The sequence below is a fragment of the Polynucleobacter sp. KF022 genome (assembly GCF_027924105.1).
Taxonomy (GTDB): domain Bacteria; phylum Pseudomonadota; class Gammaproteobacteria; order Burkholderiales; family Burkholderiaceae; genus Polynucleobacter.
The window spans coordinates 740,348-798,018 of record NZ_AP026972.1 but is presented as its reverse complement, the minus strand read 5'-3'; the positions used below and the strand labels follow the sequence as shown (position 1 = coordinate 798,018).

Genomic DNA, 57,671 nt, shown 5'->3' with positions numbered 1-57,671 from the left:
GTTGCTGGATTGGTTATGGTTGTGCGCGTGTCACCTAGGTTTGCTGTAATCGAGCAAAGCTTGGTTTGGTTAATGAGCTTGAATGCGGCTTTCTTGCCGCCTTTTAGAGTGAAAGACAGAATCGCCCCGCCCTCTTTTTGCTGGCGCTTAGCCAATGCATACTGAGGATGTGACTTCAAGCCTGGATGGTATACGCGCTCGACACCAGGCTGCTTCTCTAACCATTGAGCCAAGGCGAGTGCATTCTGACTTTGTTGCTTCATGCGAAGCTCTAAAGTCTCTAAGCCTTTCAGGAACACCCAAGCATTAAATGCGGACAGCGTTGGGCCTGCAGTGCGGACATATGGGAATACTTTGCCCATGATGAAGTCTTTGCTACCCACGATCGCACCGCCAACTACCCTGCCTTGGCCATCTAAGTACTTAGTAGCCGAATGAATGACGACATCAGCACCCAACGCCAATGGTTTCTGTAAGGCTGGCGTGCAGAAGCAATTATCCACAGCAAATAATGCTTTTGCTTTTTTGGCGATCTTTGAAATTGCTTTGATATCCGCAATCTCAGTCAATGGATTGGAAGGCGTCTCTAGATAAAAGAGTTTAGTGTTTGGCTGGACAGCAGCTTGCCATGACTTGGTATCAGCCAAATCAACATAAGTCGTCGTAATGCCAAAGCGACCCAAGATATTGGTGAACAACTGGATCGTTGCACCAAATACGGAGCGAGAGCAAACAACATGGTCACCTGCCTGCAGATGCGCCATCGCCAATGTCATGATGGCAGCCATTCCAGAAGCAGTGGCAATACAAGCCTCACCACCCTCTAGAGCAGCCAAGCGATCCTGGAACATACTGACTGTTGGATTAGTAAAGCGGGAGTAGATAAATCCTTGATCAGCGTGAGCAAAACCATCTGCTGCTAATTCAGCGCTATCAAAACAGAAACTTGAAGTGAGGAACATTGCCTCGGAGTGTTCTTGATACTCAGCAGTACGACGTGTGCCAGCGCGGACCGCTAGAGTCTCTAGGGCCAGCTTAGAAAAATCCGGTTTTTTGCGTGTGGTTTTGCTCTTCATACTGCTATTTTGACACCGAATTGAGGAATTGCCTCGTGTGAGGCAATATCCTGTCGCTTTTTAGTCTTCGGTAGCTAAATGAAGGTGAAGCTGGGAGCGGGCAAAATCGCTCGAATCCTTCTGGCGATCAGCCTTAGCAGCTGAAGTATTTCTGGCAGCTTCTAAAGCATCCAAATAGGACTCAGTAATATCGCCCGTGATGTAATTTCCATCAAAACAAGAGGCTTCAAACTGCTGAATATTGGGATTAATATCCCGCACCGCCTGTTTCATATCCTCAACACTTTGGTAGATGAGTTGATCTGCACCAATCATCTTGTTGATTTCTTCATCAGTACGGCCATAAGCAACCAATTCACTACGCGTAGGCATATCAATGCCGTAGACGTTCGGGAAACGTACTGGAGGCGCAGCAGAAGCAAAGATCACCTTCTTGGCACCAGATTCACGAGCCATCTGCACGATCTCGAAAGATGTCGTTCCACGTACGATGGAGTCATCTACGATCAATACAGTCTTATCTTTAAACTCGATACGCATCGCATTGAGTTTTTGACGAACTGATTTCTTGCGCACAGCCTGCCCCGGCATGATGAAGGTGCGACCGATATAACGGTTTTTAAAGAAGCCTTCGCGGTAATCCACACCTAAGTTCTTGGCAACCTGCATTGCTGCTGGACGGCTTGAGTCCGGAATCGGCATCACTACATCGATCTCGTCGACATTGGTCTCTTTGCGAATCTTCTCAGCCAAGTAATCACCCATGCGCATGCGCACGTTATAGACGGTGACGCCATCGATGGTGGAGTCTGGACGAGCCATGTAGACATACTCAAAGATACAAGGAGTAAGCACTGCATTAGGTACGCACTGACGTGAATAGAAATTGCCATCTAAATCGATATAGATTGCTTCGCCTGGATTGACGTCACGTACAAATGTGAATCCCAAACCTTCGAGAGCAACAGATTCGGATGCAATCATCCACTCAGGACCTTGCGGTGTATCAATACGTCCGATACACAAAGGACGAATGCCGTACTGATCTCGGAAAGCCAACAAACCATAGCCGGCTATTAATGACACAACTGCATAAGAACCTTTAACGCGACTAGTGACACCAGTAACAGCATTAAACATCGCGCCCTCATCGAGCGCTGCACTATTGGTTTCTTTTTGTAGTTCGTCAGCCAATACGTTCAGCAATACTTCAGTATCAGAACTCGTATTAATGTGACGACGATCACGATAAGCCATCTCAACACGCAGACTTGGCGCATTGGTTAAATTGCCGTTATGAGCCAGGATGATGCCGTATGGTGCACTGACATAAAAAGGTTGCGCCTCTTCTTCACTGCTAGCTGAACCAGCAGTTGGATAACGCACCTGACCAATACCTGCATTACCTACTAAGCTACGCATATTGCGTGTTCTAAAAACATCTCGCACTAAGCCATTGGCTTTATGCATCGTGAACGAGTTGCCGTTCATCGTCGCAATACCTGCGGCATCTTGACCGCGATGTTGCAAAAGCAACAAGGCATCATAGAGAAGTTGATTTACTGGTGAGTGGGAAACAGTTCCGACGACGCCGCACATATCTCTAGATTCCTATTGTTAATTTAGGAGTAATGGTAGGGGTAACTTTAGGCATAGCATCACCCAATTGCTTTGCCCAGTCAGCAGGAAGCCAACCTTTAATTAAACCGGTTGCCATATCAATTGCTGGTCTGGTAATGGCATTTTTCCAGGCCATGCTTTGCGGAATGGGTGTGAGCGCAGCCAAGGTGGCAAGCACTACAACAATCAGGCCGCCACGAATTACACCAAAAATCAAACCCAAGAAGCGGTCAGTCAAACTCAGTCCTACAGACAGAATAATTTTTTGCACTACTCCACCAAACAAGCCACAGATGATGAGTGTCAATATAAATAAAATAAGGAAGCTCACACCCAAACTCAGTAGCTCATCTAGATGAAATGTAGAGAGCCACTCGGTAGATAGGTAATTGCTATAGTGATAGGCAACCCAGGCCGCAGCAAACCAAGATGCTAAAGCAAGCACCTCTTTAAACAGGCCGCGTGAGATACCAACCAAAGCGGAGATCAAGAGCACAACTAGGGTGAAGTAATCCACCGATGTTAGCTTGAGGGTGGATAAGTATTCCATTACTGCTTACCGGATTCGACGAGTCTTGGTGACAGACCCATCGCCTTAATTTTCTTCTCCGCTGCTTCGGCGGATTCTTTATCGGTGTATGGTCCTGCACGCAGTACATACAACTTAGCGCCATCAGTACCAGTCTTATTTAAGACATAGTTTGGAATCTTTTGATCTTTGAGTTTTGCAATCCAACCCTTGGCACGCTCTTCCGATGCAAAGGCGCCAATCTGAATAACGTACTTACCTGAACCGTTTGTAGTGGCAGGTTTAGTTGCGTCATCTGTTTTTGGTTTGTCTGCTTTGGGAGCGCTGGTAGCAACCACCTCTTCACCCGCCGCCAAACCCAATGTGCCAGATTTATTTACTGCAGGTGGCGCTGGTTTAGTGTCAGCTTTTGCTTCTTGCTTAGTTTCAGGCTTAGATTCGGTTTTTACTTCTGGTACTGGCACCGGTGTAGCAGCGACTTTTGGAGCTTCTTTAGCAGGCTCAACCGGTACTTCTGCTTTTGGCCTTTCTTCAGGCTTGGTTTCGGTACCCGGGATCGGCAAGCTAGTCACAATGTTGACGGCGATATCATTTGGCGCAGACTTTGGTTTGCTATCCAAAATACGAGGCAGGCCAACTACGGCAATTAAGACCAACACAGCTGCGCCTATCAAACGATGACGCGCTCTTTGTTGTTCCGGATCTTCGGTTAGGGCTAACTCTTCAGCCTCTGCTGCCCGTTGAAAACTCCGTGGCGCGGCTCTTTTGGCGGTGCGACCACCCCTTGAATCAAATTCAAGGTCATCAGACTGGGTTTTTCGCTTAAAAAAGCTTGGTAAACGAATCATGGATCAGTGGGCCTGGTTGTTTCGGTAAGTCATTACGCCTGCAACGGTATAGAAGGATCCGAAGGTGACAATTCTATCACCCTCACCAGCCTGAGATAGCGCTTTTTGATACGCTAAAGAGGGATTTTCAAAGATTTCAATGCCACCGTCTAACCCATTTTTAGGCTTTACACCCATGCTTTCAAGCTTCTGAGCAAGGAACTGACCTGAAGCCGCCCTAGGAGTCGGCAAATCTGTGCAAAACCAGAAATCTACGATATTCAGGAGGGGTTTGATGACACCTTCGATGTCTTTGTCGGCCATTGCCCCAAAAATGGCATAGGTATAGGGGTGATAGCCCATCTTATCCATACCCTGAGCCAAGGTAGCTGCGGCATGGGGGTTGTGAGCCACATCCAAAATGACCGTAGGCTGCCCAGGTAGCACCTGAAAGCGACCAGGCAACTCCACTAAGGCAAAGCCATTACGTATGTCCTGAGCACTCACAGGCAAGCGCTGATGCAAAGCCATTAAGGCGGCAATAACAGCAGATGCATTGAGAATCTGATTTGCGCCACGCAGTGCTGGATAACCAAGACCACTAAAGCGCTTATTACGCCCTGCCCAACCCCACTGCTGTTTATCGCCTTGGAAGTTGTAATCACGCCCCTGCAACCAAAGATCACAACCCAGCTTTTCAGCATGGTCGATAAGCGTTTGTGGAGGCACAGGGTCACCGCATACTGCAATATGACCCGGGCGGAATATGCCCGCCTTCTCCAATCCAATCGCTTCGCGTGTACCGCCTAAGAAATCTGCATGATCAATATCGATGCTGGTTACGATCGCACAATCAGCGTCAACAATATTGACTGCATCCAAACGACCGCCCATTCCAACCTCCAATACAACAGCATCTAGATTCGATTTAGAAAACAGATGCATGATGGCTAAAGTGGTGAACTCAAAATAAGTCAACGTTGGCGCATCGACCAAGCTGACGCGCGCTTTTTCTACAGCAGCAAAATGCTCAAGCAAGACATTGTCTTTAACATCCTCACCATTGATACGAGCACGCTCATTAAATTGCAGTAGGTGTGGTGAAGTGTGGCAACCAACGCGGTAACCGGATGCGAGGAGAATGCTTTCCAAGAAGGCGCAAGTGGATCCTTTGCCATTGGTGCCAGCAACCGTGATCACTGGACAATCGAAATGCAAATCTAATGCAGCCTTCACGCGATTGATACGCTCAAGCCCCATATCGATACCGACAGGGTGAGCAGTTTCGAGGTGGCTAAGCCAAGCCTCTAGGCTAGAAAATAAAATGGGGGCTTGGTGTGCTGAGCTCAAGCGCTTAAACGGCTGCGCTACCCGCTATTGCAGGCTCAGGAAGCTTTTGCAGCAAAGCCAGCAAACGGGCAATTTCACCGCGCATCTGACGACGATCAACAATCATGTCAATACCGCCCTTTTGCATCAAGAATTCTGAGCGCTGGAAACCTTCTGGCAATTTCTCACGAACAGTTTGCTCGATCACGCGTGGACCTGCAAATCCAATCAAAGCCTTAGGCTCAGCCATCACTACATCGCCCATAAAAGCAAAGCTGGCTGAGATGCCGCCCATCGTTGGGTCGGTAAGAACGCTGATGTATGGCAAATCTTTTTTAGCTAACAAGGTCAACATAGAGTTGGTCTTGGCCATCTGAAACAGAGATAACAAACTCTCTTGCATACGTGCACCACCAGTAGCGGTTACGCAAATAAATGCACACTTCTTATTAATCGCTTCTTGAACACCGCGGGCAAAGCGCTCACCCACTACAGAACCCATCGAGCCACCCATGTATTGGAATTCAAAACATGCAGCAACTACGGGAATCGTTTCAATCTTTCCGCCCATCACAATCAGAGCTTCAGATTCACCAGAAGCATCGTTTGCTTCTTTAATACGATCTGGATATTTTTTGGAATCTTTAAACTTCAGTGGATCGGTTGGATAAATATCAGCGCCAATTTCGTAGCGACCTTTTTCATCTAACAAGCTATCCAAGCGTAGACGCGCACCTATGCGCATGTGGTGACTACATTTAGGGCAAACCGATAAATTCGCTTCGATGTCAGTGCTGTAGAGAACGGTTTCGCAACCAGGGCACTTAACCCACAATCCCTCAGGAACTGATTTGCGATTCGCAGGATCAGTGTGTTGAATTTGGGGTGGGAGTAATTTATCTATCCAGCTCATTAGTTTTTAACTATCCAATGCGACGCGAATCTCACGAATGAAGGTTTCCAGTGATTGTACCGCCTGGCCAGGGGGCGCATCCTCTAAAAGGCGAATAATTCGGCTACCAATCACCACGGCATCGGCGCTAGCCGACACAGCCTTGGCGCTAGCGGCATCGCTAATTCCGAAGCCTACAGCGATTGGAATATCGGTTTCTTCGCGGATTTTCGGGATGATACTGGCTACGTCCTGGGTATTGAGGTGGGATGCACCTGTAACGCCCCGCATAGAAACGTAATAGATATAACCAGAAGCTATTTTGGCAGCTTCTTTTATACGCTCATGGGATGAAGTAGGTGCCAATAAGAAAATCGGATCAATGCCAGCAACGCGCATACGGGCCGCGAAATCAACACACTCCTCCGGTGGATAGTCCACTACCAAAACACCATCAACACCGGCAGCTTTTGCCTCTGTAGCAAAACGTTCTGCTCCCATTTGCTCAACCGGATTTGCATAGCCCATCAACACCACTGGAGTGTTGGCATCCTTCTTGCGAAACTCTTTCACCATCTCTAAGCAACTATGCAAAGTGACGCCATGCGTTAATGCGCGCTCTGATGATCTTTGAATGACGGGGCCATCAGCCATTGGATCTGAAAATGGCACACCTAATTCGATCACGCTTGAACCACCGCGTACCAATGCATGCATAAGTTCAACAGTTTGTTTTGGATCTGGATCGCCAGCAGTAATGAAAGGAATTAATCCTTTTTTTCCCGTTGATTTTAGCTCCTTAAAGAGCGCAGTAATTTTTGACATAGCTATTTTATTTTTTCTATTTTTGTTTTTTCTTTTTAGCCTTCGGAGCCAGTTGCTTGAGCAACGGTATGCATATCTTTATCACCACGACCAGATAGGTTCACCAAGATCGTTTTGTCTTTTGGCAAGGTCTTAGCCAACTTGCAGGCATAGGCAATAGCATGAGAAGACTCAAGCGCAGGAATGATGCCTTCAATACGGCAGCAATCATGGAATGCTTGCAATGCTTCTTCATCTGTAATTGCCACATAGTCTGCGCGACCAGAATCTTTTAACCAAGCATGCTCAGGGCCTACTCCTGGGTAATCCATGCCAGCAGAAACGGAATGGGTTTCAGAGATCTGACCATTCTCATCTTGCAATAAGTAAGTACGGTTGCCATGCAATACGCCAGGCTTACCAACGCACAAAGCAGCTGAATGTAGACCACTGCCCAAGCCATGACCCGCTGCCTCAACACCAACAAGTTTTACCTCGGGGTAATCAATGTACGGATAGAAAATACCCATGGCATTTGAACCGCCACCCACACAGGCGAGAACAAAGTCCGGTTGACGACCAGTCATCTCTGGCATTTGCACTTTGCACTCTTCACCAATCACGCTTTGAAAATCTCTCACCATCATTGGATAAGGATGCGGTCCTGCAACAGTGCCAATAATGTAGAAAGTATTGTCAACGTTTGTAACCCAATCGCGCATCGCTTCGTTCAGCGCATCTTTCAAAGTCTTAGTGCCGGATTCCACTGGAACCACTTTGGCGCCGAGCAACTTCATACGAAATACGTTTTGCGCCTGACGAGCAACGTCAACAGAGCCTTGATAGACCGTACAGTCCAAACCAAAACGCGCGCAGATAGTAGCTGTGGCAACCCCGTGCTGCCCTGCCCCAGTCTCAGCAATGATGCGGGGCTTGCCCATACGCTTAGCCAACATTGCTTGGCCAATCACGTTATTAATCTTGTGTGCACCAGTGTGATTTAAATCTTCACGCTTTAGGTAGATCTGCGCACCACCGAGCATTTCACTCCAACGCTTGGCGTGATAAACCGGTGATGGTCTGCCTACAAAGTGTTTGAGTTCGTAATGAAACTCTTCAATGAATTCTGGATCGTGTTGATATTTTGCATAGGCTTCCTTCAACTCATCTAATGCATACATCAACGTCTCAGAAACAAATACGCCACCATAGGGACCAAAGTGTCCTCGTGCATCTGGCTTATCGTACATAACTACCTCTTTTGATTTGGTTACAGCAAATTATTGGGATGATGTTTTCGCATCAGCTGCGCGCACTGCTTGGATAAATTGAGCCATGAGCGCAGGATCTTTAACACCCCTGCTGCTTTCTACGCCACTGCTGACGTCAACCGCGCAAGGATGCAGGCGTGCAATCGCCTCGCCCACGTTGTGCGCGTTCAATCCACCACTCAAAACGACCCGAGGCGCGTTTTCGCTTACCCATGTCTGCGGTATTCCTTGCCAATCAAAAGGAACGCCTCCGCCACCATAACCCTCGACGAGGGCATCCAGCAGAAAAGCGTTTGCTTGACTATATTGTAGGGAAAATTCATCAAAAGCGAAGCCGGCTCCTACGCGAGCAGCTTTCATCCAGGGCTCGCCAGCAGCAAGCTGGGCACAGCGCTCTGGGGTCTCATCCCCATGAAACTGCCATAAGGTGATTGAAGCAGCGGCTCGAATAGCGGCAAATTGCTCATCTGTAGCGTTTACAACCAACCCAACGGCATCAACCCCTGCTGGGAGCCTGGAAATAAGCTGGGCAGCGATATTAGGGCTTACTGCCCGTACACTTGGAGGGTAAAAGACGAAGCCGACAGCATCCACCCCAGCGGAAACGGCTGAATCCACATCAGCAGACGTCTTTAAACCGCAGATTTTGACCCTAGTTCGGCCGGGAGAATATGTCAGTAAGCCCATAAATGAATGATAAGGCCTGGGGCCTATTATTTCTCTTGCTTCCCAATAACCTTGGCGGGCAGCCAGGAGTTTTCCAGCCATGGCTGAGGAATAGCAAATTGTTCGGGATAAGTAATTTTGGCCAAATACAGACCATCAGCCATAAAGGTTGGAGCAGCAATTTGCCGGTTCTTGGCTGCCAATACTTCTGTCATCCACTCCGGTTTTTGCCTACCCTGCCCGATTTGCAAAAAACATCCAACAATATTACGGATCATATGATGCAAAAACGCGTTTCCACGGATCCGAAAATAAATCCAAGGCTGCTCAGAAATAATCTCTATGGAGTAAATCGTTTTGACTGGGGTTTTACTCTGACATTCAGATGAGCGAAATGAACTGAAATCGTTCTCACCAATTAAACATTCAGCCGATTTTTTCATTGCCTCTATATCAAGCCAATTGCCTGGTGGCAGCATTAAATATCCAGCACGCAAATGTGACATTGGAGATCGGCATGGTCCAGCATGTAATGCGTAAATATATTCGCGCTCATATGCTGAGAAACGCGCACTAAATTCATCGGAAACTGGTTTAGCCCAGTTCACCACAATCGATGGTGGCAAGAAGGAGTTGACACCTCGTACCCATGAAAAATCTTCGCGTTCGACATTGGTATCAAAGTGCACAACCTGCCCCAGAGCATGAACTCCAGTATCCGTTCTACCTGCGGTGATGGTATGAATGGGATGTTCTGCACTCGCCTGCTCACCAACAAAAGCAGAGATTGCTTTTTCTAATTCGTCTTGTACGGTGTTGTGATTGACCTGAGTTTGCCAACCAGAGTATGGGCTGCCGTCATACTGAAGGCCAAGGGCTATGCGCATATTAGGTATTGCGATGCGAGATTTCTGCCAACAAGCCCTGTGCTTCAATGGTAATTGCAGGGTCAACTGAATTGCTCATTCGGAGCACTTCATCCAAAGACTTTTTAGCAGCAGAAAAATCTTCAATCGTGATGTAAGCACGTGCCAAATTGAGCTTGACGCGCAAGGTATCGGCTAGAGGATTGGAAGCAGGGACTGCCGTAACAGATGGCGCCGCATTCGCTGGCTTCGAAAGATCAAGATCAATACCTTCAAACAAAGCTTTGGCGCGAGCAGGCATTTCAAAAGGAGTTACTGCTGCAGGTTTCTCTTCTTGATGTTTTTCTTCTTTGCTTGCTTGGTGGGCATGCGTATGAATACTTGGCACCTCTGAACGACGCGCATTACGAGCTAAACCCCACAGAAGTAGACCGGTTAGTGCAATTAAGCCAATAGCCAAAAGAGCTGGGCCAAAGCCACCTAAACCAAAATTACTATCTACCGCCTTCTTCTCTTTGGTCTTATCTAAAAGTCTTTGTAGATCGGCAATATTCTTTTCCAATTCAGCGACACGGGCTTTAGTTTGCTCGAGCATCTTCTCTTGAGCGACTAACTCTTCGGTGTAACGACGCTCTTGCTCATTACCCTCAGCACTTGAACCAATCTTTAAGCGATCTTTAGGTGCCACTTCCCCCGACTTGGCCGCATTTGATCCAGTACCTGCATTGGCACCCTTACCATCATGCTCAGCACGCCATTGTTCATTGGCATCAGCAACAAATTGATTTGCTTCTGCCGGACTGATAGAGCGTAACAAGGCCTGACTTGGTTTAGTTAACTCAGCACCAGCAGCCAAGCGATTAATACTGCCGCTAGCAAAGGCATCCGGATTGGCTTTATACAAAGCCATCATGGTTTGATCGAGAGTAGCACCCTCTAGCTGGGGAGTAATAGTAGCGGCGATCTCAGATAGGGTTTGACCTGGCTTTACAGTGATTTTTTGTACATCACCCAGCAATAAGGTGAATGTCTTAGTGAGGCTTCCGCTCGACCAGTTGAGATTGACCAATACATCTAAGAATGGATCATCTGTCATAGGAACAGAGTCAACGGTTTCAACGAGCACCATTAACCGCTCTTGACGATTGCGATACACCATCGCTTGTGGATTCAACTGCAGGATCTTTTGAGAGATTCCGAGGCGCTCATATGCAGCCTTATTCGGCATCGCTACATTCAGACTGGATAGAACTCCCTGCTCATCAGCCCCCACCCGAATAGGAATTTCTACTCGTAATGGTTCGCCTGGGCGAGACTGGAGTTGCGGCGCACCTAAGGAGATTGCAGCGGCGCTAAAAGACCAGCTTAGCCAAACAAAGCAAAGGAGCTTTAAAAAGCTTAATTGGCTAAGGCGTAGCATCAACTTAGATTACTTTTCGAGCAAAATGCGGAGCATGCGACGCAATGGCTCAGCAGCGCCCCACAGGAGTTGGTCGCCCACCGTGAATGCGCCCAAGTACTCTGGACCCATTGCCATCTTGTGCAAACGACCAATAGGTACAGTCAACGTACCACTGATAGCTGCAGGAGATAAATCACGCTCAGTTGTTTCACGATCATTTGGAACCACTTTGACCCACTGGTTGTCAGCAGCCAAAATCGCCTCAATCTCTTTAAGTGGAATATCTTTTTTGAGCTTTACAGTCAAACCTTGTGAGTGGCAGCGCATTGCACCAACACGCACACATAAGCCATCAATAGGAATGCTGCCTGGCGTACGGAATGCTGGACGACCCAAGATCTTATTGAACTCAGCGCCACCCTTCCACTCTTCTTTAGTTTGACCGTTCTCAACAGGCACATCGATCCAAGGAATCAAGCTGCCCGCTAATGCGGTATTGCGGAAGTTTTTCTTCGGAAAGTCAGAAGAGCGCAATGTCTCAGTAACTTTGCGATCAATATCCAAAATCCATGAAGATGGGTCAGCCAATTCAGTAGCTACGCTGTCACGCAATGCGCCCATTTGCAGGAGCAACTCGCGCATGTTCTGTGCACCAGCACCAGAAGCTGCTTGATAAGTCATGGCGCTAATCCACTCAACCATGTCAGCCTTCACCAGACCACCCATAGCCATCATCATTAAGCTCACAGTGCAATTGGCACCAATCCAATTCTTGCCACCAGCAGCCAAAGCTTTATCAATCACCGGACGATTGACTGGGTCCAAGACCAATACAGCGTCATCTTTCATGCGCAACGCACTGGCAGCATCAATCCAATGGCCATTCCACCCTGCAGCGCGTAGCTTAGGGAAGATGTCGTTGGTGTAGTCGCCACCCTGGCATGTCAAGATGATGTCGCAACGTGACAAAGCCTTGATGTCGTTGGCATCCTGCAAAGTACTTTCACTCTTAGTAACTTTTTTACCATTGAGGAGTGGCACTTCACCACCGGCTTGGCTGGTACTAAAAAATACCGGCTCAATCAGATCAAAATCTTTCTCAGCGAGCATACGTTCCATAAGAACGCTACCAACCATACCGCGCCAGCCAACTAAACCAACCAAAGGTGTTTGTGTATTTGCCATGATGTTAACTATCTAGTGAATTTGATTTCTGTTTATGTTTGCTTTATTTCTTATGCGAGTGCTGCAACAACAGCATCACCCATTTCAATGGTTGATACTTTTTTCGTGCCTTCGGTATAAATATCAGCGGTACGCAATCCTTGCGCCAACACTTTTTGAACCGCCTTTTCAATACGGTCCGCCTCAGCAGGCATTCCTAAGGAATAGCGCAACATCATGGCGGCAGACAAAATCGTTGCCAATGGATTGGCTATGCCTTTACCAGCAATATCTGGCGCAGAGCCATGACTTGGCTCATACAAACCTTTATTGTTCTTATCCAAAGAGGCGGAAGGCAACATACCAATCGAACCAGTCAACATAGCCGCTTCGTCAGACAAAATATCGCCAAATAGATTTCCAGTCACCACAACGTCAAATGCTTTAGGCGCTTTAACTAACTGCATTGCAGCGTTATCGACATACATATGCGATAACTCAACGTCTGGATACTCTTTAGAAATATGAATCATCACTTCACGCCAAAGCTGTGAAGTTTCTAATACGTTCGCTTTATCAACGCTGCATACTTTCTTGCCACGCTTGCGTGCAGCTTGAAAAGCAACGTGTCCAATACGTTCTACTTCTGGTTCGCTGTAATGCATAGTGTCAAAGCCTTCACGAGCGCCTTTGAATAATGGCAACTCCGATGTACGAATTCCACGTGGCTGACCAAAATAGATGTCCCCATTAAGCTCACGGACGATCAAAATATCTAAACCACCAATAATTTCTGGCTTGAGACTTGATGCAGCAGTCAGTTCTGGATAGCAAATCGCTGGTCTGAAGTTAGCAAACAACTCCAAATGTTTACGTAAACCTAAGATAGCTTGCTCGGGGCGCAGTTCGCGCGCAAGTGTGTCGTACTTCCAATCACCTACCGCACCAAACAAAATAGCATCGGCTTTTTTAGCCAACTCTAATGTTTCAGGCGGCAAAGGATGACCAGCAACGTCATAAGCAGCACCACCAACCGGAGCTTCTTCTAAATCAAACTTGGGGCCAAGTGCTTGGAGCACTCGAACGGCTTGAGCAACGATTTCCGGGCCGATACCATCGCCCGGTAGGACTGCAATTTTCATGAAAGGCCTTTAAATCAACGAAATTACGGCAATTGTGTCGCAAGCCAAGGCATCTTGAGGATGCGCTCAGCTTCATAAGCCTTGATTTTATCTGCATGTTGCAGGGTTAAGCCAATATCGTCTAAGCCATTAATAAGGCAGTACTTTCTAAATGGGGCCACATCGAAGCTGTATGCGGTGCCATCAGGGGCAATGACCTGCTGAGCTTCTAGGTCAATTGTTAACTGATAGCCATTAAAAGCCATGGTCTCGTTAAACAGATGGTCAACCTGCATTTCAGTCAAAACGATAGGTAAAAGACCGTTCTTAAAGCAGTTATTAAAGAAAATATCTGCAAAACTAGGTGCGATTACCGCTCTAAAGCCAAATTGATCCAAGGCCCATGGAGCATGTTCACGTGAGCTGCCGCAACCAAAGTTTTTACGAGCCAAGAGAATTCCTGCGCCCTTATAGCGAGGTTGATTGAGAACAAAGTCTGGGTTGATTGGACGTGTACTGCAATCTTGACCAGGCTCGCCATGGTCTAAATAACGCCATTCATCAAAGAGGTTTTGACCAAAGCCAATTTTCTTAATAGATTTCAGAAACTGCTTAGGAATGATGGCATCGGTATCCACGTTCTCGCGATTAAGCGGAGCAACTAAACCTTTGTATACCGTAAATTTTTCCATGATTCGACTTTTACTCTGTTTGCTCTAAGTATTTACTTCACAGGAGTAACGACAACGTCCTTACCCTTAGTTTGAGATTGATTGCCCTGCTGTGTTGTGTTGCTTGATCCACCCATGGAAGTTCCTAGGTTTTGCAAATCTTTTCCAACGCCTTCCATAGTACTGCTGCAAGCTGAAATTAATAAACCAGCTAAACCAACGATGGCCAATCTTGCAATTAAAGAAACTGAAGAAAATTTCATGACTTGATTACCCTTATGAAATCTTACGAACATCAACAAAGTGACCTTCAATGGCTGCAGCTGCAGCCATTGCTGGACTAACTAAATGGGTACGCCCACCATTACCTTGACGACCCTCAAAGTTGCGGTTGGAGGTGGATGCACAACGCTCTCCCGGCTCTAAGCGGTCAGCATTCATTGCTAAACACATAGAGCAACCTGGCTCACGCCATTCAAAACCTGCGGCTTTGAAAATACGATCCAAACCTTCTCGTTCTGCTTGGGCTTTTACCAAACCAGAACCTGGAACTACAAGAGCCAACTTCACATTGGCAGCTACTTTTTTACCCAAGCGATCCACCACTTTTGCGGCAGCGCGGATATCTTCAATACGACTGTTAGTACATGAGCCAATAAATACTTTATCAACAGCAATGCTGCTGATAGGAGTATTAGGATTCAGATTCATATACTGCAACGCACGCTCCATTGCAGAGCGCTTGTTTGGATCACGTTCTTTTTCTGGATCGGGTACGCGATCACTAATTGCTAACACCATCTCTGGAGAGGTTCCCCAAGTTACTTGAGGTGCAATTTCTTCGGCACGTAATTCAACTACAGCATCAAATTTTGCATCTGGATCAGAGTGCAAGGTTCTCCAATATTGCAGAGCTTGCAACATCGCAGGACCCTTAGGGGCATACGGGCGGCCTTGAATGTACTCAATGGTTGTTTCATCTACAGCAACTAAACCAGCGCGTGCACCAGCTTCAATCGCCATATTGCAAAGCGTCATACGACCTTCCATCGACAGCTCGCGAATCGCTTCGCCAGCAAATTCAATGGTGTAACCAGTGCCACCGGCTGTGCCAATCTTGCCAATCACGGCAAGCACGATGTCTTTGGCAGTGGAGCCTGGCTGTAAACGACCATCCACTTTTACTAACATGTTCTTGCTCTTTTTCATGAGCAGAGTTTGAGTAGCTAATACGTGCTCGACTTCAGAGGTGCCGATACCAAATGCCAAAGCACCAAAGGCGCCATGAGTGCTGGTATGAGAGTCTCCGCAAACCACTGTCATGCCAGGCAAAGTAGCGCCCTGCTCTGGACCAATAACATGAACAATTCCTTGGCGAGTATCGTTCATTTTGTATTGGGTAATACCGAACGCATCGCAGTTTTGATCCAAAGTATCCACTTGCAGCTTGGAAATTGGATCAGTAATACCTTCAGAGCGATCCGTTGTTGGAACGTTGTGATCGGATACCGCCAGATTGGCGGAGATGCGCCAAACAGGACGGCCAGCTAAATTTAAACCTTCAAATGCCTGAGGACTGGTTACCTCATGAAGCAACTGACGATCAATATAAATCGTGGCTGTGCCATCCTCTTCAGAGTAAACAACGTGGTCATCCCACAATTTGTCATAAAGCGTACGAGACATGAGTGACCTTAAAAACCTTATTTACGAACTGTAATGTTTGGAACCTTACGTGCTGTTTCGCCAACATATAACTGACGTGGACGACCAATCTTATATTCAGGATCGGTAATCATTTCTTCCCACTGAGCAATCCAACCTACTGTTCTTGCTAAAGCAAAAATACAGGTAAACATTTCTGTTGGGATACCAAGTGCACGTTGAACTATGCCAGAGTAGAAGTCTACGTTTGGATAGAGCTTGCGGCTAACGAAATAGTCGTCTTCCAATGCGATCTTCTCCAGAGTCATTGCCAACTTAAACAATGGGTCATCTTGCAAGCCCAATTCATTCAAGACTTCATAGCAAGTCTCACGCATTAATTTAGCGCGTGGGTCAAAGTTTTTGTAAACACGGTGACCAAAGCCCATCAAGCGAACGCTAGAGTTCTTGTCTTTTACTTGAGCAATGAACTCATGAATCTTGTCTACGCCACCTTGAGCTTGAATCTCATTCAACATCTGCAAACAAGCTTCGTTTGCACCGCCGTGTGCTGGACCCCAGAGGCAAGCAATACCAGCGGAGATAGCAGCAAACGGATTGGTGCCAGAAGAGCCACACAAACGCACTGTAGAAGTAGAAGCATTTTGCTCATGGTCAGCATGCAATGTAAAGATGCGATCCAAAGCACGTACCAATACTGGGTTTACTTTGTATTCCTCACATGGTGTTGCGAACATCATGCGCATAAAGTTTGCGGTGTATGACAAAGAGTTATCTGGGTAGATAAACGGCTGCCCTACGGAATATTTATACGCCATCGCTACCAATGTAGGCATCTTTGCGATCAAGCGAATTTGGGCAACTTCACGAGCATGCGGATCGCTGTAATCAATCTCATCATGGTAGAAGGCTGCCATTGCACCAACCAAGCCAGTCAACACAGACATCGGATGCGCATCACGACGGAAGCCGCGCAAGAAAAACTGCATTTGCTCATGAACCATAGTGTGGTGCATAACCATTTCGTCGAAGTCTTTTTTCTGTTTCTCATTTGGCAATTCGCCATTGATCAAGAGATAACAGACTTCCAAAAAGTCACAGTTCTTTGCCAAATCTTCAATCGGGTAGCCGCGATAAAGCAACTCACCCTTGTCGCCATCAATATAGGTAATTTTGCTATTGCATGACGCAGTAGATAGAAAGCCTGAATCGTAAGTGAACTTACCGGTCTGACCATAGAGCTTGCGAATGTCAATTACGTCAGGACCAACTGTCCCTTTGTAAATTGGCAGATCAATATCTGGTGTTCCATCCGAAAACGAGAGTTTTGCCTTGATGTCCGATTCAATCATTTCTAATCCTTAGTCATTCAAAATTATGATTAATACACTATTCATTCATGCATCTATACGCTTACTGCACCAAAAGGCTGAATTACTTCTCTCTCAGCCTTTGTAAAACTAGTTTGAAAGAGTCCGTCTGCATCTCTTTCTCCAAACTTGCTACAGAATCTTTACGGCCAATTAATAAATCCATTAAGTCGTTGTCATCTAGAGCCAATAGCTGGGTTAATACTTTTCCATCATCAACGCTTAACTGAGTGCCATAGCGCTCAAAGAAACGCTGCAGAATTAAATCGTTCTCTAGCAAGCCCCTACGAGCATCACTTTTCAAACGATATAACTCTGCATTTCCGAGGGTCATACTGCCCTACGAACCATCAACTCCTTGATCTTGCCAATTGCCTTCGTTGGATTCAAGTGCTTAGGACATACGTCCACGCAATTCATGATGGTGTGGCAGCGGAACAAGCGGTACGGATCTTCTAAGTTATCCAAACGCTGAGCAGTTTCTTCATCACGGCTATCAGCAATAAAGCGATATGCCTGCAACAAGCCGGCTGGGCCAACGAACTTATCTGGATTCCACCAGAATGATGGGCATGAAGTTGAGCATGATGCGCACAAGATGCACTCATACAAACCGTTCAACTCTTCACGCTCTTCAGGACTCTGGAGACGCTCTTTTTCAGGGGGTGGATTGTCGTTTACCAAGTAAGGCTTGATAGACAAATATTGCTTGAAGAATAAAGTCATGTCGACGATCAAATCACGCACAACCGGCAAGCCAGGTAATGGGCGCAATGTGATGACCTTAGGCAAAGTCAACATATTGGTCAAACAAGCCAAACCATTTTTACCGTTGATGTTCATGGCATCTGAACCGCACACGCCTTCACGGCATGAACGACGATAAGAAATGGTTTCGTCTTGCTTCTTCAAAGAAATCAACGCGTCCAACAACATACGTTCGCCAGTGAGCTCTAACTCATAGCGTTCCATGCGTGGAGCTGCATCGACATCTGGATCGTAGCGGTAAATTTCGAATATACGGATATCACTCATTTTCAATTTCTCTTCGCTTAGAAAGTACGTTCTTTTGGAGGGAAAGACTCAACCGTTAAAGGCTTCAAAATAACTGGTTTGTAAGTCAGCTTATTGCCCTCGCTGTACCAAAGGGTATGCTTCATCCAGTTCTCATCATCACGATGCGGATGGTCATCATGTGAGTGAGCGCCACGACTCTCTTTACGAGCTGCCGCAGAAATCATGGTTGCGTTTGCAGTCTCAACCAAGTTAGCCACTTCCAAAGCCTCAATACGTGCAGTATTGAAAATCTCGGATTTGTCTTTAACCCATAAGTGCTTAGCGCGCTCAGTCAATTTAGCCATTTGACGAACACCTTCGTCCATCAACTCTTGATTGCGGAATACGCCAGCGTATTTCTGCATGCACTTGCGAATATCGTTTGCAACATCTTGCGCGTACTCGCCTGAAGTTGAGTTATCCAACTTCGCAATACGCTCCAATGTTTGCTCACCAGCATTAGCAGGCAATGGCTTGAATTCGCGATTCTTGAGATCAAGACCAACAATGTGGTTACCAGCTGCACGACCGAATACTAAAAGGTCGAGCAATGAGTTTGTACCTAAACGGTTAGCGCCGTGCACAGAAACGCATGAACACTCGCCGATTGCATACAAGCCATTCACGATTTCATTGTGAATACCATTAGCAGGCACAACCACTTGACCATTGATGTTGGTAGGAATACCGCCCATCTGATAGTGAATCGTTGGCACCACTGGAATTGGCTCTTTAGTAACGTCAACGTTAGCAAAGTTGATACCAATTTCATAAACAGAAGGTAAACGCTTCATGATCGTGTCAGCACCAATGTGCGTCAAATCGAGCACAACATAGTCACCATTAGGACCGCAACCGCGCCCTTCTTTAATTTCTTGGTCCATTGAGCGTGATACGAAATCGCGTGGAGCCAAATCTTTCAAAGTTGGTGCATAACGCTCCATGAAACGCTCACCATCTTTGTTACGTAAGATACCGCCTTCGCCGCGGCAGCCTTCCGTCAACAATACGCCGGCACCAGCTACGCCAGTTGGGTGGAATTGCCAGAACTCCATGTCTTCCAAAGGAATGCCTGCGCGAGCAGCCAAGCCCATACCGTCACCGGTATTAATGAATGCGTTAGTAGATGCATCCCAAATACGACCTGCACCACCAGTAGCTAGCATGACAACCTTAGCTTCGAGGATATAAACCTGGCCTGTTTCCATTTCGAGAGCAGTTACACCAACCACATCACCGTCGTCATCACGTATCAAATCGAGCGCCAACCATTCAACGAAGAAATTCGTTTTTGCGCGGACGTTACGTTGGTACAAAGTGTGCAACATCGCATGACCAGTTCGGTCAGCTGCAGCGCAAGCACGCTGTACTGGCTTCTCGCCATAGTTTGCTGTGTGGCCGCCGAATGGACGCTGATAAATCGTGCCATCTGGGTTACGGTCAAACGGCATACCAAAGTGCTCTAGCTCATAAACAACTTTTGGAGCTTCACGACACATGAACTCGATAACGTCTTGGTCACCCAACCAATCAGAACCTTTGATGGTGTCATAGAAGTGATAGTGCCAATTGTCTTCACTCATATTGCCCAATGAAGCACCGATACCACCTTGTGCAGCAACAGTGTGTGAACGTGTTGGGAAAACTTTTGTCAGAACAGCAACATTCAAGCCGGCTTCAGCCAACTGCAATGAAGCGCGCATACCTGAACCACCTGCTCCAATAATCACCGCATCAAAACGGCGGCGTGGCAATGATTTTTTAATTGCAGTCATCGAATTACACTTTCCACAAAATTTGAACGGCATAGGCCGCACAGGCTACGAGATACAGAACAGTTAACACTTGGAGTGTCAAACGAATGCTGACGGGCTTGATGTAATCCATCCAGATGTCACGCACGCCAATCCAAGCGTGGTAGAACAAGCTGATGAAAGCCAAGAGTGTTAGCAGCTTCATTACTTGACCGCTAAACAAGCCAGACCAACCCTCGTAGGAGGCGCTACCAGTGATGCAGTAGTCAACTAACAAAACAATCGTAAATACCACCATCACAATCGCTGTAACGCGCTGGATGATCCACTCTTTAAGGCCGTAATGCGCACCGACAACTAAGCGCTTTGGTCCGATTTGATAAATAGGCATGAGATTTCCTTAAATGATTAGCGCTTAGTACAAGCCGAACATTTTGAGACCAACTACTGCAGTCAAAGCTAGACCAATCACGAGAACAACAATGGCCGAACGATTAGCTTCAGACTTTTCTACGCCGATTTCTAAATCGAGCAAGAGGTAGCGGATACCAGCACAGAAGTGGTGTAAGAAACACCAAATCAAACCGAGGCAAATAATTTTTACCAATATATTGCCGGTAAAAGCCTGGAATTTTTGATAGCTCAACTCAGAGGCAACGCTCTGGTCGAAGAGATACAAGATAAATGGCAGCAAGAGGAACAATGCTGCTCCACTAATGCGGTGAAGAATGGATACCTTACCAGCCCAAGGGAGGCGGTATTTAATCAACTGGGCAAGACCAATATTGCGGTAAACCGGTCTATCTTTTTTTACGTTTTGCTGTGAATCAACCATGGGTAATCTCTATCTTTAGGTGGAGGTTCAGTGTGGTTTTGTTGTATCGCAACATATTCTATTGGAAACCTTAGGGATGGTGGGGATTTTTTGGCGTTTAAAGGGGTTAATTACTGGTTTTTACTGATTTGCTCAGTTCAATTTGTTCTCGTAATGCTGCTCTGAAGTGTCGTACCTTGCGTGACGAATTTCTACTGGTTTATTCCCGTAGGTAAAGGCAACACGCTCCACAGAAAGCAGGGGCGCACCGATGGGCAAATGAAGGTGCTTGGACAGCACTTCGTCTGCCGCAATCGCTTTAATCCTTTCTTCCGCCCGAACCATATGGGTGGCATATTGGCCTTCATAGAAAGCGTATACCGGACCATGCCAAGCATTGAGAGCCTCTAAGTCCAAGCCCTTAAATCGAGCACCGGGAAGAAAAATCTCTTCAAAAACAATGGGTTTACCTGCAAAACTCTGTACCCGATCAATATGAATGATGGGGTCACCTGCCTTTAATTTAAGCAAACTAGCCACATAAGCACTTGCCTTGGTCTTTTCGCAGGACAAAAACAGGTTGGTAAGGTGGAATTTCTCGCCAGAATCGGGAGCTAAACGTAAAAAACGGTACTGCCAGTCATCTTCTTGATGGGTGGCTACGAAAGTACCCTTCCCTTGGCGACGAACTAGGAGGTTTTGAGCAGCGAGCTCATCAATTGCCTTGCGTACCGTGCCTTGACTGACGGCGTAACGGGCAGCCAGCTCGATTTCACTGGGAATAGCCTCCCCTGGAAGCCATTCAGAGGCTTGCAAACTAGCCAAAATCATCGCCTTAATCTGCTCGTACAGAGGGCTAAATGAGGCAACAGGCAAAGTCACATCAGACAAATTAACTCCAGACCGCGTCAATTGGATAAAATTCTAGGTAATTCTAGTCTTATATAAGACATCATTGACAGTGTAAAGCTAAAGTCCCTACACTTGAATGGATAATAGAAAAGTTTTCGTTTAATTAACCTTCCTCTGGAGTTCTAAGCAATGGCAAAAGCCCCAATGCGTGTCGCCGTAACCGGTGCAGCCGGTCAAATCGGATATTCCCTTTTATTCCGTATCGCCAATGGCGACCTTTTGGGCAAAGATCAGCCCGTAATCCTGCAATTGCTTGAAATCCCTGATGAAAAAGCACAAAAAGCCTTAACTGGCGTGATGATGGAATTGGAAGACTGTGCATTCCCGCTATTGGCCGGTATGACAGCGCACTCCGATCCAATGACTGCCTTTAAGGATATCGACGTTGCTCTTTTAGTTGGCGCACGTCCACGTGGTCCTGGCATGGAGCGTAAAGATTTGCTCTCCGCTAACGCACAAATTTTCACAGCACAAGGCAAAGCACTGAATGCCGTTGCTAAAAAGACTGTCAAGGTATTGGTTGTTGGTAACCCAGCAAACACGAACGCTTACATCGCAATGAAATCTGCTCCAGATATTCCTGCGAAGAACTTCACAGCAATGCTACGTCTTGACCACAACCGCGCACTCTCACAATTAGCTAACAAGTTGAATAAGCCTGTTGCTGATATTGAGAAATTAGTTGTTTGGGGCAACCATAGCCCAACAATGTACCCAGACTATCGCTTTGCAACCATCGATGGCAAGTCAGTTAAAGACGCTATCAACGATGCAGCATGGAACAAAGATGTATTTATTCCTACTGTTGGCAAACGTGGTGCAGCCATCATTGAAGCTCGCGGTCTATCTTCTGCAGCCTCTGCAGCGAACGCAGCGATTGATCATATTCATGACTGGGTACTCGGTACAAATGGTAAGTGGGTAACTATGGGTATTCCTTCTAAAGGCGAATACGGCATTCCTGCTGAAGTAATTTATGGCTTCCCAGTTGTTTGCGAAAACGGCGAATACAAAATGATCGAAGGTTTAGAGATCGATGAGTTCTCCCGTGAGCGCATGACACACACCTTGAATGAATTACTCGAAGAGCAAGCTGGCGTTAAGCACCTGCTCTCATAAGGAAAATTCGCACATGAAAAAAAATCTTCTCGCCATTGGCGTAGTACTTGCAAGCCTTTTAGGCGCTGTAAATGCTAGAGCTAGTGAAGAAGTAATCACATGGACTTGTCAGGAAAGCAAGCAGTTCAAAACTACTGGCACTACTGAAAAAGTTCGCTTAACTTGGGAATCTAAGTCTTATGATTTAGAGCGCCAAACTTCATTGCCAGGCAGCTTGCGTTACAAGAACATGAACTCTGGTTACGATCTTGTAGTGCTAGGTAACAAAGCAATGTTGTTTAACATCAAAGCAGGTGTACGTCTTGCCGATTTCTGCCAAACAGCAGATATGAAGTCTGGTAAGTTGCCACACTTGTTTGCTGGTGCGGAACCATTTGTGCAGAATTAATTTCTCACGTTGCATTAATTAAAAAAGCCGAGGATTCCTCGGCTTTTTTATTGCTTAGTTTCTTTGCGCAGTTTCTTTGCTTAATTTCTTATTTCTTTAGTGGAACAAAGGTTGCTGTGACGGTGCGTCATCAGGCATTTCAGCATGCACCGCTTCACCAGAGCGATCCGGAAATAAAGGTGCGCCGCAGTCGTCGCACAGCTCTGGATCAAATAGCATGGCATGGCGGAAGACATCCTCCACTCCAGCATCATGCAAAGCATCACAAATCTTCTTAATCGGACTCTCATCATCCGATAAATCATTTAAGGCGTCGCTTGCCACACTCTCGCGGTCATATAGAGGCCAGATCACGCCATACATTACCTCTGAGGATCCTTTTGCACTAAAAGAAATCCGGTACTCATCAGCCTGCTCTTCACCAAATGCACCAACAACACAGGATAAGCCTGCAGGCAGAATTCCGAGAGTGCTCTCGAGAAAGTTCACCGCTGCACGAATACTCAAAGGTCGAACATGCTTATCAGCTAAGCGACAGTTTGTGAAATACGCTTCCGGCAAGAGAAGTTCAAACTCACAGCCCGGCAATAAAGAAGCAATCGGCTCTTGCATAGCGTTTTGCCAGCCAATCAAACTCACTCCGCGCTCTTGGCGTGCTGGCGGCTCAGCCTGCCAACGGAAGATTGGTGAACCAGCAGGCGCACTTAAGGCAGCAATAATGAAACGGGGATCAGCCAAAACAGCAATGGTTTCTGACATGTCGCGCAACTCGAGCTTGACGTCTTTTCCAGAGATCGCTGCACTTGCTAATGATTCAGTCAGGATGCGAGTTTGACAATGCGAATGAGGCATTTGATCGATGCTGTACAACCAAGGAACAATCGCCAAACGTGTATCTGTTGAGGCAATCGCGCTATGTAATGCTTGGGCTGTGGATTCAATGATGTTGGTTGGCAGTGGGCCAGAAGGAATTTGGTAGCGCGTGTGAGCAACGATAGGCATCGCTAATAACAACACATCCCATTCCTGCCCTTCATGCTCGATTCTCAAGGATTCAGCCAGGGTTTCTGCGATATCGGCAAGCACCTCAAAAGCAACTGTATTAATCCGAAAGGTTTGATCTAAGGCAGCATCAATCACATTTTGATTTTGGCTTTTGAGTAAGCGCATTAAGCGCATGTTCAAGCGCTCCTCCCAAAAGCGGTCTTCGACCTGACTTCCAGAAGCAGCTAAAGAAATAGCGTCAGCCACCAACTTCTCCACCTCTGGAGAATTGCGTTGCGATGCTTTGGTGCGATGAACAGCCATTATTTTCTTTCTGCCCTTCTAAACACAGGCTTATCTACTTTAGATTCTGCGGCATAGTACTTATACCCATCTAAATTAAAGCCTTTTAAATCTGCTGGATCAGTAATGCGATTCTCAACTACGTAGCGCGCCATTAAACCGCGAGCCCGCTTCGCATAAAAAGAGATGATCTTGTACTTACCGTCCTTGGCATCCTGAAATACAGGAGCAATCACTGGGCAATCCAATTCTTTGGGCTGAAGTACCTTGAAATACTCTTCCGAGGCCAAATTAAGTAGCACGGGCTTCTTTTGTTTTTCTAAAACCTTCTTAATGGAATCAGTCACTCTACCGCCCCAGAATGCATAAAGATCCTTACCTCTTGCATTTTTGAAGGAGGTGCCCATCTCTAGACGATATGGCTGCATCAAATCCAAGGGTTTCAGGGCGCCATACAAGCCAGACAAAATCCGAATGTGGTCTTGAGCAAACTGAACGGACTTGGCATCCAGGGTTTTGACATCAAAACCGTCATATACATCACCATCAAAGGCGTAGATCGCCGGCTTGCTATTTTCTTCAGTAAATTTCTTAGACCAATCGCGATAACGCCCGACATTCAAAGTTGCCAATTGGTCAGATAAGCCCATGAGCTTGGCAACATCTTGTGGTGCGAGCTTCTTGAGATCGGCGATCAGCTTGGCTGATTCGGAGACAAATTCTGGCAAAGTGGGTGCCTTGACCTTGGCCGGGGTCTTGTAATCCAGGGATTTAGCAGGTGAAAGGACGATCAGCATGGCACAATTTGTTTATGTATTTTTACCATTCTAGCGACTACCGGATATATCCGCTCTAAAAGACTGACCGCCTGCCTTCGCCTCCATGAACCCACTAGAGACCCCCTCTTTTCCAAGTCGCCTGCCAAGGGTGGGGACCACGATCTTCACGGTAATGTCAGCTTTAGCTGCAGAGCACAAAGCAATTAATTTAGGCCAAGGTTTTCCAGATTTTCCTTGTGATCGAAAACTGATTGCCGAGGTCAATGAAGCGATGTTAGCCAATCGCAATCAATATCCACCCATGATTGGTATTGCAGAGCTACGCAATGGCATTAGCCAGAAGATTCAAAACTTGTATGGGCATCACTACGATGCTGATACCGATATCACCATCACTGCGGGCGGTACACAAGGTATTTTGACGACCATACTCGCTTGCGTTAGTCCGGGCGATGAAGTCATCATTATTGAACCAGCGTATGACAGCTATCGACCTGCTATTGAATTGGCAGGCGGCAAAACCATTGCCATTGCTTTACAAGTCACTCGTGATGAGCATGGGCAAGTGGCTTCTTATGAAATTCCTTGGGAAATCCTAGCCAAAGCAATCAACACCAAAACCCGACTGCTCATCATCAATACGCCGCACAACCCTACTGGAATGGTTTGGGGCAAGACTGACTTAGATCGCCTCGCAGGCTTAGTGCGCAATACTTCCACATTGATTTTGAGTGATGAGGTTTATGAGCACATGGTCTATGACGGAGCTCAGCATCACAGCGTTGCCTCTCATCCTGAGCTTGCCGCTAGGAGCTTTCTGATTTCTAGTTTTGGCAAGACCTATCATGTAACAGGCTGGAAAGTAGGTTATGTTGCCGCACCATCGGCACTTACAAAAGAGTTTCGCAAGGTCCATCAGTTCAATGTATTTACCGTGAACACACCGATGCAATATGGTCTAGCAACATATCTTGCAGATGCTGAACATTATTTAAATCTCCCCGCCTTTTATCAGGCTAAGCGTGATTTTTTTAGGGCGGGACTGAGCAAGACTAAATTTACGTTGCTCCCTACTCCAGGCACCTATTTTCAGTGTGCTGACTACTCGGCATTAGATATCCCTCAGGCAAAATTCAATGAGGCTGACTTTTGTAAATGGCTTACAACGGAGATTGGGGTGGCAGCGATACCAGTCTCTGCTTTTTATGAGCAAGCTACTGAATCTGGCGTCATTCGTTTTTGTTTCGCTAAACAAGATCAAACACTATCAAGCGCCTTACAACGTTTAGAAAAAATCTAAAGGACATCATGGCAAATAAAAAATCTACCGTAATTGATGTTTATAGCTGGCCGACACCCAATGGCCACAAAGTGCACATCATGCTGGAAGAATGCGGCTTTCGATTGGGAAAGGATTGGGTCGCTCACCCCATCGATATTGGTGCAGGAGATCAATTTGCCCCTGATTTTTTAAAGATTAGCCCCAATAACAAAATCCCGGCAATAGTTGATCCTGATGGTCCAGATGGCAAGCCCATTAGTCTTTTTGAGTCTGGAGCGATTCTTCTCTATTTAGCCGGCAAGACTGGCAAGCTCTTGCCCCAAGACACCCGCGGCAAGTATGAAGTGCTGCAATGGCTGATGTTCCAAATGGGTGGCCTAGGCCCTATGCTTGGGCAAAACCACCATTTCCGCCTCTACGCACCCGAGAAAATTGAATACGCCATCAATCGCTATACCAACGAAGCCAAACGAATCTATGGGGTATTGGATGGTCAACTGAAAGATAATCCCTATATTGCAGGGAAAACGTATTCAATTGCTGATATTGCGATTTATCCATGGACGCGTAATTGGAAAAATCAAGGTATCAATATCAATGAGTACCCGAACTTCAAACGTTGGTTTGAAAAGATTGGTGCACGACCAGCTGTAAAGCGTGGTTGTGAAGTATTAACCGCATTACGCAAACCCTTGCACGATGACAAGGCTAGAGAGCAGTTATTTGGTTCAACCCAGTATCAAAAGAGGAAATAAGATGAGTATTCAATCCGTCGGTGTAATCGGTGCAGGCACTATGGGAAATGGTATTGCGCAAGTGTGTGCAGTTGCTGGCCTTGATGTCGTCATGGTTGATATTAGCGAAGCTGCAGTTCAACGTGGTCTCGAACAAATTAGCAAGAGCCTAGATCGCCTCGTCAAAAAAGAAACCTTAACACTTGAAGCTAAAGATGCTGCGCTAAAACGAATTAAAGGCAGCACTTCTTATCACGACTTCAAAGGTTTGGGTTTGGTGATTGAAGCCGCTACTGAGAACCAAGCAATTAAAGAGAAAATCTTGAAGCAAGTCGATGAGATTGTGAGCAAAGACACCATCATTGCTACCAATACCTCTTCTTTATCCATCACCAAATTAGCAGCTCTTGATTCCAATCCTGCGCGCTTTATTGGTATGCACTTCTTTAACCCGCCACCCTTGATGGCTCTGGTAGAGGTGATTCGTGGCCTACAAACTAGCGATGCAACTCATGCCGCCATTATTGAGATGGCTAAGCGAGTTGGTAAAGAGCCGATCACCGTTAAAAACTCTCCTGGCTTTGTAGTCAATCGTATTTTGTTACCAATGATCAATGAAGCATTCTTTGTTCTGTCTGAAGGACTTGCTAGTCCGGAAGATATTGATGCCGGAATGAAGTTGGGCTGCAATCAGCCGATTGGTCCACTGGCATTGGCTGATCTCATTGGTTTAGATACCTGCTTAGCAGTGATGGAAGTTTATTTTGAAAACTTCAGCGACTCTAAGTATCGCCCTTGCCCACTGTTGCGTGAAATGGTTGCAGCTGGATATCTCGGCCGTAAAACTGGTCGCGGCGTTTATACCTACGATAAATAATTTTTCCCACTACCTCATAACGAAATCACTCCATCGTGAATCCCATTCCACCTTTAGTGCGCAAACTTGGTTATGCCGGCCTCATTCCTTTTGTTGGCTTGGCTTTAATGGTGCAACTTGCACCAACGCCAATGAACTACTTGAGTGCTGAATCATTAGCTGGTTATGGGGCTGTCATCACTTCATTTATGGGGGCCTTACATTGGGGTGCTAATTTGCACCTCTTAGGCAAAGCACCCGCTGGTGATCGCTGGGAAGACCGTAATGCTTGGATCTGGGGCGTTATTCCAGCTCTGGTTGCATGGGTTGCACTTCATATTTATATCCCTGTGGGTCTACTCATCCTTGCCTCCACTCTGATTATTCAGCGCAATATTGATCAGAATACTTATCAATATTATTTTTCTGATGACGCTACTCGCGCAGCATTTATGACGATGCGTAATCGCTTAACCTATATTGCCGCTGCATGCCTAACCTGGGCATCTTTAGTGATTCTTTTTATTCAAGCATGATGCAATGAGCAGTCTTTTTGATAGTACTCCGCCCCCACCCTTGGCGGAAGCGCTGCGCCCAAAAACGATTGAAGAAGTCATTGGGCAAACGCATTTATTAACCAGCGGCAAACCCCTTAACCTAGCATTTGCCTCGGGCAAGCCACACTCCATGATTTTGTGGGGGCCCCCGGGTGTTGGCAAGACAACATTGGCACGTCTCTCAGCAAAAGCATTCGATCGAGAGTTCATAGCGATTTCTGCAGTTCTTGCTGGAGTCAAAGAAATCCGCGAGGCTATTGAGCAAGCACAACAGAACATGGCTCAGTATGGCAAGCAAACGATTTTGTTTGTAGATGAGATTCATCGCTTCAATAAGAGCCAGCAAGATGCCCTGCTACCCCACGTGGAATCAGGTTTATTTACCTTTATTGGCGCCACTACCGAGAACCCTTCCTTCGAAGTGAACTCCGCACTCTTGTCGCGAGCTCAGGTGTATGTATTGAAGTCACTCACTCCAGAGGAGTTGAAATTACTCTTTGATCGTGCGCGCCAACATGCAATGCCTGATGTGCAATTTGAATCTGCCGCCATTGACACGCTCATCTCCAACGCTGATGGCGATGCAAGGCGTCTATTAAATCTGGTTGAACAAGTACGTAATGCGGCACTCACGCCAAATGCTGAACTCAAGAACGTCGATCAGCAATTTATTGAAAATGCCCTCAGCGCTCAAGCGCGACGTTTTGATAAGGGTGGCGATCACTTCTACAATCAAATCTCTGCACTACACAAATCTGTTCGTGGCTCCAATCCTGATGCAGCCTTGTATTGGTTTTGCCGCATGCTCGATGGTGGAGCAGATCCCCGCTATCTAGCGCGTCGCATTATTCGCATGGCATGGGAAGATATTGGCTTAGCAGATCCAAGAGCAATGCAATTAGCCAATGATGCTGCGCAAACCTTTGAAAGACTCGGTTCACCTGAGGGTGAGCTTGCGCTTGGCCAAGCGGTGGTTTATCTTGCCGTTGCCTCCAAGAGCAATGCCAGCTACAACGCCTTTAATGCGGCAAGAGCTTTTGTCGCACAAGACCAATCCAGAGGCGTGCCAAATCATTTGCGTAATGCCCCAACTAAGTTAATGAAAGAGCTTGGTCATGGCAAAGAATATCGCTACGCCCACGATGAACCTCATGGCTATGCTGCCGGCGAATCATACTTACCTGAGGGCATGAAAGAGCCGCATTGGTATGAGCCAGTTGAGCGTGGTCTGGAGTCTCAGATTAAAGAAAAGTTAGCTTTCTTAAAAAAACTCGATGACGAGCACAAGAAAAAGTAATTTGATATGAGTACCAAAACTCCAGCGACTTTCTATTACGATATTGTTTCTCCATTTGCTTATCTGTACATCAAGCAAAGACAGCGTCTCGAAGGTAAGCTAGATATCAAACCCGTTCCGATTCTATTAGGCGGCCTACTTCGCGCTGCTGAAAATAAGGGTCCTGGTGAGGTTGCAGCTAAACGTCCCCATACTTATCAGTTCTGCGTATGGCAAACAGAGAAGCTAGGCATCCCTTTTCGCTTTCCGGAACATCATCCGTTTATGACGGTTGCAGCACAACGTCTTCTAGTTGAGAAGAATGCTGACTGGACAATGGTTGAGCGCGCATTTGATTATGTGTGGGTAGAAGGCAGAGATCCCAATCTATCTTGGCCGGAGTTTTGTACCTACTTAGGTCTACCTATAGATACCCCTAAACCTGAAAGCCCAGAGGTAAAGGCAAAACTCATTGCCAATACCAATCAAGCAAAATCGGATGGCGCTTTTGGAGTTCCCGCTCTGGTTGTTAATCAACACTGCTTTTGGGGTGTCGACACTATTGATTGGGTTTTGGATTACCTTGCCAGGCCAGGCATGTTTGGCGAAGCCTCGTACGCATATGCTGGCAATGTCCCCAATGGTCTGAGTTAAGGGCATCACTCCATTTACCCGCCCCGCGGTATTGAGCAATACAATCAACTCAAGTCATTTTTATCTTGTTTAAGGAGTTCATATGCGTAAGTTATTCGCCGCCCTCGTTGTTGCAGTTGCCTGCCTCTCCAGTCAAGTGGCATTTGCTGGACCAAAGGTGGAATTTAAAACAACTATGGGTAATTTTGTGGTGGAGTTAGATGACGTTAAAGCGCCTAAGACCACTGCCAATTTTTTAAACTATGTGAAGAGTGGTTTTTATAACGGCACCATCTTCCATCGCGTAATTGATGGTTTCATGATCCAAGGTGGTGGCTTTACTGCAGATCTAAATCAAAAACCAACCAATGCTCCAGTCGTTTCCGAGGCACAAAACGGTTTAAAAAACAATGTCTACACGATTGCGATGGCCCGTACATCCGATCCTGATTCAGCCACTTCCCAGTTTTTTATTAACGTTAAGGACAATACAGGTTTAGATTATCCAAATGCAATGGGCAATGGCTATACCGTGTTTGGTAAAGTCATCTCCGGCACACAAACAATTGATGCCATTCGCAAGATCCCAACCATGGTTGCACCAGCGCCACGTATGGGCAGAATGGCTGATGTCCCAAGTCAGACTGTCACTATCGAATCTGCCACGATTCTGAAGTAATCAGGCGTTATTAGGCAAGCCGCAATGATTTTGCTCGATGATGCGCAAAGTACTGCGGCCTCACCTACCAGTCGCCTCTATGAAAATGCGCTCCACTACTGGCGCGTACTTCCTAGTGGCGATAACGCTGTAGATTTATCCGCCACCCAGAATTGTCTTTCTGAAATCTCTGAATCTCTCGCTAGAGGTGAATATGTTGTCGCTGCTTTTGCTTATGAATTAGGCAGACAAATTCATCGCCTCCCTCAGAGATCCAAGCCACCCAAGAATCCCCATCCTTTAATTGAAGCCTGGTCTTTCTCGAGCTTCACAAAACTCTCAAAACAGGATGTAGATAACTATATTGAGAAAAAACTGGCATTACTTGGTGATTCTAAGCGCTGCTCTGGCGTCATCAATGTACAAGAGTCTATATCCGAAGATCGCTTTAATACCGATATAGCTGCGATTCAGGAATATATCCGCAGTGGTGATAGCTACCAAATTAATCACACCTATCGCATTAAGGGTGAAACCTATGGGGCGCCTTTAGCCTTATATAGTCGCCTGCGAGATAGGCAGCCAGGGAGATTTGGCGCTTATATAGAGTATGAAGGTAACTTTCTGCTGTCTCAGTCCCCAGAACTTTTTATTGCACGCGATGGCGATACTTTAAAAGCCATGCCCATGAAAGGCACTGCCAGCGCTTTATCTGCGGTTGCCAGCGCTTTATCTGATGACCCCAAGAATCAAGCGGAGAACGTCATGATTGTTGACTTACTGCGCAACGATCTCAGTCGCGTCTCTTTACCGGGATCGGTAATCGTACCCAATTTATTTGAAGTTGCAAGACATGGTGATGTCTTGCAGATGACCTCCACCGTGCAAGGTCAGATCAGACCTGACGTTGGTCTATTTGATATTTTTAAAGCTGTTTTTCCATGCGGCTCTGTTACTGGCGCCCCCAAAAAGCGCAGCATGGAGATTATTCAAGAGCTTGAACCCGAAGATCGCGGTTACTACTGTGGCGCCCTGGGTTGGCTCGACCCGAATGGTAACTTTGCTTTTAGCGTACCCATTCGTACTGTTGAAATTGCTGTGGATCGTCAGTCGCATGCCTCCTCCTTTACCTTGGGAATAGGTGCCGGCATTACCAATGACTCGAATACCAAGGAAGAATGGCAGGAATGTCATATTAAATCTGCTTTTCTGATGGATCTTCCCAGTGCTACAGGCTTATTTGAAACGATTGCTGTGGTGCATGGTGAGCCGCAGAGACTTCAATCACACTTACAGCGCATACAAGCATCTGCGTTTGCTTTAAGAATTTCCTTTGAAATTGCGACTGCAGAAAAGTTGATTCTGGAGGCTTGTACGTCTTTTGATAAAAACTTGTCGCATCGCTTAAGACTCGATCTCGCAGCCAATGGAGAGCTATCCGTTTCAAGCGCCGTCATTCATCAGACAAATGAACCAGTCAAAATCTTCTGGGCTAAAGACATCTTGCCTGGTGATGTAACGATGCATTCTGGGGATGTATTACTACGTCACAAAATTAGCAATCGATCACTATATGATCAAGCATGGCAGGAGGCAGTCAAGTTGGGTGGCTTTGATGCCCTCTTTTACAATGAGCAAGGCTTTGTGACAGAGGGTGGTAGGACTAGCATTTTTGTTAAATCTCAAGATAGCTCAGAATGGCTTACGCCACCTGTCTCCGCCGGTCTTTTGCCTGGTGTCATGCGTGCCGCTTTGCTTGCTGATCCCAAAATGAATGCCCGTGAAGCCAACCTGACTATTAATGATGTTTCAATGGCGGATGAGATTATTCTTAGTAATGCCCTCCGCGGTGCCATCAAAGCCCATTTTTAGAGAGTCAGTATGAAGTATTGCCCTAACTGTGCCGCTGTATTGACAATCAAAATTCCGGCCGATGATTCTCGTGAACGCCATGTATGTGAAGCATGTGGCAGCATTCACTATCAAAATCCTCGTAATGTAGTAGGTAGCATTCCGGTATATGGCCAGCAAGTACTTTTATGTCGCAGAGCAATTGAACCTCGTCATGGATATTGGACTCTTCCCGCGGGGTTTATGGAACTTGGCGAAAGCACAAGTCATGGAGCTGCTCGCGAAACACTGGAAGAGGCTGGTGCTGTTGTCGAAATTGGACCGCTCTACTCCCTACTGAATGTGCCGCATGCTGAGCAAGTCCATCTTTTCTATTTAGCGACGATGAGCACTCCAGAGTTTTCAGCTGGCGAAGAGAGTCTTGAGGTGGCCCTTTTTCATGAACACGAGATTCCCTGGGAAGATTTAGCTTTCCCTACGGTGAAGCAGACCCTTGAGTGGTTTTTTGCAGACCGCGCCGCAGGTAACTTAGTTGCTGGCAAAGAACTTCATGTGCGCAGTCGTGATGTCTTGCCATCCGAGAGAATTTAAAGAGTCGACATGGGTCAGATTGCCTGGCTAGGGCCACACGACCCTTTTCCAAACCCCCTACTGGAGGCTGATCCGGATCCTAGTGTTCCTGGATTGATTGCGGTCAGTGAGCAAATATATCCAGGTCAACTCGCACGCGCCTATCAACAAGGCATTTTTCCCTGGTACTCCGACAATCAACCAGTTTTATGGTGGTCACCAGATCCGAGAATGGTTCTCAAGCCTAAAGACTTTAAATGCAGCGAGTCTTTACGAAAAATTATTCGCCTCTTTTGTCAAGACGCCCACTCCCAAATAGCAGTTGATGCAGATTTTGGCGCAGTCATCCGTTCTTGTGCAACGAGTGCCCGTAAAGATCAAGATGGCACCTGGATCACCCATGAAATTATGGATGCCTACACCGCATTACATGAGCAAGGTAATGCCCACAGTATTGCTGTAATGGAGAATGGACAGCTGATGGGTGGGCTTTATTGCGTCTCTTTTGGGGCCATGGTTTTTGGTGAGTCCATGTTTAGTCGCAAGACCAATGCCTCCAAAATCGCCTTGGCAGCCCTAAGCGCTTGGTGCTTGAAAAATGGGGTACACATGATTGACTGTCAACAAGAGACGGCCCACCTCCATTCCCTGGGCGCCGCACCCATTCCTCGGCAAGTCTTTTTAGAGCAACTGCAAATATCTTTAAATCAAACTAAGATTGATAAATCTTGGACTTTTGATAAAACTATCCTGCATCACTGGCTATGACCCAGCTTAAAGAACTTCCTTTAACTACACTGCAGTTTTATGCGACTGCTCCCTACGCTTGTAGCTACCTACCAAACAGGACAGCTCGCTCACAAGTAGCCACGCCATCACATTTGATACATGCAGATGTGTACAGTGATTTATTGAATGCTGGCTTTAGGCGAAGCGGTCTATATACCTATCGACCTTATTGTGATGAATGCAGAGCCTGTGTTGCGACACGTATTTTGGTGAATGAATTTATACCCTCACGTAGTCAGCGTCGTGCCCAGAAGAAACACGCTGGCCTCGAAGCCTCCGTATTAAATCTAGGCTACCAAGAAGAGCATTACCAACTCTATCAGCGCTATCAACATGAACGTCATGAAGGTGGCGATATGGATAGCGATGATCAAGATCAGTATATGCAATTTTTATTACAAAGTCGGGTGAACTCGCGCATTGTTGAGTTTCGAGATGGCCCTCATGATCCACATCCGGGTCGATTACGCATGGTCAGCATGATTGATATTTTGGAACAAGGCATTTCTTCGGTTTACACCTTCTATGACACCTCAAGCCATTCAGCAAGCTATGGCAGCTACAGCATCCTATGGCAGATCGAGCAAGCACGCGCCTTAGGCTTACCCTACCTCTACCTGGGGTACTACATCAAAGAAAGCAACAAGATGTCGTACAAAGTGAAGTATCAGCCAATGGAAGGTTTAATCGACGATCATTGGCAACTGCTCTCTGAGTCATAATATCTACCCATGATCGATCGTTATTCTCTTTTGCGCCCTTGGCTTTTTTGTCTAGATCCTGAGAAGGCACATAACCTCACCTTAAGCAATATGGATCGCGCGCAGCGCTGGGGATTATTAGAGCGTTTGGTTACCAAGCCAATCAATGATCCACAAATGCTATGTGGCATCGAGTTTCCAAACCCTGTTGGTCTGGCTGCCGGCTTAGATAAAGACGGCAAACACATTGATGCGCTTGCTGCATTAGGATTTGGGTTCTTAGAGATTGGTACCGTCACTCCACGCCCACAGCCAGGCAATCCTAAGCCAAGAATGTTTCGCTTACCAGAAGCGCAGGCCATCATCAATCGTATGGGCTTTAATAACGATGGCGTTGATGCCTGTGTAAGCAGAGTACGGCGCTCTAAATTTTGGCAAAGCGGTGGTGTTCTTGGCATGAATATCGGCAAGAATGCCAGCACTCCAATTGAAGAGGCCTCTCGTGATTATGTCTTGGCGATGGAAGCTGTTTACGAAATTGCCACTTACATTACTGTCAATATCTCTTCTCCAAATACTCAAAATCTACGTGCCTTACAGGGCGAAGAAATGCTACGTGAATTATTAGGAAGTTTGGATGAAGCCAGAAAACGTTTATGCGATCGCTACGGCGTACGTAAACCACTCTTCCTCAAGATTGCGCCGGACTTGGATCATGGCGATATCAATCTGATTGCCGACCTTCTTCTGGAGTTTGGTATCGATGCAGTCATTGCTACCAACACGACCATCTCCCGTGATGCAGTCAAAGGCATGGAGTTTGGCGAAGAAGCTGGCGGCCTATCTGGAGCACCTGTTCGTAATGCCTCCAATATCGTGATCAAAGTATTAAAAGCACGATTGGGCAATCAAATACCGATTATTGGCGTGGGTGGAATCCTGTCCGGCGCCGATGCCCGAGAAAAGATCATGGCAGGCGCTAGCCTAGTCCAGTTGTACAGTGGCTTGATCTATCGAGGTCCAGATTTAGTCAATGAGTGCGCTGCCGCCCTAAGACAGCCCTAATACCGTCTTAGACAGTCCTAAGTGGGTGTTTTTCCATTGCTAGGCCTATAAAATGGGATTTCATAATATGCAATTTGATATGAAATCGCTACAATAAGCCCTATGAGCACTAGCAAAACTATCAAAACCTCTAAATCTACCGGTGAGGTTGGCAAAACTGCCATCCAGGTGGTGGAGCGCATGATGAATTTGCTGGATGCGTTGGCCGATCAAGAGGACACTAGTAGCCTCAAAAATCTTGCTGAATTAACTGGCTTGCACCCCTCTACTGCCCACCGCATTTTGAATGACATGGTCGCCTGCCGATTGGTGGAACGCGGTGATGGCGGCACTTACCGTCTTGGTTTAAAACTCTTAGAGCTTGGCAATTTAGTCAAAGCCAGATTGTCAGTACGTGAAGCAGCGCAACTCCCAATGCGCACCCTGCATAAGCTCACCGGAGAAACAGTCAACTTATCGGTACGCCAAGGTGATGAGATTGTTTATGTAGATCGAGCTTATAGCGAACGCTCAGGCATGCAAGTCGTTCGCGCGATTGGTGGACGCGCACCCTTGCACCTGACCTCGGTTGGAAAACTCTTTTTAGCTAGCGATGATCCCAGCCAGGTTCGTGCATATGTCACGCGCACTGGTTTATCTGGACACACTCGTAACAGTATTACGGAATTAGGCAAACTCGAAGCTGAACTCAATCAAGTTCGTAAAGTAGGTAACGCTCGTGATGATGAAGAATTAGAGTTGGGCGTGAGCTGTTTAGCAGCCGCTATTTTGGATGACACAGGAAAATTAGTTGCCGGCCTCTCCTTAAGCGCACCAACCGATCGTATTCAGGCGGACTGGCTGCGCGCTCTACAAGAAACTGCCCTACAGATCTCCAAGGGCATGGGCTTTAAACCCAAATCTGCCGAACCAGGCAGCACAAACTAGTCTTACATTAAGCGACGAATTGGCTGTGCCCCAGAAGGCATGCGCTCATACCAATCGCGGACACGCACAGCATCAGCAAAGCGCGATTGTGTTCCAACAGAATCCAAGAAAACCAATAACAACGGTGTGTTATTCACTCTTGCCTGCATCACCAAACATTTACCAGCGGCATTAATAAAGCCGGTTTTTTGCAGGCCGATATTCATATCACCAGAGCGCACTAGGCGATTGGTATTCAAGAATTTCTGCGGACGTTTTGCAATCACCATGGTCAAATCTGGCCAGGTTGAAAACTCACGAATCGTTTTGTATTGGTATGCTGCATTGAGCATGCGTGTCAGATCTTCTGCTGAAGCAACGTTCTCACTCATCAAGCCAGTTGGATCAGCAAAATGAGAGTGATCCATACCAAGCTCTTTGGCTTTGCGATTCATGGCGCCTACAAATGATGAAACGCCACCAGGATAATTTCTACCTAAGGTATATGCAGCACGGTTCTCAGAGGACATCAAAGCCAATAACAGGGCTTCCTCGCGAGTTAAAACAGTACCGCCAGCCAAACGTGAAGAGCGATAACTTTGTACATCCTCAGAATTAATGACCAAGGTTTCATCTAAGGGCATATGAGAATCTAATACCACCATCGCTGTCATTAACTTGGTAATAGAAGCGATTGGCAAACTAACTGAAGGGTTCTTTTCAAAATACACTTCTTTGGTATCTTGATTGACTACCATTGCCACGCTGGATTTAAGATTGAGCTCATCGTGTTGTCCGCGTAAGCCTAATGCCGTTGCAAGAGACGGTCTTGCAGGAATAACGGGCTCCGATGAACGTGTCACTGTTACACGAACTGTTTTGGGTTTCTTGGCAGCCTTATTGCTTGTCTTGGTAGCGGCTTTAGCACTTGTTTTGGTTTGCTGTTTATCTTTATTGGCAGCAATTGCAGGCGCATTCGCTAAAGCGCCAACTGCAAAAAATACCGCTACGGCAAAGAGCCAAAATCGATTCAAACGCATCCCAAAATACCTTCCAAAACTTTCAACATACGGAATGATAATTAATTTCCTAAGACAAGGCAGTTTTATTCGCCCCAATCTAGGCATTTCATTCACCAAAATTAATACTAGCCAGTATCCTTACTCTGCAATTGTTGCTACGGTATTAGCCTGACGTGCATTTACCAGCACCACGCCCGTCATCGTTAGGCATAAACCAACGGCCATCAACAAGGTAAATGGCTCATCAAACAACAGCCAAGCCATTGCTGCAGTAGTCGGCGGCACTAAATAGAGAAAGCTGGTGACTTTAGTAGCGGCCCCCTTGCGAATCATCATGAACAACAAACTGATTGATCCTATTGATAAGGGGAAGATAGCCCAGAGCAACGCTCCAACAACAGAGGGATTCCAGACCATCTCGCCTGATTCAAACAAATACATACAAATAAAGCACAGCACCGCTGAAACACCGAATTGAATAGAGGAGCCGGCACGTAGATCGAATACTGGGCAATATTTCTTCTGATACAAAGTGCCAAAAGTAATCGAGAGCAGTCCAGAAAATGCGAGCGCATAACTCGCCAAAGGAATATGCATAAAACCAATCTTTTCAGCCACCACTAAGGCAACACCAGCAAAACCAAAACCCAAGCCAATCCACTGACGCGGCGATACCTTCTCCGAAATCCAAGCGGCAAACCAGGCTGTCACAATTGGCTGAAGCCCAACAATAATGGCCACCAAACCTGCAGTCATTCCCAGTCTGACGGCAAACCATACGCCCAGCAAATAACCAAACTGAAGCAGGATGCCGGCAACGGCGATATGCTTGATTTGAGGCCAACTAGGCCAAGTGATTCTCCATACCAAGCTAAGCGCTGTCATTGCCCCTAAAACGCCTGCAAATCGCCAAAACAAAAAGGTTGCTGGTTCAACGTAAGGCATCGCTAAACGTGCAATCACGAAACCCGTACTCCAAATGAGTACAAATATCGGCGCAATTGCGTTGTCTAGCGTAAGCTTCATGGGTAACTTGCTGAAAATATTAGGATTTTTTACTCAATCCATGATTTTAGGCGCTTTTACCCAACTACCCCATTTATATCCAAGAATGGGAAAATATGTTGCAACGCAACATATATGCCATATAATTTGCCAAAGAGAGTACATTAGGTGAACGCCTAAAGACAAAATCAAGCCACAAATCAAACGCAAACGGAAAGAGACTGAAATGAACCTAACTCCAGAACAACTTGCAGCAGCACAAAAAGCGAACTTAGAGACTTTGAGCGGATTGACCAATCAAGCCCTGCAAAGCATTGAAAAATTAGTAGAACTTAATATGCATATTGCTAAGCAAAGCTTGAGCGATAGCATGAATAGCGCTAAAAAAGCATTGGAAGTAAAAGACATTCAGCAATTGCTTGCTCATCAAGCTGAAGCTGTACAGCCAATGGCAGAAAAAATTATGGCTTATAGCCGTCACTTATACGAGTTAGCGCACGAGACTCAAAACAGCTTTACTAAATCTGCTGAAAAAGAATTTCAAGCAGGCCAAAAGAAAATCAATTCTTTGGTAGAAGAGTGGACTAAGAATGCGCCTGCAGGATCTGATGCAGCTGTTCAAGCCATGAAGCAAGCTATTGCTTCTGCGAACAATGTATTTGAGACTAGTCAGAAGGCTGTAAAGCATGCAGTTGAAGTTGCTCAAACCAATCTCAATAGCGCTACAGAAACTGTATTAAAGGCTGCTGATACTGTTAGCAAAACCGCGAAGAAGAAGTAAATTACCGCAGAGCACTCTGTAATGCAAAAGCCCCGATCACTCGGGGCTTTTTTCTTGCGTAATTTCTTCTACGCGTTCTTTTAGGATTTCTTTTTTACTGGTGGCAGATCAGTGCAATGGCCATGGGCTGCCTCAGCTGCAAGACCCACTGATTCACCAAGGGTTGGATGTGGATGAATTGTTTTACCAATATCTACCGCATCAGCACCCATCTCAATTGCCAGACACACTTCACCGATCAAATCACCGGCATGTGTACCAACAATACCGCCACCAATAATGCGATGGGTAGTTGCATCAAAAATGAGTTTTGTGAAACCCTCATCGCGTCCGTTAGCAATCGCGCGTCCACTAGCCGCCCATGGGAATAAACCCTTCTCATAAGCAATACCTTGAGCTTTGCACTGCTCTTCCGTTAAGCCAGCCCAAGCCACTTCGGGATCTGTGTAGGCAACCGATGGAATTTGCTTCGCATCGAAGTAAGACTTCTCACCAGCAGCAGCTTCAGCAGCAACGTGACCTTCGTGCACCGCTTTGTGAGCCAACATCGGTTGACCTACTAAGTCGCCAATCGCAAAGATATTGGCGACATTGGTACGCATTTGCTTATCCACCGGAATAAATCCGCGCTCATCGACCTGCACACCCGCTTTACCGGCATCTATCTTCTTGCCATTTGGAGTACGGCCCACTGCAACTAATACCAAGTCATAAGTTTGTGGTTGAGCAGGAGCGTTCTCGCCTTCGAAACTCACTTGAATGCCGTCAGGCTTCACTTCTGCTTTAGCAGCACGGGTCTTGAGCATGATTTTTTCAAAACGACCGGCATTAAATTTCTCCCAGACTTTTTCCAAATCACGATCAGCACCAGCCATAAGGCCATCCATCATCTCTGTAATATCAATGCGTGAACCTAGTGTGCTGTAGACCGTAGCCATCTCTAAGCCAATAATGCCGCCGCCGATGACCAGCATGCGCTTTGGAATACTTTTGAGCAATAAGGCGCCAGTACTATCAACGATCCGTGGATCTTCAGGCAAGAAAGGTAACTTCACTGGCTGACTACCAGCAGCAATGATGGCTTTCTGAAAGCGGACTACTTCTTTTTTACCAGTGAGATCTTGTCCAGTACCGTCGGTTAGCTCAACCTCGACATGGTTTGCGTCTAAGAACTTACCTAGGCCGCGCACTACTTTTACTTTGCGAGCCTTGGCCATTCCAGCAAGACCGCCAGTTAACTTAGCAATCACAGATTCTTTGTAACCACGCAACTGATCTATCTCAATCTTCGGAGCACCAAAAGTAATACCGTGCTTCGCCATAGTCTTGACTTCGTCCATGACTGAAGTCGTATGGAGCAATGCCTTCGAGGGAATGCAGCCTACGTTCAAACAAACGCCGCCCAACGTTGGGTAACGCTCTACTAGAACAGTATTCATGCCTAGGTCAGCACTACGAAACGCTGCGCTATAACCGCCAGGGCCGGCACCCAAAACCAATACTTCGCATTCGTGATCAACTTTGCCACTGTATTGACCAGCAATCGGAGCTGCTGTCATGACTGGTGCAGCTGGGGCCGCTGGTGCGGCAGATTTTGCTGCTGGAGCTGGTTGAGGTGCAGGTGCTGCACCGCTAGCTTCAATCTCCATGATCACAGAACCCTTGCTGACCTTATCGCCGAGCTTGACTGCAATACTGGTGACAGTGCCCGCAGCATCTGCTGGCACTTCCATAGTTGCCTTATCTGATTCAAGGACTAATAAAGGCTGCTCTTTTTCGATTACATCACCAACCTTAACCAGCACTTCAATAACAGGCACATCGGAATAGTCGCCAATATCCGGAACGAGGATTGTTTGCTTAGCCATGAATTCCCCTTACAGACTAGCGCGACGGAAGTCGGCTAAGAGCTGAGCAATGTAGACATTAAAGCGAGTAGCTAAGGCGCCATCTATCACGCGATGATCTGCTGATAAAGACAATGGGCAAATGAGACGTGGCACAAACTGCTTACCATCCCATACCGGCTTCATCGCAGCCTTGCTAACACCCAAAATAGCTACTTCAGGTGCGTTGACGATTGGTGAGAAATACGTACCACCAATGCCGCCTAGTGATGAAATCGTAAAGCTAGCACCCTGCATTTGATCCGGCTTTAATTTGCCATCGCGCGCAAGTGCTGCGAGGTCTGAAGTTTCTTTAGCTAGCTCAAAGATACCTTTCTTATCCGCATCTTTAATTACTGGCACAACTAAACCAGTAGGTGTATCTGCAGCAAAACCAATATTGAAGTATTTCTTCAGAATCAGGTCATCACCATCCAGTGAGCTATTAAATTCTGGATATTTTTTCAATGCAGCTACTGCAGCCTTCATCAAGAAAGCAAGCATCGTGATCTTGACGCCTTTTTTCTCATTCTCTTTGTTAGTAAGAACGCGGAATGCTTCTAGGTCAGTGATATCAGCATCCTCGTGATACGTCACTGCTGGAATCATTACCCAGTTACGACCTAAGTTCGCTGCAGTGAGCTTCTTGATACGATTTAATGGTTGACGCTCGATCTCACCAAACTTCGTGAAATCCACTTTCGGCCAAGGAATGAGATTTAGGCCGCCTAAGCTACCGCCACTCGAAGCTGCAGCAGAATTACCTGCCCCGCCACTCATTGCCGCCTTAACAAATGCCTGTACATCTTCTTGAGTAATGCGACCCTTTGGGCCCGATCCTTTAACTTGATCAATCGTGACGCCAAGCTCGCGTGCAAACTTGCGGACAGATGGGCTAGCATGACTGACCGCTGTCTCTACTGGCGGAGGAGTATTGCTCAGCGGAGGTGGTGCTGGTGCTCTTGGAATCGGAGGTTCAACAGCTTTAGCTGCAGGTGCCGTTGGTGCTGGACTGACAGCAACTGGAGCCGCTACAGAACCTGAAGACCCACCCTCCAAGATCACAACTACTGATCCTTCGGAAAGATTGTCGCCAACCTTTACTTTGACTTCTTTTACGACACCGGAATGTGATGAAGGAACGTCCATAGTAGCTTTATCAGATTCAAGTACAACGATGGATTGCTCTTTCTCAACCTTATCGCCTACCTTCACCAAAACCTCAATCACTGGCACATCTTTGTAGTCACCGATATCCGGGACTTTGATTTCAATAGGGGATCCGCCAGCATTTACAGATGTCACCGCTGGGGCTGCCGGCGCAGATGCGGAGGCGCTAGCTACTGGTGCCGCTGCTGCAGCACCCTCTTCTAAAGTAATCACAACAGAGCCTTCAGAAAGATTGTCGCCAATCTTTACTTTGACCTCTTTCACAACACCAGAGTGTGATGACGGAACGTCCATCGTAGCTTTATCAGATTCAAGTACAACGATGGATTGCTCTTTCTCCACCTTATCGCCAGCTTTGACCAAAACTTCAATCACCGGTACATCTTTGTAGTCGCCGATATCCGGAACTTTGATTTCAATTATTTGACTCATAGTATTTATCTCTTATCAAACCGTCATTGGGTTTGGTTTAGTAGTGTCGATGTCGTATTTCTTAATCGCTTCTGCCAACTTAGAGCGATCGAGCTGACCAGAGTCGACCAAAGATCTCAATGCAGTCAGAACTACCCAACGACGATCTACCTCAAAGAAATCACGGAGTTTTTCACGAGTATCGGAACGACCAAAGCCATCAGTGCCAAGAACTTCATAGCGACGACCCATGTGCTGAATTGCTGGACGAATCTGTTCTGCAAACAAACGAACATAGTCAGTAGCAGCAATGACTGGACCAGTCGTGTCTTTGAGGCACTTCTCAACATGAGATAGGGTTGGCGCAGCAGCTGGGTTTAAGAGATTGCTACGATGTGCTGCAGTCCAATCACGGCCCAACTCAGTAAAGCTTGGACAACCCCACAAGTCTGACGCAATACCCCAGTCTTTATGCAAAATCTCGGCTGCCTCAATAACTTCACGGAAGATCGTGCCAGAACCCAAGAGTTGTACACGCAGCTTTGCCTTATCGTCACCAACTGACTTCAGCTTGTACATACCTTTAATGATGTCTTTTTCCGCACCCTTAGGCATTGCTGGATGAGCGTAGTTTTCATTCATTAAAGTGATGTAGTAATAAACATCTTCCTGAACTTCTAACATGCGACGCATACCATCCTGAATCACTACCGCCAATTCAAATGCAAATGTAGGGTCGTAGCTAATGCAGTTTGGAACTGCACCGCTCCATAAATGGCTATGGCCGTCTTCGTGTTGCAAGCCTTCACCGTTCAAAGTGGTTCTACCAGCAGTGCCGCCCAATAAGAAACCACGGCTACGCATATCACCTGCAGCCCAAGCTAAGTCACCAATGCGTTGGAAACCAAACATGGAATAGAAGATATAGAAAGGCAACATCGGTACACCGTGCGTAGAGTATGAAGTAGCAGCTGCGATCCAATCGCACATACCGCCCGCTTCATTAATACCCTCTTGCAGAATCTGACCAGTCTTGTCCTCTTTATAGAACATCAATTGATCATGGTCTTCTGGCGTATAAAGCTGACCCAATTGATTCCAAATACCCAATTGACGGAACATGCCTTCCATACCAAAAGTACGGGACTCGTCTGGAACAATGGGAACGACACGCTTACCGAGAACCTTATCGCGCACCACAGTGTTCAGCATGCGCACAAATGCCATTGTTGTGGAGATCTCACGACCTTCAGCAGTAGCTTCCAGTAAAGGTGCAAACACATCTAATGCTGGAACAGGCAAGCTCTCTGCTTTCGTACGGCGCTGCGGCAAGTAACCACCCAGTTCTTGGCGACGCGCTTTCATGTATTCCAACTCTGGACTGCCTTCAGCAAACTTCACTAAAGGCATTTCGTCTAACTGCTCATCTTTGACAGGGATCTCAAAGCGATCACGGAAACGACGTACGTCATCCGCATTCATCTTCTTAGCCTGGTGAGCAATATTCATCGCCTCGCCTGAGCCACCCATACCGTAACCCTTAATGGTATGAGCCAAGATCACTGTTGGCTGCTCTTTATGATTTACCGCCGCATGAAAGGCTGCAAATACTTTATGAGGATCATGACCACCACGATTCAGCTGCCAAATCTCATCATCACTCCAGTCGCTAACTAAAGCTTTTAATTCTGGGGTGTTGAAAACGATCTCGCGAACGTAGGCGCCATTCTTGGACTTCATTGTCTGGTACTGACCATCAACGATCTCGCCCAAACGCTGCATCAAGATGCCTTTTTTATCACGGGCAAATAAGGCGTCCCATTGGCCGCCCCACACTACCTTGATGACATTCCAGCCTGAACCACGGAACTCACTCTCAAGCTCTTGAATAATTTTTCCGTTACCACGCACTGGGCCATCCAAGCGTTGCAAGTTACAGTTGATAACAAATATAAGGTTGTCGAGTTTTTCACGACCGGCCATACCAATCGCACCCAAAGATTCTGGCTCGTCAGTTTCGCCATCACCCAAGAAAGCCCAAACTTTACGACTCTGCTCCTGGATAAAGCCGCGATCAGTTAAATACTTCATAAAGCGCGCTTGGTAAATCGCCATGATCGGGCCCAAGCCCATTGATACTGTGGGGAACTGCCAGAAGTCTGGCATCAACCAAGGATGCGGATAGCTAGAAATTCCTTTGCCACCCACTTCTTGACGGAAGTTATTAAGTTGTCCTTCTTCGAGGCGACCCAACATATAAGCACGTGCATAAACACCTGGAGCTGAGTGACCTTGCACAAAGATCAAGTCGCCACCATGCTCTGGAGAAGGTGCATGCCAGAAATGATTAAAGCCAACGTCGTACAGGGTTGCGGCTGACTGGAAAGAGGAAATGTGACCACCAACGTTGGTGTCTTTATTAGCGCGCAAGACCATCGCCATGGCATTCCAGCGAGTATATGAACGAATACGGTGCTCTACGTTCTGATCACCAGGCAAGCGCGCTTGGTTTTCAACAGGAATCGTATTGATGTAAGGAGTCTCAGCATGAAATGGCTGAACTACCCCGTTTACACGTGCATGAGAAATTTGTTGATCAATAAGATAGGCAGCTCTTTCTGGCCCTTCATTGCGAATCACGCCGTCAAGCGCCTGCAACCATTCTTGAGTCTCGCCCGGATCAGCGTCCTGAGGATTCTGCGTGCCTAATACTTGGTCTGGAACAGCTGCCATCTTTTGTCTCCGTTAAATAGTGCTTTATTTGTCATTAACTCTATAGGCAATATTCTAGGAAGGTATATGGGTGTAAACAAGCAATTTTCCACATAATGATAGTATTTCTCATAATGTGGTATTTTATTGCACCGCAAATAAGAAGGCGTTCCTGACTGAGAAATCCCGATTTTGGTATCGCAATAGGGCAAAATGCTCTGTATTCATGAAAGTATCAGCCTCCACCAATCTATTTCTAAGGCCATTGAAATGGCTCCGCAAAATACGCGGATTTAGGCTTGTTTACACCCCCCTGCTCGCGATTGTTCTTTTCACAGCAGTCATGGGCATTATTCTGGGCACGCTCCACCTACAAGAAAAGACACAGCAGGAAGCTGCTCTATTTAGAGAGTTATCTTTTGCAAAGCAACGAATTCAATCTCGCTTTGCCAATAATCTTGATGCTTTTACCACCATTAACCGTGAAGTGGCAGCTAGCGAAGATCAAGCCAAGTTAAAACTAATCGCCAGGGAGCAAGCGGATGATCTGGTTGTCAACAATCATGAAATCATCAAGATCGTCTGGCTGAACAATCAACAACAAAGGCAATGGGTTGCTCCATCTGAAACCAGTAAACCAGATTGGATTACTAAAACAAAAAATGATCAGGTGGTGAATGCCAATCTTACGTCCACCATTGAACTCAGTAGGGTAACTAGTCGAGCAGCGTTCAGTCAGTTTATATCTCTCAATCTACCAGGTGATGAACCTATTAACGCCGAGAGAAAAATTGTGTTTTGGCAAGTAGTTCCAAATATCGTCGGCGGAGAAGCTGTGGGGTATTTGGCGGCACTCTATACGACCCAGGGAATCCTGGACGTCATACCTGGAGAGCTCAAATCCTATTACCGCTTCACCCTGATGACTGACAATGAAAAGGTGCTCGCTATTTCTTCGGACAAAGGCACTCCTAAACGTGCTTTTAGCAATCAAACTAGCTTAGACATCGGCGTCTTGAGTCCCAACATTACCTTGCGGATTGACACCTACCCTCCACCCACTAATCTCACCTTCAGGATGCTCATTGGTGTTGTATTGGGATTAAGTATCTTCGTGATTTGGAGCCTGTGGTCCGTCCTCAAGCAAATGCAAGTTCGCCAGGAAGCCGAAGCTAGTCTGCGCACAGAAACCAGCTTTCGTAACGCGATGGAGAATTCCACACCTGTAGGTATTCGCGCTCACGACATGGAGAGAAGAATCACTTACGTCAATCGAGCCTTTTGCGAAATGACAGGCTGGACCTCTGAAGAATTAATGGGCCTAACCCCACCCTTTCCATTTTGGCCAGATAGCCGAAAAGATGAGCTGGTAGAAAAAATGAATCGCGCCCTGAAATCTGAGATCAGCGGCAGCATGAAGATTGGTATCGAGGGCGCCATTCTGAAGCGTGACGGAACTATGATCCAAACCCGTACATTTATTGCGCCCTTGATTAATGAAAAAGGTAAGCAGACTGGCTGGGTAACCTCATTAATCGATATTTCGGAGCCAAAAAAGATTCGCGAAGAATTGGCTGCGTCTCAAGAACGATTTACCACCGTTCTAGAAAGTCTAGATGCGGCAGTGTCTGTTGTCTCCCTGGAAACTGATGAACTACTATTTGCAAACCGCTTCTACCGGGAGAATTTTGGCAATGATTCGAAGGGACACTTTCAGTTAGCGCACCAGGAAAACAAGATTGCGACTTTGCATAATATTGCGCAAGATTTACAGGACTACATCCGCGACGGCATACCAACCTCATTCCTCTATCAGGAATCAGAATCAGAAGAAGTGCAGTTAACTGACGGTAGCAATAAGTGGTTTGAAGTAAGGCGACGCTTTATCCCCTGGGTAGACGGTCATCTTGCACAGCTATTGGTTGCTACTGATATTACCGCTCGTAAAGAGGCAGATGATTTAGCGCTCCAGCAACAAGAGCGTATGCAGTTCACCAGCCGCCTCACCACAATGGGTGAAATGGCTTCCTCACTGGCTCACGAGTTAAATCAACCCCTCTCCGCGATTTCAAATTACTGCATGGGTGTCGCAAAACGTTTGGATGGCCTTGTGGATCCTGCTATTTCTAAAGAAATTCTGCCAGCACTTGCAAAAGCATCCGAACAAGCTCATCGTGCAGGAACCATCATTCAACGCATTCGAGGATTTGTAAAACGTAGTGAACCTCAGCGCAAAGCAGCGTGTATATCTGAAATCATTAATGATGCCGTTGGTTTAGTGGAGATTGAAGCGCATCGTCACCGCTTGAGTATTAGCTCTGAGATTGCTGAAAATCTCCCAGTGGTCAATCTAGATCCCGTTTTAATCTTGCAGGTGGTCGTCAACCTACTAAAGAATGCGCTTGATAGCGTTCGTGAGGCCTATCCCCTCTCCTCGCGCTGGTCAGCTCCTGCAGTGAAAATTACTGCTGATTTGGATACCAGCATATTCCCGGCTATGCTCAGAATCCAGGTCACCGATGCTGGAGGTGGAATCCCTGAAAATGTGCTGGAACACATGTTTGAGCCATTTTTTAGCACTAAATCCGATGGTATGGGCATGGGGCTCAATATCTGCCGCTCTATTATTGAATCCCATCATGGCAGGCTATGGGCCACCAATGTCCAGGACTCCGAACAGACCAAGCTGGTCGGCTGCACCTTTACAATACTTCTACCCCTGGAATCCCCTGGAACCACGGCCAATACTTAACATTGAATTTATAGGTTTACCTCGCGAGAACTGATATGAACTTAAGTACCACTGCAAAACCAAACCAAGCTGAAGTTGTCTACGTAGTAGATGATGATGAAGCAGTTAGAGACTCCCTCACCTGGCTTTTAGAAAGCAACGGTTATGTTGTGCGTTGTCACGCAAGCGCTGAGCGTTTCTTACAGTCTTTGCAAAGCACCGATAAGTCCACCATCTCTTGTGCCATTTTGGATGTGCGTATGCCTGGCATGTCTGGTCTTGAATTACAAGAACGCTTAACCGCTGAAAATTTGCCAATGCCAGTTGCCTTCATTACAGGTCATGGTGATGTTTCTATGGCAGTTTCCACAATGAAGCGTGGTGCAGTAGATTTCATTGAAAAGCCTTTTAAAGAAAATGATCTGTGTGGTTTGGTAGATCGTATGCTTGCCAAAGCGCGCGTTGATTACTCACAAGCAAGCCAACGCAAAATTACCCAGAGCTTGCTCAGCAAACTCACTGGTCGCGAACGTCAAGTACTAGAGCGCATTGTTGCTGGCCGCTTAAATAAACAAATCGCTGATGATCTCGGCATTTCTATTAAAACAGTTGAAGCGCACCGTGCCAATATTATGGAAAAGCTCAACGTCAATACCGTGGCAGACCTACTCCGCTTGGCTTTATCTGATCCCCAACCCAATTAATTACTAGAGTCTTAAGATGCCAGCGCAATTATTAGACGGTAATGCCCTATCTAAAAAGTTACGTACAGAGATTGCTGCCCGCGGCGCAATCGTTACTGCCAAAGGCACTCGTCCTGGCTTAGCTGTCATTGTGGTTGGTGACAACCCTGCCAGCGCTGTGTATGTACGCAATAAAGTCAAAGCCTGTGAAGATGTTGGTTTTCATTCTGTTTTAGAGCGCTACTCCACCGAACTTGGTGAAGAAGAGTTGCTAGCTCGTATTGCAACTCTGAATGCCGACCCCGCAATTCATGGGATCTTGGTGCAACTTCCGTTGCCAGAGCACATTGCCTCAGAACGCGTACTCGAAGCAATTGCTCCAGAGAAAGATGTAGACGGCTTTCACGTTGCAAATGCTGGCGCATTGATGGTTGGTCAACCAGAATTCAAGCCATGCACGCCTTATGGCTGCATGAAGATTCTAGAGAGCATTGAGTATCCGATACGCGGCGCGCGCGCTGTGATTGTTGGTGCATCCAATATTGTGGGCAAACCAATGGCCATGTTGCTGCTACAGGCTGGTGCAACCGTCACTATCTGCAATAGCAAGACACGTGATCTGGCACACCATACAAAGGACGCTGATATCTTGGTCGTTGCTACTGGCAAACCAAAAATGATCTCTGGCGATATGGTCAAAAATGGTGCTGTAGTGATTGACGTAGGCATTAATCGCCTGCCAGATGGCAAGCTTTGTGGTGACGTGGATTTTGATACCGCCAAGTATGTTGCAGGCTGGATCACCCCCGTTCCTGGTGGCGTTGGTCCTATGACCATCACGATGTTGCTAATGAACACCTTAGAGGCCGCTGAAAAGGCATCAAAGCACTAAGGATTTGACTGGGACTTTTGGCAAAATTGCTCCCAGTCCATTAAGCTAGAGGGATGACTACATCCCTCACCAATACCCTCCCCGCAGACTTACAAAACAATCCTCTGGTTACTTTCGGACGCGGCATTGCTGCTTACTCCGAAGTGAAGCCTGAGCACATTGCTCCAGCAATTGAGTATCTATTGAAACATGCGCAAGATGCAGTCGACGTCGCAGTCAATCCCAGTACCGCCCCAAACTGGGATGCCCTTGCTGAGCCTCTTGAAGATGCTACCGAGTCTTTAGGCAGATCTTGGGGCGTGATCTCTCATTTGAATAGCGTTGCAGATACCCCAGAGTTACGCGCTGCTTATGGAGCAATGTTGCCCAAGGTCACCGCCTTCTTTTCCAGCCTTGGACAGAACTTAGATCTTTACAAGAAATTTAAAGAACTTAGTAAGTCTTCTGACTTTACAAAATTGAGCTCTGCCCAGAAAAAAGTCATTGAAAACTCATTAAGAGATTTTCGCCTTGGCGGTGCAGAACTGAGTGATGCCGATAAACCGCGTTTTGCCCAAATTCAGGATGAGCAAGCAACACTAGGTAAAACTTTCTCTGACCACGTCTTGGATGCAACTGATAGTTTTGTGCACCTGGTAACCAATCAAGCAGATCTCGTGGGGCTGCCTGAGGATGTGATTGCTGCAGCCGCAGATACTGCTGAGCAAAAGAATTTGCAAGGCTGGGCATTCACCCTGCACTTCCCTTCCTATTACCCGGTCATGCAGTACTCAGAAAATCGCGCACTGCGTCGCTTGATGTACGAAGCCTATGTTACCCGCGCTTCAGAGCTAGCACCCCAATACTCCAAGGGCAAACTCGATTGGGACAATACACAAAATATGCTTGAGCAACTCAGACTCCGTGATGAAGAAGCACGGATGTTGGGATTCAAGAACTATGCCGCCCTGAGTCTAGCTCCCAAGATGGCCAATAGCGTAGATGAAGTAGATTCCTTCTTAACCAATTTTGCACAAAAGGCAAAACCATTTGCCTTAAAGGATTGGCAAGAGCTTTCAGAGTTTGCCAAAACCGAACTTTCAATCATCGATGGTCTGGAGCCTTGGGATGTCGCATTTGCTTCTGAGCGCTTAAAGCAAGAACGTTATTCATTCTCAGAAAATGAACTCAAGCAATATTTTCCATTGCCTAAAGTATTGGATGGACTCTTTCAGGTTATTCAAACCTTGTTTGGCGTCAAAATTGAGTCGACTGACCTACCCAAATGGCATGCTGACGTGCAATCCTTCTCAGTAAAGAATGGTGCGGGAAATATCGTGGCCTATTTCTATCTCGACCCCTATGCTCGCCCTGGTAAGCGTGGTGGCGCCTGGATGGATGATGCGCGCGGCCGTAGAGTCTTGCCCAATGGAGAAATCCAAGTACCCGTAGCGTATTTAGTCTGCAACTTTGCGCCGCCGGTGAAAGTCGATGGCGTCTTACGCCAACCCACAATTACTCATGATGATGTGATCACCCTCTTTCATGAGAGTGGTCACGGGCTGCACCATCTTCTAACGCAAGTGAGCGCCCTAGGCGTCTCCGGAATTAATGGTGTTGAATGGGATGCAGTAGAGCTACCAAGCCAATTCATGGAAAACTTCTGCTGGGAATGGGAGGTCTTAGAAAAAATGACAGCCCATGCGGAAACTGGCAAGCCACTACCACGCGAACTCTTTGAAAAGATCTTGGCCGCCAAGAATTTCCAGAATGGCTACATGACTTTGCGTCAGATTGTGATGTCACTAACCGATTGGCGTCTACACTCCAGTTTGGATACTAAAGATGCGAAAGATCAAGCGGTACTCGACTTATCGAGAACGATTGCCGATCAATTTAATGTTGTCCCACAGCCCGCTATCTCTCGCTGGATTAATACCTTCAGCCATATCTTCGCAGGTGGCTATGCAGCAGGCTATTACAGCTATAAATGGGCAGAAGTGTTATCCGCAGATGTCTACTCCGCCTTTGAAGAAGCGGCAAAACTAACTGGTAGCGTGTTGGATGAAAAAACGGGTGCCCGTTATCGCGAAGAAATCTTGGAAGTGGGTGGCAGCCGTCCGGCAGCTGAATCCTTTAAGGCTTTTAGAGGCAGAGAACCGAGCATTGATGCCCTCCTCCGACATGGTGGCTTGGCTTGATTGAGTCACTGATATGAGTAAATAGAAAAACTACCCGAGGGTAGTTTTTCTGCTTCTTGACTTATGAATCTCAAGATTTCATCTCTGGCTGTATTGCTGACTTAGTTTCTGACTTAGTTTTTTGGACAACCATTCTCAAGTGGCTTGCCTGCTACTCGATCTTTTACCCAGGCCAAATAGAACGGCTTGGATGATCCAGGGGTTGTAAAGTGAGATTGCTCACCAGGCAATTGCATTCTGCCAACATTGCCACCCAATTTACAAATTTGATCTTGATAAAGCTTATGCATCATAGGGGGGACGGCAGTATCTTTGGAGCCAAAGTAAATTTGCACTGGAGCAACGGGTTTTACAACGGGTACGCCGCCCTTAATCATTGCTTGTGCCCAAGCCATAGTATTAGTAGGGGTGGATTTCAATAAGTTGGTGTAAGTTGTTGCATAGTTGAAATTAAATGTATCGCTAGCCGCGTGCATACATTTATTGTTGTAAATTTCGTTAACAACTCTCACGCCCTCATCGGTAAAAAGATCGGACAGCTTTAAATTAGGAAAGGCTGCCTGAGTACCCCAGTAAAACATAGTTGCATGGGTGAAATTGAAGATGTTATCTGAAAACATTTTTAGCGAGCCCTGCAAATATTTATCCGCAGCAGTCTGATCTAGCTTTCCTACTGGAGCGAGAATAGAAATATCTTGCGGTGCTAGAGCAACAAAGCCTAGAATCTCCACACCATCAAATGCGGTACCAGTTTGTTTTATATAGTCAGGCATTCCAGCTAAGGCAATTGTTGCCCCACCACCCTGTGACCATCCATAAACAATCGTCTTCTTATTGGCACCCGTCTCTTTCATTGAGCCAGCAGCGCGAGCAGCATTAAGCGTATCCATGCCATTGGTTGCTGAAACACTATATTGATGTCTACCACCACCACCCAAACCTTGGTAGTCGGTTGCAACCAATACATAACCCTCTTTAATAAATTCCTCTACCGCTGGAATTCCGTAATCCGTCCAAGAATTTCCACCAACTAAAAAATACTCATTCAAAGGAACTGCTGGATCTAACACTTGGGATGGGCCACAGTTCTGAGCAGAACCAGTTGTGCCATGCGCCCACGTCATTACCGGACGGCCACCAGCGGGAGCTTGTCCGACAGGCGCAACAACTAGACCGGTTGAAATAGTTTTGCGGCCAGCGACATCGGAAGAAATATAGGCAATCTTCCACGCTTGAGCACCTTTGACGGAAGTTTCAATCTTTTCCTGCTTAATCACCTGCCCCAATTTACCTTCGGGGGTCATCTTCATCACTGCCGCATAAAAAGGCTGCACTGGAGGATCAGCAAATACAGCGGTAGATAAAACTCCAAAGACGGTACCGAGTGCCAAAACTGAAAGACGAGTGATTTTTTTCATAATTCTCTAGTGAAATGGGGGTCTCAAACCTCTATTAAACACCAAGCCAAGCAGAAATTAAGGCTGGCTATACTTTTTTAATCGTTGCGATTACAGGAGCATGGTCAGAAGGCTGCTCCCAGGTTCTGGGTTCTTTATCGACCACGCTCGCGGTGCATTTTTCTTTAAGTGCTTCACTGAGAAGGATGTGGTCGATACGCATACCTGCATTTCTTCTGAAACCCATCATGCGATAGTCCCACCAACTAAAGGTTTTTGGTGGCTGCTCAAACATCCTGAAGGAGTCTGTTAAGCCTAACTCCACCAATTGTTGGAATGCTTGGCGCTCTTCTGGAGAAACTAAGTTCTGCCCAATCCACTTAGAGGGATCATGCACATCCGCATCTATTGGAGCAATATTGAAGTCACCCAGCAAAGCTAAACGCGAGTTTTGCTGAAGCTCTTCAGCCAGCCAGGTTTGTAAGGCCTTAAGCCAGCTGAGCTTATATACAAATTTGTCACTATCGGGTGATTGTCCGTTTGGGAAATATGCAGAGACCAACCTCATTGGCTGGGTTCCCGCAAAGGGAATCGTGGCAGCCAAAATTCTCTGTTGCTCATCTTCAAAGTTTGGAAGATTTCTGATGGGCTTTAGAAAGCTGGTTGCTGCATCAGATGCAATCGGCGCTAGCGCCGCCTTGCGCACAATGATGGCAACTCCGTTATAGGTTTTTTGACCTGCAGCCAAGCTCAGGTAACCAGTATCCTCAAGCTCTTTGTGCGGATACTTGTCATCCGTGAGTTTGAGTTCCTGCAAACACAATGCATCAATAGGCTGCTTCTTTTTTTCCTGGTCCTGCAACCAACGCAGGACTTGTGGAATGCGAACTTTCAAAGAGTTCACATTCCATGCAGCTATACGAACTGAATCAGTCATCGATTCCCAACTCTTGTAACTTACGGGTAATGGTATTGCGCCCGATTCCTAGACGATGAGCGGCCTCCACTCTTCTACCGCGCGTGACTTCAAGCGCAGCTTGTAATACCGCTTTTTCAAAACGCGCAGTTAGGGCATCAAAGACTTCCTTATCGCCATCTTGCAACATCTTCACCGCAAGGCGTCCTAAGCCGCTCTCCCAGTCACCTGAGGCAACTTTAGCAGCAGGATTACTTGGCGAGGATTCGCCATGAAGAATGACGGGTTGCTCGCTAGCTTCTGCAACGATATCTGCAGGTAGGTCACTTGCGCCGATCACATTCGCGGGCGTCATTACCGTTAACCAGTGACACAAATTCTCCAGCTGGCGAACATTTCCTGGAAATGGCATGGCACTGATTTCTTTTAATACCTCATCAGAAAGCTTTTTAGGATCAACTCCTAGAGATTTTGCGCAGCTGAGCATAAAGTGCCGAGCCAACATCGGGATATCCTCGCTACGCTCACGCAATGAAGGCATGCGCAGACGAATGACATTTAAGCGATGTAATAAATCTTCGCGGAACAGCCCTGCGGCTACACGAGCATCTAGGTTCTGATGGGTAGAAGCAATGATGCGTACATTAGCCTTGATCGGATCTTGGCCACCGATACGATAAAAATGACCATCAGACAAAACTCGGAGCAAACGGGTCTGCAAGTCAAATGGTAGATCGCCTACTTCACCTAAAAACAATGTGCCGCCGTCAGCTTGCTCAAAGCGACCACGACGCAAGGTTTGCGCACCCGGGAAAGCGCCGCGCTCATGGCCAAACAACTCAGACTCCAATAAATCTTTTGGAACTGCTGATGTACTCAGAGCGATAAATGGTCCCTTGGCGCAAGGGCTATGCTTATGCAATGCATGAGCTACCAACTCTTTACCGGTACCAGACTCGCCGGTAATAAGGACTGTCGCATTAGATTGAGCCAAACGGCCAATCGCACGGAAAATCTCTTGCATGGCTGGTGCTTGACCGATGATCTCAGTGGCATCTTGGCGCCATGCAGTTAATTCTTTAGCGCCAGAGTCATTGCGTATGCCCTGCTCTACAGCACGATGGATCAGCTCTACAGCTTTTTCGACATCAAATGGTTTGGTGAGATATTCAAATGCGCCACCTTGAAATGAAGAAACAGCTGAGTCTAAATCGGAGTATGCCGTCATAATAATGACCGGTAAATTCGGATGGCTAGCCTTCACATGCTGCAAGAGATCTAACCCATTACCGCGGGGCATCCGGATATCCGAAATCAATACTTGCGGAGATTCTTTTTCCAAAGCATTCAGAACATCATTTGGATTAGAGAAGCTCTTATGCGGAATATTCTCACGCGATAACGCTTTTTCTAAGACCCAACGAATGGATTGATCATCGTCGACGATCCAAATTGGTTTCATGATGCTTTCTCCTGCCTACGGTATGGAATTTGAATATGAAAATCAGTGCGCCCAGGACGGCTATTACAAGCAATAAAGCCCTGATGCTGCTGAACAAAGGTTTGTGCCAAGGTAAGACCAAGGCCGCTACCACCTTCCCTGCCTGAAACTAAGGGGAAGAAGATGCGCTCAATAATTTCTTCCGGGATGCCCGGGCCGTTATCAATGACATGTAAGTCCATGGCTAACTTGTAGCGATGCTTAGCGATTGTGACAGAACGTGCCACACGGGTCTTAAGCTCAATTTGCGCAACACCATTTTGAATCTCTTCAGAAAGTGCTTGTGCAGCGTTATGAACAATATTAAGAGTTGCCTGAATCAACTGCTCACGGTCTCCCAATACATCTGGCAGACTCGTATCGTAATTACGAATAATTTTGAGCCCCTTTGGAAACTCAGCCAAAACCAAGCTGCGAACGCGCTCTAATGCTTCGTGCACATTGAAGGACTCCATCACATGCGCCTTACGATGAGGTGCTAAGAGTCGATCAACTAAGGTCTGCAAACGATCAGATTCTTTAATGATGACTTGGGTGTACTCTCGCAAACTTTTGTCTGGTAATTCGAACTCCAGCAACTGAGCCGCTCCACGAATGCCACCCAATGGGTTTTTAATTTCATGCGCCAAGTTACGCATTAACTGTTTGTTTGCCTCAACTTGCTGCGTCACGCGTTCATCGCGCTCACTACGCAACTGCTGATCAATCGGAAACCACTCCATCATGATGAGGGTAGGATCCTCGAGGACCGCTACAACTACGTGTGCCGGTATTGACTCATGATGAATACTGCCAGGCAATGAATGCAGGATCATTTCTTGGCGCTGCGCCAAAACATGTCCTTGCTTCACTTCGCCAATCATGACCCTTAATGCTTCGTTATCTCCAAATAAATTGTGCACAGATTGACCCTCGAGTGATTTACGCGAAAGGTCCAAAGCTGACTCGGCAGCTGGGTTCACGTACACCAATTGTTGGGTCTCAGCCTCAAATACCACGATGGCATTGGGCATCTGATCGAGCAATGTCGGAAAAAAAGGAGCAGCCGAAGCTGCTCCCTTGAACGAATTGCGCAACAAACCTGCGCTCAAGTTCTCTCCTTCGCTTACAGGGAGTAGTACATA

The 57,671-nt window shown here is 46.7% G+C and carries 55 protein-coding genes (2 of these 55 running past the window's edge); 20 read left to right on the top strand and 35 right to left on the bottom strand.

Annotation, left to right across the window (positions count from 1 at the left end):
• The 23 genes from PKF022_RS04145 to PKF022_RS04035 all read right to left on the bottom strand — a co-directional run.
• Positions 1 to 1,076: the 5' portion of an O-succinylhomoserine sulfhydrylase gene (locus PKF022_RS04145; protein ID WP_281777337.1), read on the bottom strand. The gene continues 133 nt to the left of window position 1, outside the view; only the first 1,076 of its 1,209 coding nucleotides appear in the window; its start codon is at positions 1,074 to 1,076; the stop codon falls past the left edge of the window.
• A 60-nt stretch (positions 1,077 to 1,136) separates the two neighbouring features.
• Positions 1,137 to 2,675 carry an amidophosphoribosyltransferase gene (gene purF, locus PKF022_RS04140; protein WP_216231676.1) on the bottom strand — a complete coding sequence of 513 codons (1,539 nt, stop codon included), beginning with the start codon at positions 2,673 to 2,675 and terminating at the stop codon, positions 1,137 to 1,139.
• A 4-nt stretch (positions 2,676 to 2,679) separates the two neighbouring features.
• Entirely contained in the window at positions 2,680 to 3,246 is a 567-nt protein-coding gene (locus PKF022_RS04135; protein WP_216231675.1) for a CvpA family protein, read from the bottom strand.
• Positions 3,246 to 4,073: an SPOR domain-containing protein gene (locus tag PKF022_RS04130; protein ID WP_281777336.1), complete on the bottom strand. Its 828-nt coding sequence runs from the start codon at positions 4,071 to 4,073 to the stop codon at positions 3,246 to 3,248. Before PKF022_RS04130 ends, PKF022_RS04135 begins: the two co-directional genes overlap by 1 nt.
• A 3-nt stretch (positions 4,074 to 4,076) precedes the next feature.
• The gene (gene folC / locus PKF022_RS04125) at positions 4,077 to 5,402 is read right to left on the bottom strand and encodes a bifunctional tetrahydrofolate synthase/dihydrofolate synthase (RefSeq protein WP_281777335.1); all 1,326 of its coding nucleotides are present in this window, start codon (positions 5,400 to 5,402) and stop codon (positions 4,077 to 4,079) included.
• Positions 5,403 to 5,406: 4 nt separating this feature from the next.
• A complete protein-coding gene (gene accD, locus PKF022_RS04120; protein ID WP_281777334.1) occupies positions 5,407 to 6,294 on the bottom strand; it encodes an acetyl-CoA carboxylase, carboxyltransferase subunit beta in 888 nt (295 codons plus the stop codon).
• 6 nt (positions 6,295 to 6,300) lie between these two features.
• Positions 6,301 to 7,098 (bottom strand): tryptophan synthase subunit alpha, encoded by a 798-nt coding sequence (trpA, locus tag PKF022_RS04115; protein WP_281777333.1) that lies wholly within the window; start codon positions 7,096 to 7,098, stop codon positions 6,301 to 6,303.
• A 35-nt stretch (positions 7,099 to 7,133) separates the two neighbouring features.
• Positions 7,134 to 8,327 carry a tryptophan synthase subunit beta gene (gene trpB, locus PKF022_RS04110; protein WP_068321388.1) on the bottom strand — a complete coding sequence of 398 codons (1,194 nt, stop codon included), beginning with the start codon at positions 8,325 to 8,327 and terminating at the stop codon, positions 7,134 to 7,136.
• 30 nt (positions 8,328 to 8,357) lie between these two features.
• Positions 8,358 to 9,035 carry a phosphoribosylanthranilate isomerase gene (locus PKF022_RS04105; RefSeq protein WP_281777332.1) on the bottom strand — a complete coding sequence of 226 codons (678 nt, stop codon included), beginning with the start codon at positions 9,033 to 9,035 and terminating at the stop codon, positions 8,358 to 8,360.
• 26 nt (positions 9,036 to 9,061) lie between these two features.
• On the bottom strand, positions 9,062 to 9,901 hold the full coding sequence (gene truA, locus PKF022_RS04100) for a tRNA pseudouridine(38-40) synthase TruA (RefSeq protein ID WP_281777331.1): 840 nt from the start codon (positions 9,899 to 9,901) through the stop codon (positions 9,062 to 9,064).
• 1 nt (position 9,902) lies between these two features.
• A complete protein-coding gene (locus PKF022_RS04095) occupies positions 9,903 to 11,300 on the bottom strand; it encodes a FimV/HubP family polar landmark protein (protein WP_281777330.1) in 1,398 nt (465 codons plus the stop codon).
• Between the two features lie 9 nt (positions 11,301 to 11,309).
• Positions 11,310 to 12,467, bottom strand: coding sequence for an aspartate-semialdehyde dehydrogenase (gene asd, locus PKF022_RS04090; RefSeq protein WP_216214591.1), 1,158 nt, complete (start codon positions 12,465 to 12,467; stop codon positions 11,310 to 11,312).
• A gap of 50 nt (positions 12,468 to 12,517) precedes the next feature.
• A complete protein-coding gene (leuB, locus tag PKF022_RS04085) occupies positions 12,518 to 13,588 on the bottom strand; it encodes a 3-isopropylmalate dehydrogenase (protein ID WP_281777329.1) in 1,071 nt (356 codons plus the stop codon).
• 23 nt (positions 13,589 to 13,611) lie between these two features.
• Entirely contained in the window at positions 13,612 to 14,259 is a 648-nt protein-coding gene (gene leuD / locus PKF022_RS04080) for a 3-isopropylmalate dehydratase small subunit (RefSeq protein ID WP_281777328.1), read from the bottom strand.
• A 32-nt stretch (positions 14,260 to 14,291) separates the two neighbouring features.
• Positions 14,292 to 14,501 (bottom strand): hypothetical protein, encoded by a 210-nt coding sequence (locus tag PKF022_RS04075; protein WP_281777327.1) that lies wholly within the window; start codon positions 14,499 to 14,501, stop codon positions 14,292 to 14,294.
• 13 nt (positions 14,502 to 14,514) lie between these two features.
• Positions 14,515 to 15,924, bottom strand: a complete 1,410-nt coding sequence (leuC, locus tag PKF022_RS04070) for a 3-isopropylmalate dehydratase large subunit (RefSeq protein ID WP_281777326.1) — start codon at positions 15,922 to 15,924, stop codon at positions 14,515 to 14,517.
• A gap of 17 nt (positions 15,925 to 15,941) precedes the next feature.
• The gene (gltA, locus tag PKF022_RS04065; protein ID WP_281777325.1) at positions 15,942 to 17,255 is read right to left on the bottom strand and encodes a citrate synthase; all 1,314 of its coding nucleotides are present in this window, start codon (positions 17,253 to 17,255) and stop codon (positions 15,942 to 15,944) included.
• 82 nt (positions 17,256 to 17,337) lie between these two features.
• Positions 17,338 to 17,607 (bottom strand): succinate dehydrogenase assembly factor 2, encoded by a 270-nt coding sequence (locus PKF022_RS04060; RefSeq protein WP_281777324.1) that lies wholly within the window; start codon positions 17,605 to 17,607, stop codon positions 17,338 to 17,340.
• The gene (locus PKF022_RS04055) at positions 17,604 to 18,308 is read right to left on the bottom strand and encodes a succinate dehydrogenase iron-sulfur subunit (RefSeq protein WP_062308838.1); all 705 of its coding nucleotides are present in this window, start codon (positions 18,306 to 18,308) and stop codon (positions 17,604 to 17,606) included. Before PKF022_RS04055 ends, PKF022_RS04060 begins: the two co-directional genes overlap by 4 nt.
• Before the next feature lie 17 nt (positions 18,309 to 18,325).
• On the bottom strand, positions 18,326 to 20,104 hold the full coding sequence (sdhA, locus tag PKF022_RS04050; protein WP_281777323.1) for a succinate dehydrogenase flavoprotein subunit: 1,779 nt from the start codon (positions 20,102 to 20,104) through the stop codon (positions 18,326 to 18,328).
• Positions 20,105 to 20,108: 4 nt separating this feature from the next.
• On the bottom strand, positions 20,109 to 20,474 hold the full coding sequence (gene sdhD / locus PKF022_RS04045; protein WP_068321349.1) for a succinate dehydrogenase, hydrophobic membrane anchor protein: 366 nt from the start codon (positions 20,472 to 20,474) through the stop codon (positions 20,109 to 20,111).
• Positions 20,475 to 20,498: 24 nt separating this feature from the next.
• Positions 20,499 to 20,918, bottom strand: a complete 420-nt coding sequence (gene sdhC, locus PKF022_RS04040) for a succinate dehydrogenase, cytochrome b556 subunit (protein WP_281777322.1) — start codon at positions 20,916 to 20,918, stop codon at positions 20,499 to 20,501.
• A gap of 132 nt (positions 20,919 to 21,050) precedes the next feature.
• Positions 21,051 to 21,779, bottom strand: a complete 729-nt coding sequence (locus PKF022_RS04035) for a GntR family transcriptional regulator (RefSeq protein WP_281777466.1) — start codon at positions 21,777 to 21,779, stop codon at positions 21,051 to 21,053.
• 159 nt (positions 21,780 to 21,938) lie between these two features.
• Between PKF022_RS04035 and PKF022_RS04030 the strand changes: the two genes are divergently transcribed.
• Positions 21,939 to 22,928, top strand: coding sequence for a malate dehydrogenase (locus PKF022_RS04030; protein WP_215324359.1), 990 nt, complete (start codon positions 21,939 to 21,941; stop codon positions 22,926 to 22,928).
• Positions 22,929 to 22,941: 13 nt separating this feature from the next.
• On the top strand, positions 22,942 to 23,316 hold the full coding sequence (locus PKF022_RS04025; RefSeq protein WP_281777321.1) for a hypothetical protein: 375 nt from the start codon (positions 22,942 to 22,944) through the stop codon (positions 23,314 to 23,316).
• Between the two features lie 96 nt (positions 23,317 to 23,412).
• Here the strand turns inward: PKF022_RS04025 and PKF022_RS04020 are convergent, their stop codons facing one another.
• Together PKF022_RS04020 and yaaA are read right to left on the bottom strand one after the other, a co-directional pair.
• Positions 23,413 to 24,624 (bottom strand): DUF2863 family protein, encoded by a 1,212-nt coding sequence (locus PKF022_RS04020; protein WP_281777320.1) that lies wholly within the window; start codon positions 24,622 to 24,624, stop codon positions 23,413 to 23,415.
• Positions 24,624 to 25,400 (bottom strand): peroxide stress protein YaaA, encoded by a 777-nt coding sequence (yaaA, locus tag PKF022_RS04015; protein ID WP_281777319.1) that lies wholly within the window; start codon positions 25,398 to 25,400, stop codon positions 24,624 to 24,626. Before yaaA ends, PKF022_RS04020 begins: the two co-directional genes overlap by 1 nt.
• A gap of 85 nt (positions 25,401 to 25,485) precedes the next feature.
• Here yaaA and PKF022_RS04010 point away from each other — a divergent pair, with 85 nt between their 5' ends.
• The 13 genes from PKF022_RS04010 (at position 25,486) to PKF022_RS03950 (ending at position 37,281) form a co-directional block, all read left to right on the top strand.
• A complete protein-coding gene (locus PKF022_RS04010) occupies positions 25,486 to 26,682 on the top strand; it encodes a pyridoxal phosphate-dependent aminotransferase (RefSeq protein WP_281777318.1) in 1,197 nt (398 codons plus the stop codon).
• An 8-nt stretch (positions 26,683 to 26,690) separates the two neighbouring features.
• Positions 26,691 to 27,419 (top strand): glutathione binding-like protein, encoded by a 729-nt coding sequence (locus PKF022_RS04005; RefSeq protein ID WP_281777317.1) that lies wholly within the window; start codon positions 26,691 to 26,693, stop codon positions 27,417 to 27,419.
• Position 27,420: 1 nt separating this feature from the next.
• Complete coding sequence (locus PKF022_RS04000; RefSeq protein WP_281777316.1) at positions 27,421 to 28,275, top strand: 3-hydroxybutyryl-CoA dehydrogenase; 855 nt, start codon at positions 27,421 to 27,423, stop codon at positions 28,273 to 28,275.
• A 35-nt stretch (positions 28,276 to 28,310) separates the two neighbouring features.
• Complete coding sequence (locus tag PKF022_RS03995; protein ID WP_281777315.1) at positions 28,311 to 28,790, top strand: DUF3429 domain-containing protein; 480 nt, start codon at positions 28,311 to 28,313, stop codon at positions 28,788 to 28,790.
• 4 nt (positions 28,791 to 28,794) lie between these two features.
• On the top strand, positions 28,795 to 30,108 hold the full coding sequence (locus PKF022_RS03990; protein WP_281777314.1) for a replication-associated recombination protein A: 1,314 nt from the start codon (positions 28,795 to 28,797) through the stop codon (positions 30,106 to 30,108).
• A 6-nt stretch (positions 30,109 to 30,114) separates the two neighbouring features.
• Positions 30,115 to 30,741 carry a DsbA family protein gene (locus tag PKF022_RS03985; protein WP_281777313.1) on the top strand — a complete coding sequence of 209 codons (627 nt, stop codon included), beginning with the start codon at positions 30,115 to 30,117 and terminating at the stop codon, positions 30,739 to 30,741.
• Positions 30,742 to 30,823: 82 nt separating this feature from the next.
• Complete coding sequence (locus tag PKF022_RS03980; protein WP_281777312.1) at positions 30,824 to 31,399, top strand: peptidylprolyl isomerase; 576 nt, start codon at positions 30,824 to 30,826, stop codon at positions 31,397 to 31,399.
• 24 nt (positions 31,400 to 31,423) lie between these two features.
• Entirely contained in the window at positions 31,424 to 33,250 is a 1,827-nt protein-coding gene (locus PKF022_RS03975; protein WP_281777311.1) for a bifunctional anthranilate synthase component I family protein/class IV aminotransferase, read from the top strand.
• A 9-nt stretch (positions 33,251 to 33,259) separates the two neighbouring features.
• The gene (locus PKF022_RS03970) at positions 33,260 to 33,820 is read left to right on the top strand and encodes an NUDIX hydrolase (protein ID WP_281777310.1); all 561 of its coding nucleotides are present in this window, start codon (positions 33,260 to 33,262) and stop codon (positions 33,818 to 33,820) included.
• Positions 33,821 to 33,829: 9 nt separating this feature from the next.
• Positions 33,830 to 34,567, top strand: a complete 738-nt coding sequence (aat, locus tag PKF022_RS03965; RefSeq protein WP_281777309.1) for a leucyl/phenylalanyl-tRNA--protein transferase — start codon at positions 33,830 to 33,832, stop codon at positions 34,565 to 34,567.
• Positions 34,564 to 35,310: an arginyltransferase gene (locus tag PKF022_RS03960; protein ID WP_281777308.1), complete on the top strand. Its 747-nt coding sequence runs from the start codon at positions 34,564 to 34,566 to the stop codon at positions 35,308 to 35,310. The genes aat and PKF022_RS03960 overlap by 4 nt, the downstream gene beginning before the upstream one ends.
• A gap of 9 nt (positions 35,311 to 35,319) precedes the next feature.
• Positions 35,320 to 36,354, top strand: coding sequence for a quinone-dependent dihydroorotate dehydrogenase (locus PKF022_RS03955; protein ID WP_281777307.1), 1,035 nt, complete (start codon positions 35,320 to 35,322; stop codon positions 36,352 to 36,354).
• A 102-nt stretch (positions 36,355 to 36,456) separates the two neighbouring features.
• Complete coding sequence (locus PKF022_RS03950) at positions 36,457 to 37,281, top strand: IclR family transcriptional regulator (protein WP_281777306.1); 825 nt, start codon at positions 36,457 to 36,459, stop codon at positions 37,279 to 37,281.
• A gap of 2 nt (positions 37,282 to 37,283) precedes the next feature.
• Here the strand turns inward: PKF022_RS03950 and PKF022_RS03945 are convergent, their stop codons facing one another.
• Positions 37,284 to 38,300 (bottom strand): serine hydrolase, encoded by a 1,017-nt coding sequence (locus tag PKF022_RS03945; protein ID WP_281777305.1) that lies wholly within the window; start codon positions 38,298 to 38,300, stop codon positions 37,284 to 37,286.
• A 120-nt stretch (positions 38,301 to 38,420) separates the two neighbouring features.
• Positions 38,421 to 39,308, bottom strand: a complete 888-nt coding sequence (locus PKF022_RS03940) for a DMT family transporter (protein WP_281777304.1) — start codon at positions 39,306 to 39,308, stop codon at positions 38,421 to 38,423.
• A 205-nt stretch (positions 39,309 to 39,513) separates the two neighbouring features.
• Here PKF022_RS03940 and PKF022_RS03935 point away from each other — a divergent pair, with 205 nt between their 5' ends.
• Complete coding sequence (locus PKF022_RS03935; RefSeq protein WP_281777303.1) at positions 39,514 to 40,068, top strand: phasin family protein; 555 nt, start codon at positions 39,514 to 39,516, stop codon at positions 40,066 to 40,068.
• An 80-nt stretch (positions 40,069 to 40,148) separates the two neighbouring features.
• On the opposite strand, the gene lpdA is transcribed toward PKF022_RS03935, so the two are convergent.
• From lpdA to aceE, 3 genes are read right to left on the bottom strand one after another with little or no spacing between them, the layout of a single operon-like run.
• Entirely contained in the window at positions 40,149 to 41,936 is a 1,788-nt protein-coding gene (gene lpdA / locus PKF022_RS03930; RefSeq protein ID WP_281777302.1) for a dihydrolipoyl dehydrogenase, read from the bottom strand.
• Between the two features lie 9 nt (positions 41,937 to 41,945).
• On the bottom strand, positions 41,946 to 43,556 hold the full coding sequence (gene aceF / locus PKF022_RS03925; RefSeq protein ID WP_281777301.1) for a dihydrolipoyllysine-residue acetyltransferase: 1,611 nt from the start codon (positions 43,554 to 43,556) through the stop codon (positions 41,946 to 41,948).
• A 15-nt stretch (positions 43,557 to 43,571) separates the two neighbouring features.
• Positions 43,572 to 46,268, bottom strand: coding sequence for a pyruvate dehydrogenase (acetyl-transferring), homodimeric type (aceE, locus tag PKF022_RS03920; protein ID WP_216231641.1), 2,697 nt, complete (start codon positions 46,266 to 46,268; stop codon positions 43,572 to 43,574).
• A 205-nt stretch (positions 46,269 to 46,473) separates the two neighbouring features.
• On the opposite strand from aceE, the gene PKF022_RS03915 reads away from it, so the two are divergent.
• The 4 genes from PKF022_RS03915 to PKF022_RS03900 are packed head-to-tail and all read left to right on the top strand — an operon-like array spanning position 46,474 to position 52,733.
• Complete coding sequence (locus PKF022_RS03915; RefSeq protein ID WP_281777300.1) at positions 46,474 to 48,999, top strand: PAS domain S-box protein; 2,526 nt, start codon at positions 46,474 to 46,476, stop codon at positions 48,997 to 48,999.
• Positions 49,000 to 49,034: 35 nt separating this feature from the next.
• The gene (locus PKF022_RS03910) at positions 49,035 to 49,682 is read left to right on the top strand and encodes a response regulator transcription factor (protein ID WP_281777299.1); all 648 of its coding nucleotides are present in this window, start codon (positions 49,035 to 49,037) and stop codon (positions 49,680 to 49,682) included.
• Positions 49,683 to 49,698: 16 nt separating this feature from the next.
• Positions 49,699 to 50,553 carry a bifunctional methylenetetrahydrofolate dehydrogenase/methenyltetrahydrofolate cyclohydrolase FolD gene (folD, locus tag PKF022_RS03905; RefSeq protein ID WP_281777298.1) on the top strand — a complete coding sequence of 285 codons (855 nt, stop codon included), beginning with the start codon at positions 49,699 to 49,701 and terminating at the stop codon, positions 50,551 to 50,553.
• A 53-nt stretch (positions 50,554 to 50,606) separates the two neighbouring features.
• On the top strand, positions 50,607 to 52,733 hold the full coding sequence (locus tag PKF022_RS03900; RefSeq protein ID WP_281777297.1) for a M3 family metallopeptidase: 2,127 nt from the start codon (positions 50,607 to 50,609) through the stop codon (positions 52,731 to 52,733).
• Positions 52,734 to 52,846: 113 nt separating this feature from the next.
• Here the strand turns inward: PKF022_RS03900 and PKF022_RS03895 are convergent, their stop codons facing one another.
• The 5 genes from PKF022_RS03895 to glnA form a co-directional block, all read right to left on the bottom strand.
• Positions 52,847 to 54,151: a lipase family protein gene (locus PKF022_RS03895; RefSeq protein WP_281777296.1), complete on the bottom strand. Its 1,305-nt coding sequence runs from the start codon at positions 54,149 to 54,151 to the stop codon at positions 52,847 to 52,849.
• 67 nt (positions 54,152 to 54,218) lie between these two features.
• Positions 54,219 to 55,067: an exodeoxyribonuclease III gene (gene xth, locus PKF022_RS03890; RefSeq protein ID WP_281777295.1), complete on the bottom strand. Its 849-nt coding sequence runs from the start codon at positions 55,065 to 55,067 to the stop codon at positions 54,219 to 54,221.
• Positions 55,060 to 56,508 carry a nitrogen regulation protein NR(I) gene (gene ntrC / locus PKF022_RS03885; RefSeq protein ID WP_281777294.1) on the bottom strand — a complete coding sequence of 483 codons (1,449 nt, stop codon included), beginning with the start codon at positions 56,506 to 56,508 and terminating at the stop codon, positions 55,060 to 55,062. The genes xth and ntrC overlap by 8 nt, the downstream gene beginning before the upstream one ends.
• Positions 56,505 to 57,638, bottom strand: a complete 1,134-nt coding sequence (gene glnL, locus PKF022_RS03880) for a nitrogen regulation protein NR(II) (RefSeq protein WP_216231633.1) — start codon at positions 57,636 to 57,638, stop codon at positions 56,505 to 56,507. Before glnL ends, ntrC begins: the two co-directional genes overlap by 4 nt.
• A gap of 14 nt (positions 57,639 to 57,652) precedes the next feature.
• Positions 57,653 to 57,671 carry the 3' portion of a type I glutamate--ammonia ligase gene (gene glnA / locus PKF022_RS03875; RefSeq protein WP_216231632.1) on the bottom strand. 1,397 nt of this gene lie beyond the right edge of the window, so 19 of the gene's 1,416 nt are visible here — the last part of the coding sequence; its start codon lies beyond the right edge, outside the window; it ends in the stop codon at positions 57,653 to 57,655.

What these genes read in the sequence shown, in the direction of transcription:
- asd (WP_216214591.1), bottom strand. Translation starts at nt 12,467, where the DNA reads ATGGCAAATACACAAACACCTTTGGTTGGTTTAGTTGGCTGGCGCGGT.
- PKF022_RS04010 (WP_281777318.1), top strand. Translation starts at nt 25,486, where the DNA reads ATGAACCCACTAGAGACCCCCTCTTTTCCAAGTCGCCTGCCAAGGGTG.
- sdhA (WP_281777323.1), bottom strand. Translation starts at nt 20,104, where the DNA reads ATGACTGCAATTAAAAAATCATTGCCACGCCGCCGTTTTGATGCGGTG.
- PKF022_RS04075 (WP_281777327.1), bottom strand. Translation starts at nt 14,501, where the DNA reads ATGAAATTTTCTTCAGTTTCTTTAATTGCAAGATTGGCCATCGTTGGT.
- PKF022_RS04020 (WP_281777320.1), bottom strand. Translation starts at nt 24,624, where the DNA reads ATGGCTGTTCATCGCACCAAAGCATCGCAACGCAATTCTCCAGAGGTG.
- aceF (WP_281777301.1), bottom strand. Translation starts at nt 43,556, where the DNA reads ATGAGTCAAATAATTGAAATCAAAGTTCCGGATATCGGCGACTACAAA.
- xth (WP_281777295.1), bottom strand. Translation starts at nt 55,067, where the DNA reads ATGACTGATTCAGTTCGTATAGCTGCATGGAATGTGAACTCTTTGAAA.
- truA (WP_281777331.1), bottom strand. Translation starts at nt 9,901, where the DNA reads ATGCGCATAGCCCTTGGCCTTCAGTATGACGGCAGCCCATACTCTGGT.
- gltA (WP_281777325.1), bottom strand. Translation starts at nt 17,255, where the DNA reads ATGATTGAATCGGACATCAAGGCAAAACTCTCGTTTTCGGATGGAACA.
- PKF022_RS03895 (WP_281777296.1), bottom strand. Translation starts at nt 54,151, where the DNA reads ATGAAAAAAATCACTCGTCTTTCAGTTTTGGCACTCGGTACCGTCTTT.
- PKF022_RS03975 (WP_281777311.1), top strand. Translation starts at nt 31,424, where the DNA reads ATGATTTTGCTCGATGATGCGCAAAGTACTGCGGCCTCACCTACCAGT.
- PKF022_RS04060 (WP_281777324.1), bottom strand. Translation starts at nt 17,607, where the DNA reads ATGACCCTCGGAAATGCAGAGTTATATCGTTTGAAAAGTGATGCTCGT.
- PKF022_RS04025 (WP_281777321.1), top strand. Translation starts at nt 22,942, where the DNA reads ATGAAAAAAAATCTTCTCGCCATTGGCGTAGTACTTGCAAGCCTTTTA.
- sdhD (WP_068321349.1), bottom strand. Translation starts at nt 20,474, where the DNA reads ATGCCTATTTATCAAATCGGACCAAAGCGCTTAGTTGTCGGTGCGCAT.
- PKF022_RS03900 (WP_281777297.1), top strand. Translation starts at nt 50,607, where the DNA reads ATGACTACATCCCTCACCAATACCCTCCCCGCAGACTTACAAAACAAT.
- lpdA (WP_281777302.1), bottom strand. Translation starts at nt 41,936, where the DNA reads ATGGCTAAGCAAACAATCCTCGTTCCGGATATTGGCGACTATTCCGAT.
- PKF022_RS04135 (WP_216231675.1), bottom strand. Translation starts at nt 3,246, where the DNA reads ATGGAATACTTATCCACCCTCAAGCTAACATCGGTGGATTACTTCACC.
- PKF022_RS03980 (WP_281777312.1), top strand. Translation starts at nt 30,824, where the DNA reads ATGCGTAAGTTATTCGCCGCCCTCGTTGTTGCAGTTGCCTGCCTCTCC.
- PKF022_RS03950 (WP_281777306.1), top strand. Translation starts at nt 36,457, where the DNA reads ATGAGCACTAGCAAAACTATCAAAACCTCTAAATCTACCGGTGAGGTT.
- PKF022_RS03940 (WP_281777304.1), bottom strand. Translation starts at nt 39,308, where the DNA reads ATGAAGCTTACGCTAGACAACGCAATTGCGCCGATATTTGTACTCATT.
- PKF022_RS04095 (WP_281777330.1), bottom strand. Translation starts at nt 11,300, where the DNA reads ATGCTACGCCTTAGCCAATTAAGCTTTTTAAAGCTCCTTTGCTTTGTT.
- PKF022_RS04105 (WP_281777332.1), bottom strand. Translation starts at nt 9,035, where the DNA reads ATGGGCTTACTGACATATTCTCCCGGCCGAACTAGGGTCAAAATCTGC.
- trpB (WP_068321388.1), bottom strand. Translation starts at nt 8,327, where the DNA reads ATGTACGATAAGCCAGATGCACGAGGACACTTTGGTCCCTATGGTGGC.
- purF (WP_216231676.1), bottom strand. Translation starts at nt 2,675, where the DNA reads ATGTGCGGCGTCGTCGGAACTGTTTCCCACTCACCAGTAAATCAACTT.
- PKF022_RS03955 (WP_281777307.1), top strand. Translation starts at nt 35,320, where the DNA reads ATGATCGATCGTTATTCTCTTTTGCGCCCTTGGCTTTTTTGTCTAGAT.
- PKF022_RS04005 (WP_281777317.1), top strand. Translation starts at nt 26,691, where the DNA reads ATGGCAAATAAAAAATCTACCGTAATTGATGTTTATAGCTGGCCGACA.
- PKF022_RS03915 (WP_281777300.1), top strand. Translation starts at nt 46,474, where the DNA reads ATGAAAGTATCAGCCTCCACCAATCTATTTCTAAGGCCATTGAAATGG.
- PKF022_RS04030 (WP_215324359.1), top strand. Translation starts at nt 21,939, where the DNA reads ATGGCAAAAGCCCCAATGCGTGTCGCCGTAACCGGTGCAGCCGGTCAA.
- PKF022_RS04055 (WP_062308838.1), bottom strand. Translation starts at nt 18,308, where the DNA reads ATGAGTGATATCCGTATATTCGAAATTTACCGCTACGATCCAGATGTC.
- PKF022_RS03945 (WP_281777305.1), bottom strand. Translation starts at nt 38,300, where the DNA reads ATGCGTTTGAATCGATTTTGGCTCTTTGCCGTAGCGGTATTTTTTGCA.
- aat (WP_281777309.1), top strand. Translation starts at nt 33,830, where the DNA reads ATGGGTCAGATTGCCTGGCTAGGGCCACACGACCCTTTTCCAAACCCC.
- aceE (WP_216231641.1), bottom strand. Translation starts at nt 46,268, where the DNA reads ATGGCAGCTGTTCCAGACCAAGTATTAGGCACGCAGAATCCTCAGGAC.
- PKF022_RS03990 (WP_281777314.1), top strand. Translation starts at nt 28,795, where the DNA reads ATGAGCAGTCTTTTTGATAGTACTCCGCCCCCACCCTTGGCGGAAGCG.
- yaaA (WP_281777319.1), bottom strand. Translation starts at nt 25,400, where the DNA reads ATGCTGATCGTCCTTTCACCTGCTAAATCCCTGGATTACAAGACCCCG.
- PKF022_RS03985 (WP_281777313.1), top strand. Translation starts at nt 30,115, where the DNA reads ATGAGTACCAAAACTCCAGCGACTTTCTATTACGATATTGTTTCTCCA.
- ntrC (WP_281777294.1), bottom strand. Translation starts at nt 56,508, where the DNA reads ATGAAACCAATTTGGATCGTCGACGATGATCAATCCATTCGTTGGGTC.
- PKF022_RS04000 (WP_281777316.1), top strand. Translation starts at nt 27,421, where the DNA reads ATGAGTATTCAATCCGTCGGTGTAATCGGTGCAGGCACTATGGGAAAT.
- leuB (WP_281777329.1), bottom strand. Translation starts at nt 13,588, where the DNA reads ATGAAAATTGCAGTCCTACCGGGCGATGGTATCGGCCCGGAAATCGTT.
- accD (WP_281777334.1), bottom strand. Translation starts at nt 6,294, where the DNA reads ATGAGCTGGATAGATAAATTACTCCCACCCCAAATTCAACACACTGAT.
- PKF022_RS04130 (WP_281777336.1), bottom strand. Translation starts at nt 4,073, where the DNA reads ATGATTCGTTTACCAAGCTTTTTTAAGCGAAAAACCCAGTCTGATGAC.
- PKF022_RS03910 (WP_281777299.1), top strand. Translation starts at nt 49,035, where the DNA reads ATGAACTTAAGTACCACTGCAAAACCAAACCAAGCTGAAGTTGTCTAC.
- trpA (WP_281777333.1), bottom strand. Translation starts at nt 7,098, where the DNA reads ATGTCAAAAATTACTGCGCTCTTTAAGGAGCTAAAATCAACGGGAAAA.
- PKF022_RS03935 (WP_281777303.1), top strand. Translation starts at nt 39,514, where the DNA reads ATGAACCTAACTCCAGAACAACTTGCAGCAGCACAAAAAGCGAACTTA.
- PKF022_RS03960 (WP_281777308.1), top strand. Translation starts at nt 34,564, where the DNA reads ATGACCCAGCTTAAAGAACTTCCTTTAACTACACTGCAGTTTTATGCG.
- leuD (WP_281777328.1), bottom strand. Translation starts at nt 14,259, where the DNA reads ATGGAAAAATTTACGGTATACAAAGGTTTAGTTGCTCCGCTTAATCGC.
- PKF022_RS03970 (WP_281777310.1), top strand. Translation starts at nt 33,260, where the DNA reads ATGAAGTATTGCCCTAACTGTGCCGCTGTATTGACAATCAAAATTCCG.
- folD (WP_281777298.1), top strand. Translation starts at nt 49,699, where the DNA reads ATGCCAGCGCAATTATTAGACGGTAATGCCCTATCTAAAAAGTTACGT.
- sdhC (WP_281777322.1), bottom strand. Translation starts at nt 20,918, where the DNA reads ATGGTTGATTCACAGCAAAACGTAAAAAAAGATAGACCGGTTTACCGC.
- leuC (WP_281777326.1), bottom strand. Translation starts at nt 15,924, where the DNA reads ATGTCTCGTACGCTTTATGACAAATTGTGGGATGACCACGTTGTTTAC.